This is a genomic window from Streptomyces sp. NPDC002209, assembly GCF_042890265.1.
GTDB lineage: Bacteria > Actinomycetota > Actinomycetes > Streptomycetales > Streptomycetaceae > Streptomyces.
Window position 1 is genome coordinate 113,448 of the sequence record NZ_JBIARX010000011.1, and the last position, 54,524, is coordinate 167,971.

67 protein-coding genes (2 of these 67 cut by a window edge) are annotated in these 54,524 nt (G+C 70.1%); 58 read left to right on the forward strand and 9 right to left on the reverse strand.

The window, feature by feature from the left end; genetic code table 11:
- From ACFYXK_RS22435 to glmM, 41 genes are all read left to right on the forward strand, one after another.
- Positions 1–387: the 3' portion of a DUF2304 domain-containing protein gene (locus ACFYXK_RS22435; protein ID WP_389412723.1), read on the forward strand. Its footprint begins 66 nt before the window's first position; only the last 387 of its 453 coding nucleotides appear in the window; its start codon lies beyond the left edge, outside the window; the stop codon is at positions 385–387.
- 9 nt (positions 388–396) lie between these two features.
- Positions 397–1,299 (forward strand): glycosyltransferase family 2 protein, encoded by a 903-nt coding sequence (locus tag ACFYXK_RS22440; protein WP_389412724.1) that lies wholly within the window; start codon positions 397–399, stop codon positions 1,297–1,299.
- Positions 1,300–1,323: 24 nt separating this feature from the next.
- Positions 1,324–3,228, forward strand: coding sequence for a hypothetical protein (locus ACFYXK_RS22445; protein ID WP_389412725.1), 1,905 nt, complete (start codon positions 1,324–1,326; stop codon positions 3,226–3,228).
- A gap of 131 nt (positions 3,229–3,359) precedes the next feature.
- Positions 3,360–6,038: a peptidoglycan recognition protein gene (locus ACFYXK_RS22450; RefSeq protein ID WP_389412726.1), complete on the forward strand. Its 2,679-nt coding sequence runs from the start codon at positions 3,360–3,362 to the stop codon at positions 6,036–6,038.
- Positions 6,039–6,104: 66 nt separating this feature from the next.
- On the forward strand, positions 6,105–7,232 hold the full coding sequence (locus tag ACFYXK_RS22455) for a hypothetical protein (RefSeq protein ID WP_389412727.1): 1,128 nt from the start codon (positions 6,105–6,107) through the stop codon (positions 7,230–7,232).
- Between the two features lie 512 nt (positions 7,233–7,744).
- Complete coding sequence (rpsJ, locus tag ACFYXK_RS22460) at positions 7,745–8,053, forward strand: 30S ribosomal protein S10 (RefSeq protein ID WP_003948644.1); 309 nt, start codon at positions 7,745–7,747, stop codon at positions 8,051–8,053.
- 14 nt (positions 8,054–8,067) lie between these two features.
- Complete coding sequence (gene rplC / locus ACFYXK_RS22465) at positions 8,068–8,712, forward strand: 50S ribosomal protein L3 (protein ID WP_007265899.1); 645 nt, start codon at positions 8,068–8,070, stop codon at positions 8,710–8,712.
- Positions 8,713–8,717: 5 nt separating this feature from the next.
- Positions 8,718–9,368: a 50S ribosomal protein L4 gene (rplD, locus tag ACFYXK_RS22470; protein WP_361720200.1), complete on the forward strand. Its 651-nt coding sequence runs from the start codon at positions 8,718–8,720 to the stop codon at positions 9,366–9,368.
- Positions 9,368–9,691 (forward strand): 50S ribosomal protein L23, encoded by a 324-nt coding sequence (gene rplW, locus ACFYXK_RS22475; RefSeq protein ID WP_030154694.1) that lies wholly within the window; start codon positions 9,368–9,370, stop codon positions 9,689–9,691. The genes rplD and rplW overlap by 1 nt, the downstream gene beginning before the upstream one ends.
- 39 nt (positions 9,692–9,730) lie before the next feature.
- Positions 9,731–10,567 carry a 50S ribosomal protein L2 gene (rplB, locus tag ACFYXK_RS22480; protein ID WP_030298213.1) on the forward strand — a complete coding sequence of 279 codons (837 nt, stop codon included), beginning with the start codon at positions 9,731–9,733 and terminating at the stop codon, positions 10,565–10,567.
- A gap of 12 nt (positions 10,568–10,579) precedes the next feature.
- Entirely contained in the window at positions 10,580–10,861 is a 282-nt protein-coding gene (gene rpsS, locus ACFYXK_RS22485; protein ID WP_030154697.1) for a 30S ribosomal protein S19, read from the forward strand.
- A 43-nt stretch (positions 10,862–10,904) separates the two neighbouring features.
- Positions 10,905–11,252: a 50S ribosomal protein L22 gene (rplV, locus tag ACFYXK_RS22490; RefSeq protein ID WP_007265904.1), complete on the forward strand. Its 348-nt coding sequence runs from the start codon at positions 10,905–10,907 to the stop codon at positions 11,250–11,252.
- On the forward strand, positions 11,252–12,091 hold the full coding sequence (gene rpsC, locus ACFYXK_RS22495) for a 30S ribosomal protein S3 (protein ID WP_007265905.1): 840 nt from the start codon (positions 11,252–11,254) through the stop codon (positions 12,089–12,091). The genes rplV and rpsC overlap by 1 nt, the downstream gene beginning before the upstream one ends.
- 5 nt (positions 12,092–12,096) lie before the next feature.
- Positions 12,097–12,516, forward strand: a complete 420-nt coding sequence (gene rplP / locus ACFYXK_RS22500; RefSeq protein ID WP_030026326.1) for a 50S ribosomal protein L16 — start codon at positions 12,097–12,099, stop codon at positions 12,514–12,516.
- Positions 12,516–12,740: a 50S ribosomal protein L29 gene (rpmC, locus tag ACFYXK_RS22505; protein WP_008739703.1), complete on the forward strand. Its 225-nt coding sequence runs from the start codon at positions 12,516–12,518 to the stop codon at positions 12,738–12,740. The genes rplP and rpmC overlap by 1 nt, the downstream gene beginning before the upstream one ends.
- A complete protein-coding gene (gene rpsQ, locus ACFYXK_RS22510) occupies positions 12,740–13,021 on the forward strand; it encodes a 30S ribosomal protein S17 (protein WP_030026328.1) in 282 nt (93 codons plus the stop codon). Before rpmC ends, rpsQ begins: the two co-directional genes overlap by 1 nt.
- Before the next feature lie 101 nt (positions 13,022–13,122).
- On the forward strand, positions 13,123–13,491 hold the full coding sequence (gene rplN / locus ACFYXK_RS22515) for a 50S ribosomal protein L14 (RefSeq protein ID WP_003956455.1): 369 nt from the start codon (positions 13,123–13,125) through the stop codon (positions 13,489–13,491).
- Positions 13,492–13,493: 2 nt separating this feature from the next.
- A complete protein-coding gene (gene rplX, locus ACFYXK_RS22520; RefSeq protein WP_030154701.1) occupies positions 13,494–13,817 on the forward strand; it encodes a 50S ribosomal protein L24 in 324 nt (107 codons plus the stop codon).
- Positions 13,817–14,368: a 50S ribosomal protein L5 gene (gene rplE, locus ACFYXK_RS22525; protein ID WP_030154702.1), complete on the forward strand. Its 552-nt coding sequence runs from the start codon at positions 13,817–13,819 to the stop codon at positions 14,366–14,368. Before rplX ends, rplE begins: the two co-directional genes overlap by 1 nt.
- Before the next feature lie 5 nt (positions 14,369–14,373).
- Positions 14,374–14,559, forward strand: a complete 186-nt coding sequence (locus tag ACFYXK_RS22530) for a type Z 30S ribosomal protein S14 (protein WP_003956452.1) — start codon at positions 14,374–14,376, stop codon at positions 14,557–14,559.
- 223 nt (positions 14,560–14,782) lie between these two features.
- Positions 14,783–15,181 carry a 30S ribosomal protein S8 gene (gene rpsH, locus ACFYXK_RS22535; protein WP_007265911.1) on the forward strand — a complete coding sequence of 133 codons (399 nt, stop codon included), beginning with the start codon at positions 14,783–14,785 and terminating at the stop codon, positions 15,179–15,181.
- A gap of 20 nt (positions 15,182–15,201) precedes the next feature.
- Positions 15,202–15,741, forward strand: a complete 540-nt coding sequence (rplF, locus tag ACFYXK_RS22540) for a 50S ribosomal protein L6 (protein ID WP_030154703.1) — start codon at positions 15,202–15,204, stop codon at positions 15,739–15,741.
- A 2-nt stretch (positions 15,742–15,743) separates the two neighbouring features.
- The gene (gene rplR, locus ACFYXK_RS22545; RefSeq protein ID WP_030008471.1) at positions 15,744–16,127 is read left to right on the forward strand and encodes a 50S ribosomal protein L18; all 384 of its coding nucleotides are present in this window, start codon (positions 15,744–15,746) and stop codon (positions 16,125–16,127) included.
- Positions 16,128–16,172: 45 nt separating this feature from the next.
- The gene (rpsE, locus tag ACFYXK_RS22550) at positions 16,173–16,775 is read left to right on the forward strand and encodes a 30S ribosomal protein S5 (RefSeq protein WP_254372698.1); all 603 of its coding nucleotides are present in this window, start codon (positions 16,173–16,175) and stop codon (positions 16,773–16,775) included.
- Positions 16,775–16,957: a 50S ribosomal protein L30 gene (gene rpmD / locus ACFYXK_RS22555; RefSeq protein WP_005313525.1), complete on the forward strand. Its 183-nt coding sequence runs from the start codon at positions 16,775–16,777 to the stop codon at positions 16,955–16,957. Before rpsE ends, rpmD begins: the two co-directional genes overlap by 1 nt.
- A 2-nt stretch (positions 16,958–16,959) precedes the next feature.
- Positions 16,960–17,415 carry a 50S ribosomal protein L15 gene (gene rplO, locus ACFYXK_RS22560; RefSeq protein WP_030154704.1) on the forward strand — a complete coding sequence of 152 codons (456 nt, stop codon included), beginning with the start codon at positions 16,960–16,962 and terminating at the stop codon, positions 17,413–17,415.
- A gap of 187 nt (positions 17,416–17,602) precedes the next feature.
- Complete coding sequence (gene secY, locus ACFYXK_RS22565; RefSeq protein WP_030298219.1) at positions 17,603–18,916, forward strand: preprotein translocase subunit SecY; 1,314 nt, start codon at positions 17,603–17,605, stop codon at positions 18,914–18,916.
- Positions 18,916–19,563 carry an adenylate kinase gene (locus ACFYXK_RS22570; RefSeq protein ID WP_389412728.1) on the forward strand — a complete coding sequence of 216 codons (648 nt, stop codon included), beginning with the start codon at positions 18,916–18,918 and terminating at the stop codon, positions 19,561–19,563. The genes secY and ACFYXK_RS22570 overlap by 1 nt, the downstream gene beginning before the upstream one ends.
- A gap of 102 nt (positions 19,564–19,665) precedes the next feature.
- Complete coding sequence (gene map, locus ACFYXK_RS22575; RefSeq protein ID WP_389412729.1) at positions 19,666–20,523, forward strand: type I methionyl aminopeptidase; 858 nt, start codon at positions 19,666–19,668, stop codon at positions 20,521–20,523.
- 167 nt (positions 20,524–20,690) lie between these two features.
- Positions 20,691–20,912 carry a translation initiation factor IF-1 gene (gene infA / locus ACFYXK_RS22580; RefSeq protein WP_003956442.1) on the forward strand — a complete coding sequence of 74 codons (222 nt, stop codon included), beginning with the start codon at positions 20,691–20,693 and terminating at the stop codon, positions 20,910–20,912.
- Positions 20,913–20,985: 73 nt separating this feature from the next.
- Complete coding sequence (rpmJ, locus tag ACFYXK_RS22585; RefSeq protein WP_003956441.1) at positions 20,986–21,099, forward strand: 50S ribosomal protein L36; 114 nt, start codon at positions 20,986–20,988, stop codon at positions 21,097–21,099.
- A gap of 200 nt (positions 21,100–21,299) precedes the next feature.
- Positions 21,300–21,680, forward strand: a complete 381-nt coding sequence (gene rpsM, locus ACFYXK_RS22590; RefSeq protein WP_007265919.1) for a 30S ribosomal protein S13 — start codon at positions 21,300–21,302, stop codon at positions 21,678–21,680.
- 54 nt (positions 21,681–21,734) lie between these two features.
- On the forward strand, positions 21,735–22,139 hold the full coding sequence (rpsK, locus tag ACFYXK_RS22595) for a 30S ribosomal protein S11 (protein WP_003956432.1): 405 nt from the start codon (positions 21,735–21,737) through the stop codon (positions 22,137–22,139).
- A gap of 137 nt (positions 22,140–22,276) precedes the next feature.
- Positions 22,277–23,299, forward strand: coding sequence for a DNA-directed RNA polymerase subunit alpha (locus tag ACFYXK_RS22600; protein ID WP_007265920.1), 1,023 nt, complete (start codon positions 22,277–22,279; stop codon positions 23,297–23,299).
- Positions 23,300–23,382: 83 nt separating this feature from the next.
- Entirely contained in the window at positions 23,383–23,844 is a 462-nt protein-coding gene (rplQ, locus tag ACFYXK_RS22605) for a 50S ribosomal protein L17 (protein ID WP_030154710.1), read from the forward strand.
- A gap of 110 nt (positions 23,845–23,954) precedes the next feature.
- Positions 23,955–24,806, forward strand: coding sequence for a tRNA pseudouridine(38-40) synthase TruA (gene truA / locus ACFYXK_RS22610; RefSeq protein ID WP_389412730.1), 852 nt, complete (start codon positions 23,955–23,957; stop codon positions 24,804–24,806).
- A 63-nt stretch (positions 24,807–24,869) separates the two neighbouring features.
- Complete coding sequence (locus ACFYXK_RS22615; protein WP_389412731.1) at positions 24,870–26,492, forward strand: ABC-F family ATP-binding cassette domain-containing protein; 1,623 nt, start codon at positions 24,870–24,872, stop codon at positions 26,490–26,492.
- Positions 26,493–26,591: 99 nt separating this feature from the next.
- Entirely contained in the window at positions 26,592–27,848 is a 1,257-nt protein-coding gene (locus ACFYXK_RS22620) for a glycosyltransferase family 87 protein (RefSeq protein WP_389412732.1), read from the forward strand.
- Positions 27,849–28,079: 231 nt separating this feature from the next.
- Positions 28,080–28,523 (forward strand): 50S ribosomal protein L13, encoded by a 444-nt coding sequence (gene rplM / locus ACFYXK_RS22625; RefSeq protein ID WP_030154717.1) that lies wholly within the window; start codon positions 28,080–28,082, stop codon positions 28,521–28,523.
- Positions 28,524–28,565: 42 nt separating this feature from the next.
- Complete coding sequence (gene rpsI / locus ACFYXK_RS22630; RefSeq protein ID WP_030230680.1) at positions 28,566–29,081, forward strand: 30S ribosomal protein S9; 516 nt, start codon at positions 28,566–28,568, stop codon at positions 29,079–29,081.
- Positions 29,082–29,214: 133 nt separating this feature from the next.
- Positions 29,215–30,573: a phosphoglucosamine mutase gene (gene glmM, locus ACFYXK_RS22635; protein ID WP_389412733.1), complete on the forward strand. Its 1,359-nt coding sequence runs from the start codon at positions 29,215–29,217 to the stop codon at positions 30,571–30,573.
- A 76-nt stretch (positions 30,574–30,649) separates the two neighbouring features.
- On the opposite strand, the gene ACFYXK_RS22640 is transcribed toward glmM, so the two are convergent.
- Both ACFYXK_RS22640 and coaA read right to left on the reverse strand, forming a co-directional pair.
- A complete protein-coding gene (locus ACFYXK_RS22640; protein ID WP_389412734.1) occupies positions 30,650–31,597 on the reverse strand; it encodes a DUF389 domain-containing protein in 948 nt (315 codons plus the stop codon).
- Between the two features lie 25 nt (positions 31,598–31,622).
- Positions 31,623–32,615 (reverse strand): type I pantothenate kinase, encoded by a 993-nt coding sequence (coaA, locus tag ACFYXK_RS22645; protein ID WP_363180148.1) that lies wholly within the window; start codon positions 32,613–32,615, stop codon positions 31,623–31,625.
- Positions 32,616–33,002: 387 nt separating this feature from the next.
- Here coaA and ACFYXK_RS22650 point away from each other — a divergent pair, with 387 nt between their 5' ends.
- From ACFYXK_RS22650 to ACFYXK_RS22685, 8 genes are all read left to right on the forward strand, one after another.
- Positions 33,003–33,746: a hypothetical protein gene (locus ACFYXK_RS22650; protein ID WP_389412735.1), complete on the forward strand. Its 744-nt coding sequence runs from the start codon at positions 33,003–33,005 to the stop codon at positions 33,744–33,746.
- A gap of 105 nt (positions 33,747–33,851) precedes the next feature.
- Positions 33,852–35,699 (forward strand): glutamine--fructose-6-phosphate transaminase (isomerizing), encoded by a 1,848-nt coding sequence (glmS, locus tag ACFYXK_RS22655; RefSeq protein WP_383514112.1) that lies wholly within the window; start codon positions 33,852–33,854, stop codon positions 35,697–35,699.
- A gap of 18 nt (positions 35,700–35,717) precedes the next feature.
- Complete coding sequence (locus tag ACFYXK_RS22660; protein ID WP_389412736.1) at positions 35,718–36,086, forward strand: holo-ACP synthase; 369 nt, start codon at positions 35,718–35,720, stop codon at positions 36,084–36,086.
- 34 nt (positions 36,087–36,120) lie between these two features.
- Complete coding sequence (locus tag ACFYXK_RS22665) at positions 36,121–37,515, forward strand: NAD(P)H-hydrate dehydratase (protein WP_389412737.1); 1,395 nt, start codon at positions 36,121–36,123, stop codon at positions 37,513–37,515.
- A gap of 132 nt (positions 37,516–37,647) precedes the next feature.
- Positions 37,648–38,784: an alanine racemase gene (alr, locus tag ACFYXK_RS22670; protein ID WP_389412738.1), complete on the forward strand. Its 1,137-nt coding sequence runs from the start codon at positions 37,648–37,650 to the stop codon at positions 38,782–38,784.
- 34 nt (positions 38,785–38,818) lie between these two features.
- Positions 38,819–40,018: an alpha/beta fold hydrolase gene (locus tag ACFYXK_RS22675; protein ID WP_389412739.1), complete on the forward strand. Its 1,200-nt coding sequence runs from the start codon at positions 38,819–38,821 to the stop codon at positions 40,016–40,018.
- A complete protein-coding gene (gene tsaE / locus ACFYXK_RS22680) occupies positions 39,954–40,526 on the forward strand; it encodes a tRNA (adenosine(37)-N6)-threonylcarbamoyltransferase complex ATPase subunit type 1 TsaE (protein ID WP_389412740.1) in 573 nt (190 codons plus the stop codon). Before ACFYXK_RS22675 ends, tsaE begins: the two co-directional genes overlap by 65 nt.
- A gap of 156 nt (positions 40,527–40,682) precedes the next feature.
- Positions 40,683–40,886, forward strand: coding sequence for a hypothetical protein (locus ACFYXK_RS22685; RefSeq protein ID WP_389412741.1), 204 nt, complete (start codon positions 40,683–40,685; stop codon positions 40,884–40,886).
- Positions 40,887–40,972: 86 nt separating this feature from the next.
- Here the strand turns inward: ACFYXK_RS22685 and ACFYXK_RS22690 are convergent, their stop codons facing one another.
- The gene (locus tag ACFYXK_RS22690; protein ID WP_389412742.1) at positions 40,973–41,530 is read right to left on the reverse strand and encodes a hypothetical protein; all 558 of its coding nucleotides are present in this window, start codon (positions 41,528–41,530) and stop codon (positions 40,973–40,975) included.
- Between the two features lie 159 nt (positions 41,531–41,689).
- On the opposite strand from ACFYXK_RS22690, the gene tsaB reads away from it, so the two are divergent.
- The 5 genes from tsaB (at position 41,690) to ACFYXK_RS22715 (ending at position 44,960) form a co-directional block, all read left to right on the forward strand.
- Positions 41,690–42,352 (forward strand): tRNA (adenosine(37)-N6)-threonylcarbamoyltransferase complex dimerization subunit type 1 TsaB, encoded by a 663-nt coding sequence (gene tsaB, locus ACFYXK_RS22695; RefSeq protein WP_389412743.1) that lies wholly within the window; start codon positions 41,690–41,692, stop codon positions 42,350–42,352.
- Positions 42,349–42,879 (forward strand): ribosomal protein S18-alanine N-acetyltransferase, encoded by a 531-nt coding sequence (gene rimI, locus ACFYXK_RS22700; RefSeq protein ID WP_389412744.1) that lies wholly within the window; start codon positions 42,349–42,351, stop codon positions 42,877–42,879. The genes tsaB and rimI overlap by 4 nt, the downstream gene beginning before the upstream one ends.
- On the forward strand, positions 42,872–43,990 hold the full coding sequence (tsaD, locus tag ACFYXK_RS22705; RefSeq protein ID WP_389412745.1) for a tRNA (adenosine(37)-N6)-threonylcarbamoyltransferase complex transferase subunit TsaD: 1,119 nt from the start codon (positions 42,872–42,874) through the stop codon (positions 43,988–43,990). Before rimI ends, tsaD begins: the two co-directional genes overlap by 8 nt.
- Positions 43,990–44,262 (forward strand): hypothetical protein, encoded by a 273-nt coding sequence (locus ACFYXK_RS22710; RefSeq protein WP_389412746.1) that lies wholly within the window; start codon positions 43,990–43,992, stop codon positions 44,260–44,262. The genes tsaD and ACFYXK_RS22710 overlap by 1 nt, the downstream gene beginning before the upstream one ends.
- Before the next feature lie 65 nt (positions 44,263–44,327).
- A complete protein-coding gene (locus ACFYXK_RS22715) occupies positions 44,328–44,960 on the forward strand; it encodes a hypothetical protein (RefSeq protein ID WP_389412747.1) in 633 nt (210 codons plus the stop codon).
- Here ACFYXK_RS22715 and ACFYXK_RS22720 read toward each other — a convergent pair.
- Positions 44,944–46,125 (reverse strand): methyltransferase domain-containing protein, encoded by a 1,182-nt coding sequence (locus ACFYXK_RS22720; RefSeq protein ID WP_389412748.1) that lies wholly within the window; start codon positions 46,123–46,125, stop codon positions 44,944–44,946. The two genes, ACFYXK_RS22715 and ACFYXK_RS22720, sit on opposite strands and share 17 nt — an antisense overlap.
- Positions 46,126–46,225: 100 nt before the next feature.
- Here ACFYXK_RS22720 and ACFYXK_RS22725 point away from each other — a divergent pair, with 100 nt between their 5' ends.
- Both ACFYXK_RS22725 and ACFYXK_RS22730 read left to right on the forward strand, forming a co-directional pair.
- A complete protein-coding gene (locus ACFYXK_RS22725; protein WP_389412749.1) occupies positions 46,226–47,179 on the forward strand; it encodes a polysaccharide deacetylase family protein in 954 nt (317 codons plus the stop codon).
- A gap of 14 nt (positions 47,180–47,193) precedes the next feature.
- Entirely contained in the window at positions 47,194–48,045 is an 852-nt protein-coding gene (locus tag ACFYXK_RS22730) for a polysaccharide deacetylase family protein (RefSeq protein WP_389412750.1), read from the forward strand.
- Here the strand turns inward: ACFYXK_RS22730 and ACFYXK_RS22735 are convergent.
- The 5 genes from ACFYXK_RS22735 to ACFYXK_RS22755 are packed head-to-tail and all read right to left on the reverse strand — an operon-like array spanning position 48,036 to position 53,316.
- Positions 48,036–49,454 carry an FtsW/RodA/SpoVE family cell cycle protein gene (locus ACFYXK_RS22735; protein ID WP_389412751.1) on the reverse strand — a complete coding sequence of 473 codons (1,419 nt, stop codon included), beginning with the start codon at positions 49,452–49,454 and terminating at the stop codon, positions 48,036–48,038. The genes ACFYXK_RS22730 and ACFYXK_RS22735 overlap by 10 nt on opposite strands.
- The gene (locus ACFYXK_RS22740; protein ID WP_389412752.1) at positions 49,442–50,665 is read right to left on the reverse strand and encodes an LCP family protein; all 1,224 of its coding nucleotides are present in this window, start codon (positions 50,663–50,665) and stop codon (positions 49,442–49,444) included. Before ACFYXK_RS22740 ends, ACFYXK_RS22735 begins: the two co-directional genes overlap by 13 nt.
- A gap of 56 nt (positions 50,666–50,721) precedes the next feature.
- Positions 50,722–52,176, reverse strand: coding sequence for a sensor histidine kinase (locus tag ACFYXK_RS22745; protein WP_389412753.1), 1,455 nt, complete (start codon positions 52,174–52,176; stop codon positions 50,722–50,724).
- Complete coding sequence (locus ACFYXK_RS22750) at positions 52,169–52,861, reverse strand: response regulator transcription factor (protein WP_389412754.1); 693 nt, start codon at positions 52,859–52,861, stop codon at positions 52,169–52,171. The genes ACFYXK_RS22745 and ACFYXK_RS22750 overlap by 8 nt, the downstream gene beginning before the upstream one ends.
- A gap of 26 nt (positions 52,862–52,887) precedes the next feature.
- Complete coding sequence (locus ACFYXK_RS22755) at positions 52,888–53,316, reverse strand: DUF6234 family protein (RefSeq protein ID WP_389412755.1); 429 nt, start codon at positions 53,314–53,316, stop codon at positions 52,888–52,890.
- 286 nt (positions 53,317–53,602) lie between these two features.
- Here ACFYXK_RS22755 and groES point away from each other — a divergent pair, with 286 nt between their 5' ends.
- The gene (gene groES / locus ACFYXK_RS22760) at positions 53,603–53,911 is read left to right on the forward strand and encodes a co-chaperone GroES (RefSeq protein WP_030154760.1); all 309 of its coding nucleotides are present in this window, start codon (positions 53,603–53,605) and stop codon (positions 53,909–53,911) included.
- 109 nt (positions 53,912–54,020) lie between these two features.
- Positions 54,021–54,524 carry the 5' portion of a chaperonin GroEL gene (gene groL, locus ACFYXK_RS22765; RefSeq protein ID WP_389412756.1) on the forward strand. Its footprint extends 1,125 nt past the window's final position, so the window shows 504 of its 1,629 coding nt (coding positions 1–504); its start codon is at positions 54,021–54,023; its stop codon lies off the right edge, out of view.

Here is a 54,524-nt window from a genome sequence, read left to right on the forward strand (position 1 = left end):
CGCACGTGGGGCCAGGCGAAGAACCGCGCCTGGAAGCGCATCGCGTTCTCGCTGTTCGTGGTCGTCAACGTGTACGCCGTGCTCCGCCCCACGGACGTCACGTGGGTGGCCCACCAGCTCGGCGTCGGCCGTGGCACCGACCTCGTGCTGTACGTGATGGTGCTGGCGATGGGCTTCCTGACCCTCAACACCTTCCTGCGCTTCCGCTCGTTGGAGAAGAAGATCACCGACCTGGCCCGGACGGTGGCCCTGAGCGAGGGCGCACGGCACAACGACGCGCGCCTGGGCGGGGCCGCAGCCCCCGTCGTGGCGGAGGCCGTCGTCGCCGAGGCCGTCGTGGCCGAGCCGAAGCCCGAGCCCGCCGACTCCGACACCGTGAAGGCCTGACGTCCCGTGGTGACCTTCGACTTCATGCTCCCCTACTACGGGGACGTGCAGCTGATGCAGGACGCCGTCCGCAGCGTCCTGGCCCAGACGGACCGGGACTTCCGCCTCGTCGTCATCGACGACGGCAAGGAGCCGGACGTCCCGGGCTGGTTCGAGGCACTCGGCGACGAGCGGGTGCACTACACCCGCAACGAGCAGAACCTCGGCATCACCAAGAACTTCCAGAAGTGCGTCCGGCTCTCCGAGGCCGACTACGTCGTCATCATGGGCTGCGACGACCTGCTGCACCCGCACTACCTGGAGACCGTCCGCGGTCTCATAGCGGCCAACCCGGGCATCGGCATGGTCCAGCCCGGCGTCGAGGTGATCGACGGCGACGGGCAGCTGACGTCCGGGCTCGCCGACCAGACCAAGCGGCGGCTGTATGCCCCGCAGGTCAAGGGCCGGCGCCTGATGGGCGGCGAAGAGCTCGCCACCAGCGTGCTGCGCGGGAACTGGCTGTACTTCCCGTCGATCTGCTGGCGCGGCGAAGCCCTGCGCGGGGTCAACTTCCGCGACGAGTACTCGGTGATCCAGGACCTGGCCCTGGTGGTCGACCTCCTCGAGCTCGGCGAGCAGATGCTGATCGACGAGACCACCACGGTCTTCCAGTACCGCCGCCACGCGGTCAGCGAGTCGTCGGTGCAGGCGTTCTCCGGCACCCGCTTCACCGAGGCCGAGCGGTACTTCTCCGCGGTGGCCGCCCGCATGGACGCCCGGGGCTGGCCCAAGGCCGCACGCGCGGCCCGCTTCCACAGCGGCTCCCGCTTCCACGCCATCACGATGCTCCCCGGCGCCCTGCTCCGCGGACACCGCGAGGGCGTCCGTACGCTGGCGAAGCACGCATTCACCGCCGGTCAGCGCGCCGACTGACATTCGCGACGGAATTGGACTGAGATGACACACCTGGCCCCCGAGGTCGTCGGAGCATCCGGCACGGCGCACAGCCGGACCGGTACCGGTTCCGCGGACCCCGGGCCGGTCCCGTCCAGCTCGGCGGCCCGCCGCCCGTGGACCTCGCGGCGCCGGGTGCTCGCCCTCGCCGAGGCCGTCGTCAGCGTGACGGCGGCCCTCGGCTACATGCTGCTGAGCCGGCACATCAGCGTGAACCCGATCGTCCGCCTCGGCCAGGTCAGCGGGCTCGCCACGCTCCAGCAGTACGCCGCGGTCATCGGCCTGCCGCTGCTCGCACTGCTCCTGTACACCGCCCACCGGGGCGCGGCCCGGCGCCACCAGCTGGTCAAGCGCCTGGTCTGCGCCGCCCTCGCGGGCCTGGCCACCGGCGTGATCGCCGGCGGTGTCGTCGTCGCCCTGCGCGGCACGCCCCACCCGCTCGGCGGCCAGGAGGGCGACCCGGGCGTCCTCATCGACATGGCCAACTCGTTCCTGCACCACGAGGGGATGTCGGGCATCTACCCGCCCGCCTTCCCGGCCCTCATGGCCCTGTGGGCGAAGATCCGCTACAACGGCCGCGGCGAGACCGGCTTCGCCCTGCACGACCTGCAGATCTTCTTCACCGCCGTGGCCGGCCCGATGGCCTACCTGGCCTGGCGGATACTGCTGAGGCCCTTCTGGGCGCTGCTGATCGCGGTTCCGGCCGCGGTGCTCTTCCTCGACCCGATCCGCCCGTACAGCCACATCGTCATGATCGTGCTGCTGCCGCTGCTCGGTTACTGGCTGCGCGAGATGCGCCTGGCCGGGCGGCGCGGCACGCGCCACCTGCTGCTGCGCGGCCTCGTCGCCGGCCTGATCTTCGGCGCGCTGTTCCTCTGGTACTCCGGCTGGTACATCTGGGCCGCGCCGGGAGCGCTCGTCGCCGCGCTGTTCTTCTTCCCGTGGCGCCAGGGCGCGGCGACGGCCAAGAAGGCGGGCCTCTACATAGGGGTCACGCTGCTGTCGGCCGGCGTCGTCGGCGCCCCCCTGCTCTACCAGATGGCCCGGCTGGGCTCGGAGAACCCCGACCGCTACGCGTTCCTCGCCGTGTACGCGGACCCCGGGTACGTCCTCGGCTGGGTCTCGGACCGGTCCTCGACCCTGACGTACCAGACCTGGCCCGTGTCCGGCGAGATGGCCGGCCAGAGCGGGTTCGCGCTGCTGCTGCTGTTCGGGGTGGGCCTCGGCCTCGGCCTCGGACTGCGCAACATCATGGTGCGCACCGCGGCGGCGGTCCTGGCCGGCGCCTGGCTCGCCCGCTTCTGGTTCGCCGGGCACATGGCCCACGACAAGGCCATCCAGCTCTACCCGCGCACCACGTGGATCATCATGTACTGCCTGATGATCCTGGCCGTGCTCGGCATGATGGCCGTGGTGAACCGGGGCTCCGGGTGGATCGAGCGCACGCTGCGCCCGAGCGGCGGCGGGGCCGGTTCCGGGGCGGGGCTCGCCCGGGTCGTTCCGCCGCGGGTGGTCCGCCAGCTCGCCGCCGGCATGGTGTGCGTGGTCGCCCTGTTCGCGGCCATGGGCGCGTCCTGGTCGGCCAACCGCTACATGCCCTCGTCCGACGTCGACTCGATGGGCATCGACGCGTACCGCGCCCACGTCATCAAGACGCGGGACGGCAGCTGCCCGCGCTTCTCGCCCCGCAAGGACTGCTGGGACATCGAGAAGGACGACTGGAAGCCCGGTCCCATCCAGGACTTCATCTGGTGCGCCGGCATCGTGGCCGACGACTGGCCCAGCGTCTGCGGGATGGAGGCGCCCAAGCGCGTGCGGTCGAGGGCGGACATCGAGCGGGACGCCGAGGCCGAGAAGCAGGCCCGGAAGGACGCCGCGGAGTCCGGCAAGGACGCACGGAAGAAGTAGCGGCCACGCGGTCCGGTCGCCCGGGACGCTCCCGGGCGACCCCACCCGTACGACTTGTCACAGCCGACCAGTAGCATCCGCCCCGTCAGTGGTGTCGTATGGCGCAATCGCCATAGGGGTGGGGAACCAACTTGAGATTGACACGCGTACGCGGTACCGCGCTGGCGGCCGCGATCGGCGCCGCCGCGGTGCTGGGCATCCAGGGATGGGCCGGTGGAGCCGAACTGGGCCCGGACGGCAACGGACCGGCGAAGGCGTACAGCGCCGGCGCCAAGGAAACCGGACCGGTCGAGGGCGAGGTGCACAAGCTCGCGCTCAAGCCCAAGGGCAGCGGCGAAGCCGTGCTCTCGCAGCAGGGCACCGAGCCCTTCGGCCTGCTGGGCGTGTCCTGGACGGACCCCAAGGCCGAGCTGAAGGGGACCATCGAGGCCCGCGCCCGCGACGCGAAGACCGGCAAGTGGTCGCACTGGATCGCCCTCGACCCGGTGAAGGCCGGGATGGACGGCGTACGCCCCGGCGCGCACGGCTCGACGGAGCCCGTCTGGGTCGGTGCGTCGGACGGTGCCGAGGTACGGATCAGCGGCGGCGGTGCGCTGCCCGCGGGCCTGGAGCTGAACCTGGTGGACCCGGGCGGCGCCAACAGCCCGGCGAAGAAGAGCGGCGGGCAGAAGAAGAACGGCGCCCAGAAGGGCGGCTCCCTGAACGCCGGCCCGGCCGCGTTCGCCGCGCCGGCGGCGGGCCCCGCCCCGGCGGACCCGCCCACCACTCCGCCGTCGGTCCCCGGACCCGTCTCCACGGCCCCGCGGCCGGACGTGGTCTCGCGCGTCGCGTGGGGCGCCGACGAGACGATGAACAACGAGGGCCCGATCTACCTGCCCGGCGGGACGGTCAAGGCGGTCTTCGTCCACCACACCGCCGACACCCAGCCGTACGACTGCTCGCAGTCCGCTGCGATCGTCCGCGGCATCCACGTCTACCACGTGAAGACCAACGGGTGGCGGGACCTCGGCTACAACTTCCTCGTCGACAAGTGCGGCACGATCTTCGAGGGCCGGCAGGGCGGCAGCGACCAGCCCGTCCTCGGTGCGCACACCTACGGCTGGAACAACGAGTCGGCGGGCATCGCCGTCCTCGGTGACTACAACGCCGGGGGCGCCCCGGCCGCCGCCCAGGACGCCATCTCCAGGATCGCGGCCTACAAGCTCGGCCAGTACGACGGCGACATGAACGGCACGGCGACGCTGACCGCGGGCGCCACGCAGACCAACTTCTTCGGGACCGCGTTCGAGGCCGGCAAGCCGTACACGTTCAAGTCGCTCTCGGGCCACCGGGACGGCTTCAACACCGAGTGCCCGGGCAACCAGCTCTACGGGCAGCTCGGAGCGCTGCGCACCTCGGGCCCCGCGGCGCAGCTGAAGGTGGCCACCGTCAACGGTGTGCCGGTCCAGCCGGGCGTCGACGCGAAGTCCGACGGTGTCCTGAACGTCGGCTGGTCGACCAGCACGGCGAGCGACCGCATCGGCTCGTTCGAGGTACTGGTCGACGGGGCCTCGGTGGCGACTGCCCCCGGCACGGCCCGGACGGCGCTCACGACGCTGACCGACGGCACCCACCAGGTCCAGGTCAAGGCGACCGCGACCAACGGCAAGACCTCCACCACCCTTCCCGTCACGGTCGTGGCCGAGGTGAAGCCCGCCAAGTTCACGGCGGTCACGCCGAAGCGTCTGATGGACACGCGGGCGGGTCTGGGTGTGCCGCAGGCGAAGGTCGGTGCGGGCGGTGTGGTGACGCTGCCGGTGGCCGGTACGAACGGGATTCCCGCGGCCGGTGTGACCGCCGTGGTGCTGAACGTGACGGCGACGAACCCGACGGAGCCGAGCTTCGTGTCGGTGTATCCGAGCGGTACGACGCGTACGAGTGCCTCGAACCTGAACTTCACGCCCGGGCAGACGATCCCGAACCTGGTGGTCGTCCCGGTGGTGGACGGGAAGGTCAGTTTCTTCAACAACCAGGGCACCGTGGATCTGATCGCGGACATCACGGGCTACTTCACGTCGGCCGGTGACGGCGCCACGCACACGAACATCGGTCCGAAGCGTCTGATGGACACGCGGGCGGGTCTGGGTGTGCCGCAGGCGAAGGTCGGTGCGGGTGGCGTGGTGACGCTGCCGGTGGCCGGTACGAACGGGATCCCGGCGACCGGTGTGACCGCGGTCGTGCTGAACGTGACGGCGACGAACCCGACGCAGCCGAGCTTCGTGTCGGTCTACCCGAGCGGTACGACGCGCTCGAGCGCCTCGAACCTGAACTTCACCCCCGGGCAGACGATCCCGAACCTGGTCGTGGTGCCCGTCGTGGACGGGAAGGTCAGTTTCTTCAACAACCAGGGCACCGTGGATCTGATCGCGGACATCACGGGCTACTTCACGTCGGCCGGTGACGGCGCCACGCACACGAACATCGGTCCGAAGCGTCTGATGGACACGCGGGCGGGTCTGGGTGTGCCGCAGGCGAAGGTCGGTGCGGGCGGTGTGGTGACGCTGCCGGTGGCCGGTACGAACGGGATCCCGGCGACCGGTGTGACCGCCGTGGTGCTGAACGTGACGGCGACGAACCCGACGGAGCCGAGCTTCGTGTCGGTGTATCCGAGCGGTACGACGCGTACGAGTGCCTCGAACCTGAACTTCACGCCCGGGCAGACGATCCCGAACCTGGTGGTCGTCCCGGTGGTGGACGGGAAGGTCAGTTTCTTCAACAACCAGGGCACCGTGGATCTGATCGCGGACATCACGGGCTACTTCAGCAAGTAGCAGAGACGTTTCGGCGGGGCCCCCAGGACCTGGTCCTGGGGGCCCCGGACATTTCAGGGGTGGGACATGGGAACGAACAGCGGCGACGACAGGCCGGCGGTCACCGACGAGGAGTGGGCCCGGTTCATGGAGCAGGCCCAGGCGGGCACCGGCCAGGCCCCCCGGGAGCCGTCCGCCCGGGCGCGCATGGTCACCGCGCGGCTGCAGGGCGAGTCCGGCGAGCCGCCCGGCTGGCGCACCGGTCCCGCCTGGCAGGAGAGGGAAGGGCGGGGGAGGGGCAAGCGGCGGCTCAAGGCCGCCGGGGCGATCGTCTTCATCGCCGCCCTGGCGCTGATCACGATCCGCCCGGAGCTGGTCATCGACCGGGTCACCGGCAAAGCCGCACAGAACGACAGGGCCGCCGGGCCTCTGCCCGCCGAGACCGCCCGGCCCAGCGCGCCGCCCTCCGCCGCGTACCCGGACCGGCCCACGCTCAAGGAGCCCTTCAAGGGGTCCCCGGCCCTGCAGTGGGCCGACGGGGCGGCCGGGATCGAGGTCCCGGCGGCCGAAGCCGTCGGAGGCATGAGCAAGGAGCAGGTCGCCGACGCGCTGGAGAAGACCAAGCAGTTCCTGGTCGCGGCCAACCTGGACCCGGCGACCCTGCGCGGGGAGCGGCCCGCGGCGGCCCTGGCGCTGCTCGACCCGAAGCTCGAGGAGCAGCTGAGCCGCGTGGAGGGGTCGCTGACGGCTCCGACGAAGGAGAACGACCCGCTGCACCTGTTCAGCCGGGTCAAGCCGGCCGAGCTGAAGCCGGCGGGCGACGTGGTCAAGGTCCGCGGCCGGATGTGGGTGGAGCCGGGCAAGGAGGCCGGTCAGGCCAACGTGCTGGCCGACTACACCTTCGTCTACCCGTTCGTGAAGGCGAAGCCGGGCGCCGAGCAGGTGGAGCGCACCGTCGTGCGGCGCGAGATCACCTTCTCGATCGCCGACCCGCGCAAGTGGCAGGCCACCGCCGGCAGGATCTGGCTCGAGAAGTACGACGTCGACCTCGCCAACAGCGCCTGCGACGTCTACGACGGGTACCTGCACCCCCTCTTCGACGAGGACACGCCGACCGGGCCCAGGCCCTCCGGGACGCCCGTGGACCCGTACGACCGCAGCAAGAGCGTGGAGGCCGGCGGTCAGGAGGGCTGCGGCACCGTCTCGCGTACCTGAGCGCGGACCGCGGAAAGATTTCCGAGGCCGGTGGACGGGCCCGGGCGGACCCCAAGGGGCGCCCGGGCAACCCCACTGCGCGGCGCGGTTTGACCGATCACCGTGGAGGGGTATTCTCTTCGGCCCGATTGGCGCAGTACGTGTCTTGTATGGCAGACTACTCAAGTTGCTCGGCTGAGTGCCGATGCTGCGCGCCTCCCGCCGGGAGGACCGGAAGCGAGTCCCACAGTACTCGTCGCCTTTATCTGCCTCTCGGGGCAGCAATGGGGCGGACGTACGGGAATCTTCTGGGAAGCGTCAGCACGGTGCCTGCCAGGCGCTCGGTGGGTGTTTCTCCCCCGAACCGCGGTCCTGGGACCGCACCCCCTTGGACGAGGGAATTTCCGTATGGGAATTTTCTGTGGAGGGAGTGCGACACGCCCGACCGCGTGGGTCGGAGAGAAGCGGTGGAGAGATCCACAGCCGACCGAGAGCCAGAGCGTTTCCACAACAGACAGGACTACGGAGTAGCCATGGCGGGACAGAAGATCCGCATCCGGCTCAAGGCCTACGACCACGAGGTCATCGACTCCTCGGCGAAGAAGATCGTCGAGACGGTGACCCGCACTGGTGCGTCGGTCGCAGGCCCGGTGCCGCTGCCCACTGAGAAGAACGTGTACTGCGTCATCAAGTCGCCGCACAAGTACAAGGACTCGCGCGAGCACTTCGAGATGCGCACGCACAAGCGCCTGATCGACATCCTCGACCCGACGCCCAAGACCGTTGACTCGCTGATGCGCCTGGACCTTCCGGCCGGCGTTGACATCGAGATCAAGCTCTGAGAGGCGTCGAGAAGATGGCAAAGCAGATCAAGGGCGTCCTGGGCGAGAAGCTCGGCATGACCCAGGTCTGGGACGAGAACAACCGTGTCGTCCCGGTGACCGTCGTCAAGGCCGGGCCCTGCGTCGTTACCCAGGTCCGTACGAACGACATCGACGGCTACGAGTCGGTCCAGATCGCCTTCGGCGAGATCGACCCGCGCAAGGTGAACAAGCCCCTCAAGGGCCACTTCGCCAAGGCCGACGTGACCCCCCGCCGCCACCTGGTGGAGCTCCGCACCTCCGACGCCAGCGAGTACACGCTCGGCCAGGAGATCACTGCTGAGGTGTTCGAGTCCGGCGTCAAGGTTGACGTCACGGGCAACAGCAAGGGCAAGGGCTTCGCCGGTGTCATGAAGCGGCACAACTTCCGGGGCCTCGGCGCCGGTCACGGTGTGCAGCGCAAGCACCGCTCCCCCGGTTCGATCGGTGGCTGCGCCACCCCTGGGCGTGTCTTCAAGGGCATGCGCATGGCTGGTCGTATGGGCAACGAGCGCGTCACCACCCAGAACCTGACCATCCACGCGGTAGACGCGGAGAAGGGTCTGCTCCTCATCAAGGGCGCAGTCCCCGGTCCGAACGGCGGCCTCGTCCTGGTCCGTACCGCGGCCAAGGGGGCTTGAGGTTAATGAGCACCATTGACATCCTTTCGCCGGCAGGCGACAAGGCCGGTACCGTCGAGCTCCCCGCGGAGATCTTCGACGCGAAGACCAGCGTTCCGCTGATCCACCAGGTCGTCGTCGCACAGCTGGCTGCTGCCCGTCAGGGCACGCACAAGACGAAGACCCGTGGCGAAGTCCGTGGTGGTGGCCGCAAGCCGTACCGCCAGAAGGGCACCGGCCGCGCCCGTCAGGGTTCGACCCGCGCTCCGCAGTTCGCCGGCGGTGGCGTCGTCCACGGCCCGCAGCCGCGTGACTACTCGCAGCGGACCCCCAAGAAGATGAAGGCCGCCGCCCTCCGCGGTGCCCTCTCGGACCGTGCGCGTCACTCCCGCATCCACGTCGTCACCGGCGTGGTCGAGGGTGCCGTCTCCACGAAGGCCGCCAAGACGCTGTTCGGCAAGATCACGGAGCGCAAGAACCTGCTCCTGGTCGTCGAGCGTGCCGACGAGGCCGCGTGGCTGTCCGCCCGCAACCTGCCCCAGGTTCACATCCTGGAGCCGGGCCAGCTGAACACGTACGACGTGATCGTCTCTGACGACGTGGTCTTCACCCAGGCCGCGCTCGAGTCCTTCGTGTCTGGCCCCAAGGCCGATGAGACCGAAGGGAGCGACGCCTGATGTCCGAGGCGACCGTTACCAGCAAGACCTTCACTGACCCGCGCGACCTGCTGATCAAGCCGGTTGTCTCGGAGAAGAGCTACGCGCTGCTGGACGAGAACAAGTACACGTTCATCGTCGCGCCCGGCTCCAACAAGACCCAGATCAAGCAGGCCGTCGAGGCGGTCTTCGGGGTCAAGGTCACCGGGGTCAACACGATCAACCGTCAGGGTAAGCGCAAGCGCACCAAGACCGGTTTCGGCAAGCGCGCTGACACCAAGCGCGCCATCGTGACCCTCGCTGAGGGCGACCGAATCGACATCTTCGGCGGCCAGGCCTCCTAACGGAGGTCTAGTCGTCCGGAATCGGACGAGGACTGAGAAATGGGTATCCGCAAGTACAAGCCGACGACCCCGGGCCGTCGTGGCTCCAGCGTCGCCGACTTTGTCGAGATCACGCGGTCCACGCCGGAGAAGTCGCTGGTTCGCCCGCTGCACAGCAAGGGCGGCCGTAACAACACCGGTCGGATCACCGTTCGCCACCAGGGTGGCGGACACAAGCGCGCCTACCGCGTGATCGACTTCCGTCGTCACGACAAGGACGGCGTGCCGGCCAAGGTCGCGCACATCGAGTACGACCCCAACCGCACGGCGCGCATCGCGCTCCTGCACTACGCGGACGGCGAGAAGCGCTACATCATCGCTCCCCGCGGTCTGTCCCAGGGCGACCGGATTGAGAACGGCCCCACGGCCGACATCAAGCCCGGCAACAACCTGGCCCTCCGCAACATCCCGGTCGGTACCACGATCCACGCGATCGAGCTCCGTCCCGGTGGTGGCGCCAAGTTCGCCCGTTCCGCGGGTGCCTCCGTGCAGCTGCTGGCGAAGGAGGGCACGATGGCCCACCTTCGTATGCCGTCCGGTGAGATCCGCCTGGTCGACGCGCGCTGCCGCGCGACGGTCGGCGAGGTCGGCAACGCCGAGCAGTCGAACATCAACTGGGGCAAGGCCGGCCGCATGCGCTGGAAGGGCGTTCGCCCCTCCGTCCGCGGTGTCGCGATGAACCCGGTTGACCACCCGCACGGTGGTGGTGAGGGCAAGACCAGCGGTGGTCGCCACCCGGTCTCCCCGTGGGGTCAGAAGGAGGGTCGTACTCGCTCGCCGAAGAAGGCTTCGAGCAAGTACATCGTCCGCCGCCGCAAGACGAACAAGAAGCGCTAGGAGCGGGTTTAGATGCCGCGCAGTCTCAAGAAGGGACCCTTCGTCGACGGACACCTCGTGAAGAAGGTGGACGCTCAGAACGAAGCTGGTACCAAGAACGTCATCAAGACCTGGTCCCGTCGCTCGATGATCATCCCGGCCATGCTGGGTCACACCATCGCGGTGCACAACGGCAAGACCCACGTCCCGGTGTTCGTCACCGAGTCGATGGTCGGCCACAAGCTCGGCGAGTTCTCGCCGACTCGCACCTTCCGCGGCCACGTCAAGGACGACCGGAAGTCGAAGCGCCGCTAAAGGCGGGGTGGTAACGACTATGACTTACACCGAAGGGACAACCATGGAAGCCAGGGCCCAGGCGCGGTACATCCGCGTCACGCCCATGAAGGCCCGCCGCGTGGTGGACCTTATCCGTGGCATGGATGCCACGGAGGCTCAGGCGGTCCTGCGTTTCGCCCCGCAGGCCGCGAGCGTGCCGGTCGGCAAGGTGCTGGACAGCGCCATTGCCAACGCCGCACACAACTACAACCACCCGGACGCCTCCACGCTGGTCATCAGCGAGGCGTACGTGGACGAGGGCCCGACCCTGAAGCGGTTCCGTCCGCGTGCCCAGGGCCGTGCCTACCGGATCCGCAAGCGGACCAGCCACATCACCGTGGTCGTCAGCAGCAAGGAAGGTTCCCGGTAATGGGCCAGAAGGTAAACCCGCACGGGTTCCGGCTCGGCATCACCACCGACTTCAAGTCGCGTTGGTACGCCGACAAGCTGTACAAGGACTACGTCAAGGAAGACGTCGCCATCCGTCGGATGATGACGTCCGGCATGGAGCGCGCCGGCATCTCGAAGGTTGAGATCGAGCGCACCCGTGACCGCGTGCGTGTGGACATCCACACCGCTCGTCCGGGCATCGTCATCGGCCGCCGTGGCGCCGAGGCCGACCGCATCCGCGGTGACCTCGAGAAGCTCACGGGCAAGCAGGTCCAGCTGAACATCCTCGAGGTCAAGAACCCCGAGCTCGACGCTCAGCTGGTTGCCCAGGCCGTTGCCGAGCAGCTCTCCTCCCGCGTCTCCTTCCGTCGCGCCATGCGTAAGAGCATGCAGGGCACGATGAAGGCCGGCGCCAAGGGCATCAAGATCCAGTGTGGCGGTCGCCTCGGCGGCGCCGAGATGTCCCGCTCCGAGTTCTACCGCGAGGGTCGTGTGCCGCTGCACACGCTGCGCGCGAACGTGGACTACGGCTTCTTCGAGGCCAAGACCACCTTCGGCCGTATCGGTGTGAAGGTCTGGATCTACAAGGGCGACGTCAAGAACATCGCCGAGGTTCGCGCCGAGAACGCTGCAGCCCGTGCGGGTAACCGCCCGGCCCGTGGCGCCGGCGCTGGCGACCGTCCCGCCGGCCGTGGTGGCCGTGGTGGCGAGCGCGGCGGCCGTGGTGGCCGCAAGCCGCAGCAGGCTGCTGGTGCCGAGGCCCCCAAGGCCGACGCTCCCGCCGCCGCTCCGGCCGAGAGCACCGGAACGGAGGCCTGACCGACATGCTGATCCCTCGTAGGGTCAAGCACCGCAAGCAGCACCACCCGAAGCGCCGCGGTATGGCCAAGGGCGGTACTGAGGTCTCGTTCGGCGAGTACGGCATCCAGGCGCTCACCCCCGCCTACGTGACGAACCGCCAGATCGAGGCGGCTCGTATCGCGATGACCCGCCACATCAAGCGTGGCGGCAAGGTCTGGATCAACATCTACCCGGACCGTCCGCTGACGAAGAAGCCGGCCGAAACCCGCATGGGTTCCGGTAAGGGTTCTCCCGAGTGGTGGATCGCGAACGTGCACCCGGGCCGGGTCATGTTCGAGCTGTCCTACCCGAACGAGAAGATTGCTCGTGAGGCGCTCACCCGCGCTGCTCACAAGCTTCCGATGAAGTGCCGGATTGTTCGGCGCGAGGCAGGTGAGTCGTGATGGCGACGGGAACCAAGGCGTCCGAGCTGCGTGAGCTCGGCAACGAGGAGCTCGTTGGCAAGCTGCGCGAGGCCAAGGAGGAGCTGTTCAAGCTCCGCTTCCAGGCGGCCACGGGTCAGCTGGAGAACAACGGCCGGCTCAAGTCCGTCCGTAAGGACATCGCTCGCATCTACACCCTGATGCACGAGCGTGAGCTCGGTATCGAGACGGTGGAGAGCGCCTGATGAGCGAGAAGAACGTGACTGAGACGAACGAGCGCGGCTTCCGCAAGACCCGTGAGGGTCTCGTCGTCAGCGACAAGATGGACAAGACCGTCGTCGTCGCCGTCGAGGACCGCGTCAAGCACGCGCTGTACGGCAAGGTCATCCGCCGTACCAACAAGCTCAAGGCTCACGACGAGCAGAACGCTGCCGGCGTCGGCGACCGCGTCCTCATCATGGAGACGCGTCCGCTGTCGGCGAGCAAGCGCTGGCGCATCGTCGAGATCCTCGAGAAGGCCAAGTAATCACCTGAGGGGTTTCCCTCAGGTCAGTTCCGCCAGGCTCGGCGAGGGGTTCCGGTGACGGACCCCTCGCCGGGAACCGGCAGACAAATCAGGAGATAGACGTGATCCAGCAGGAGTCGCGACTGCGTGTCGCCGACAACACTGGTGCCAAGGAGATCCTTTGCATCCGTGTTCTCGGTGGCTCCGGTCGCCGCTACGCGGGCATCGGTGACGTCATCGTCGCCACCGTCAAGGACGCGATCCCCGGTGGCAACGTGAAGAAGGGTGACGTCGTCAAGGCGGTCATCGTTCGCACCGTCAAGGAGCGCCGCCGCCAGGACGGCTCGTACATCCGCTTCGACGAGAACGCCGCTGTCATTCTCAAGAACGACGGCGACCCTCGTGGCACCCGTATCTTCGGCCCCGTGGGCCGTGAGCTGCGCGAGAAGAAGTTCATGAAGATCATCTCGCTCGCGCCGGAGGTGCTGTAAGCATGAAGATCAAGAAGGGCGACCTGGTCCAGGTCATCACCGGTAAGGACAAGGGCAAGCAGGGCAAGGTCATCGCGGCCATGCCCAGCGAGAACCGCGTCCTCGTCGAGGGTGTCAACCGGGTCAAGAAGCACACCAAGGCCGGTCAGACCGCTGGTGGTTCGCAGGCCGGTGGCATTGTGATCACCGAGGCGCCGATCCACGTCAGCAACGTTCAGCTGGTTGTGGAGAAGGACGGCCAGAAGGTCGTTACCCGCGTCGGTTTCCGCTTCGACGACGAGGGCAACAAGATCCGCGTTGCCAAGCGGACGGGTGAGGACATCTGATGGCTACCACTCCGCGTCTCAAGACGAAGTACCGCGAGGACATCGCGGGCAAGCTGCGTGAGGAGTTCTCGTACGAGAACGTCATGCAGATCCCCGGCCTCGTGAAGATCGTGGTCAACATGGGTGTGGGCGACGCCGCCCGCGACTCCAAGCTGATCGACGGCGCCATCCGCGACCTGACGACGATCACCGGTCAGAAGCCGGCCGTCACGAAGGCCCGCAAGTCCATCGCGCAGTTCAAGCTGCGTGAGGGTCAGCCGATCGGCTGCCACGTCACCCTCCGTGGTGACCGCATGTGGGAGTTCCTGGACCGTACGCTGTCGCTCGCGCTGCCGCGTATCCGTGACTTCCGTGGTCTGTCGCCGAAGCAGTTCGACGGCCGTGGCAACTACACCTTCGGTCTCACGGAGCAGGTCATGTTCCACGAGATCGACCAGGACAAGATCGACCGTACCCGGGGTATGGACATCACCGTGGTCACCACGGCGACCAACGACGCTGAGGGCCGCGCGCTCCTTCGTCACCTCGGCTTCCCCTTCAAGGAGGCGTAAGCGAGATGGCGAAGAAGGCTCTCATCGCGAAGGCTGCCCGCAAGCCCAAGTTCGGTGTGCGTGCGTACACCCGCTGCCAGCGCTGCGGTCGTCCCCACTCCGTGTACCGCAAGTTCGGCCTGTGCCGCGTCTGCCTTCGTGAGATGGCTCACCGTGGCGAGCTGCCGGGCGTGACCAAGAGCTCCTGGTAATTCCCTCCCGTCCGCAAGGACTTGGGAAGCTCCAGAGACTCTCGGTAAGCATCTGGTCGGTGGGTGCCCTGCTCCGCATGCCGTAGGCTTGTGGGGTTGGGCGTCCGCCGTCCATAACGACTTACTACGCCGTAGGTCCCCGCACCGCACCCGTCCCGCCACTGAGTGGGGAGAGGGATGGCGCATACAGGAAACCCCGGCGAGAGAGGCCGAAGGCCACTTCATGACCATGACTGACCCGATCGCAGACATGCTCACGCGTCTGCGTAACGCTAACTCGGCGTACCACGACACCGTCGTGATGCCGCACAGCAAGATCAAGTCGCACATCGCAGAGATCCTCAAGCAGGAGGGTTTCATCACCGGCTGGAAGGTCGAGGACGCCGAGGTCGGCAAGAACCTCGTCCTCGAGCTGAAGTTCGGGCCGAACCGTGAGCGCTCCATCGCGGGCATCAAGCGGATCTCGAAGCCCGGTCTGCGCGTGTACGCGAAGTCCACCAACCTGCCGAAGGTGCTCGGCGGCCTGGGCGTGGCGATCATCTCCACGTCCCACGGTCTCCTCACCGGCCAGCAGGCAGGCAAGAAGGGCGTAGGTGGGGAAGTCCTCGCCTACGTCTGGTAGTCGGGAACGGAGGAAAAGCAATGTCGCGAATCGGCAAGCTCCCCATCCAGGTTCCCGCCGGTGTGGACGTCACCATCGATGGCCGCACGGTCGCGGTGAAGGGCCCCAAGGGTCTCCTCTCGCACACCGTCGCCGCGCCGATCGAGATCGTCAAGGGTGAGGACGGCGTCCTGAACGTCACCCGCCCCAACGACGAGCGTCAGAACAAGGCCCTGCACGGCCTGTCCCGCACGCTGGTGGCGAACATGATCACCGGCGTGACCACGGGATACGTCAAGGCTCTCGAGATCAGCGGTGTCGGTTACCGCGTCGCCGCGAAGGGCTCCGCTCTGGAGTTCCAGCTTGGTTACAGCCACCCGATCCTGATCGAGGCGCCCGAGGGCATCTCCTTCAAGGTCGAGTCGCCCACCAAGTTCTCGGTCGAGGGCATCGACAAGCAGAAGGTCGGCGAGGTCGCCGCCAACATCCGCAAGCTGCGGAAGCCCGACCCGTACAAGGCCAAGGGTGTCAAGTACGCCGGCGAGGTCATCCGCCGCAAGGTCGGAAAGGCTGGTAAGTAGCCATGGCATACGGTGTGAAGATCGCCAAGGGCGACGCGTACAAGCGCGCTGCCAAGGCTCGCCGCCACATCCGCATCCGCAAGAACGTCTCGGGTACGGCGGAGCGTCCGCGCCTCGTCGTGACGCGTTCCAACCGCAACATCGTTGCTCAGGTCATCGACGACCTCCAGGGTCACACCCTGGCGTCCGCGTCGACCCTGGACGCTTCGATCCGCGGTGGCGAAGGCGACAAGAGCTCGCAGGCCCAGGCTGTCGGCGCGCTCGTCGCCGAGCGTGCCAAGGCTGCGGGTGTCGAGACCGTCGTGTTCGACCGCGGTGGCAACCGATACGCCGGGCGCATTGCCGCTCTGGCTGACGCCGCCCGCGAAGCCGGGCTGAAGTTCTAAGCCCCGGTTCCGGGACTCACGGACGTAACAGAGAGAGGTAATCCAATGGCTGGACCCCAGCGCCGCGGAAGCGGTGCCGGTGGCGGCGAGCGGCGGGACCGGAAGGGTCGCGACGGTGGCCCTGCCGCCGAGAAGACCGCTTACGTTGAGCGCGTTGTCGCGATCAACCGCGTCGCCAAGGTTGTCAAGGGTGGTCGCCGCTTCAGCTTCACCGCGCTGGTCGTGGTGGGCGACGGTGACGGCACTGTAGGTGTCGGTTACGGCAAGGCCAAGGAAGTTCCCGCGGCCATCGCCAAGGGTGTCGAGGAAGCCAAGAAGAACTTCTTCAAGGTTCCCCGTATCCAGGGCACCATCCCGCACCCGATCCAGGGCGAGAAGGCGGCCGGCGTTGTCCTGCTGAAGCCTGCTTCCCCCGGTACCGGTGTTATCGCCGGTGGCCCGGTGCGCGCCGTTCTGGAGTGCGCCGGCGTTCACGACATCCTGTCGAAGTCGCTCGGCTCCGACAACGCGATCAACATCGTGCACGCGACCGTGGCGGCCCTCAAGGGCCTGCAGCGTCCCGAGGAGATCGCGGCTCGCCGTGGTCTGCCCCTCGAGGACGTCGCCCCCGCGGCTCTGCTCCGTGCGCGTGCTGGGGCGGGTGCGTAATGGCTCGCCTCAAGATCACGCAGACGAAGTCGTACATCGGCAGCAAGCAGAACCACCGCGACACGCTGCGTTCGCTCGGGCTCAAGCGCCTGAACGACGTCGTCGTCAAGGAGGACCGCCCCGAGTTCCGCGGAATGGTTCACACCGTCCGCCACCTCGTGACGGTTGAGGAGGTTGACTAATCATGGCTGAGAACAGCCCGCTGAAGGCCCACAACCTCCGTCCCGCCCCCGGCGCCAAGACCGCGAAGACCCGTGTCGGTCGTGGTGAGGCGTCGAAGGGTAAGACGGCCGGTCGTGGTACGAAGGGCCAGAAGGCCCGCTACCAGATCCCGCAGCGCTTCGAGGGTGGGCAGATGCCCCTCCACATGCGCCTGCCGAAGCTCAAGGGCTTCAAGAACCCGTTCCGCACCGAGTTCCAGGTCGTGAACCTGGACAAGCTCGGCGCTCTCTACCCCGAGGGTGGAGAGGTCACGGTGGCCGACCTGGTCGCCAAGGGCGCGGTTCGCAAGAACAGCCTCGTCAAGGTCCTGGGCCAGGGCGAGATCTCCGTGGCGCTGACGGTTTCGGTTGACGCCGTCTCCGCCTCCGCCAAGGAGAAGATTGCCGCTGCCGGCGGCACCGTCACCGAGCTCGTCTAAGACGAACTCTTGTGACAAATAGCTAGAAACCTGACCGGGGATGCCTCACATATGGGGCATCCCCGGTTGGTCGTTCCACGGGGGGCGCAGTCGCCGGTAAGGTGGCCTGCACCTTTGCATGTACGTATTCACCGATCCCTCAGACCGTCACCTCTGACGCAGTAGCGCGGGGGTCGCAGGAGGCACCGTGCTCACCGCGTTCGCCCGGGCGTTCAAGACGCCCGACCTGCGCAAGAAGCTGCTCTTCACGCTCGGCATCATCGTGCTGTTCCGGCTCGGGTCCCACATCCCGGTACCCGGCGTGAGCTACAAGAACGTTCAGATCTGTGTCGACCAGGCCGGAAGCAGCAACAGCCTCTTCGGTCTCGTCAACATGTTCAGCGGCGGTGCGCTGCTGCAGATCACGATCTTCGCGCTCGGCATCATGCCGTACATCACGGCGAGCATCATCCTGCAGCTGCTGACCGTGGTCATCCCGAAGCTGGAGAACCTCAAAAAAGAGGGTCAGTCCGGCACCGCGAAGATCACTCAGTACACGCGCTATCTGACGGTCGCACTCGCGATCCTGCAGGGCACCGGCCTCGTCGCCACTGCCCGCACTGGTGCCCTGTTCCAGGGCTGCCAGGTCGCCAGCCAGATCGTCCCGAACCGGTCGATCTTCACCACCATCGTCATGGTCGTCACCATGACCGCGGGTACCTGCGTCGTCATGTGGCTCGGTGAGCTCGTCACCGACCGCGGCATCGGCAACGGCATGTCCATCCTGATGTTCATCTCCATCGCCGCCGGCTTCATCGGCGCCCTGTGGCAGATCAAGCTCCAGGGCAAGATCGCCGACGGCTGGGTCGAGTTCGGCGTGGTCATCCTCGTCGGCCTGGCGATGGTCGCCCTGGTGGTCTTCGTCGAGCAGGCGCAGCGACGGATTCCGGTCCAGTACGCGAAGCGCATGATCGGCCGCCGTGCATACGGGGGCACCTCGACGTACATCCCGCTCAAGGTGAACCAGGCCGGTGTCATCCCGGTCATCTTCGCCTCGTCGCTGCTGTACATCCCGGCGCTGATCGTGCAGTTCAGCGGTTCGACCGCCGGCTGGGCCACCTGGATCCAGAAGCACTTCGTCAAGGGCGACCACCCGTACTACATCGCCGCCTACTTCCTCCTGATCGTCTTCTTCGCGTTCTTCTACGTGGCGATTTCGTTCAACCCCGAGGAAGTTGCAGACAACATGAAGAAGTATGGTGGGTTCATCCCGGGTATCCGTGCCGGTCGACCCACCGCCGAGTACCTGAGCTACGTGCTCAACCGGATCACCTGGCCGGGGTCGCTGTACCTGGGTCTCATCGCTCTTGTGCCGACGATGGCGTTGGCCGGCTTCGGAGCGAACCAGAACTTCCCGTTCGGCGGGACGAGCATCCTCATCATCGTGGGTGTGGGTCTGGAAACCGTGAAGCAGATCGAGAGCCAGCTCCAGCAGCGCAATTACGAAGGGTTCCTCCGCTGATGCGAATCGTCCTCGTCGGACCGCCCGGTGCGGGCAAGGGAACGCAGGCCGCGTTCCTTGCGAAGAACCTGTCGATCCCGCACATCTCCACGGGCGACCTCTTCCGCGCCAACATCAGCCAGAACACCGAGCTGGGCCAGCGCGCGAAGGCGTTCATGGACGCCGGTGACCTCGTCCCCGACGAGATCACCATCGGCATGGCCAAGGACCGGATGGAGCAGCCGGACGCCGTGAACGGCTTCCTGCTGGACGGCTTCCCGCGCAACGTCTCGCAGGCCGAGGCGCTGGACGAGATGCTGCAGACGGCGGGCATGAAGCTCGACGCCGTCCTCGACCTCGAGGTCGAGGAGGACGAGGTGGTCAAGCGCATCGCCGGCCGCCGGATCTGCCGCAACAACTCCGCGCACGTCTTCCACGTCGTGTACGCGGCGCCGAAGGCCGAGGGCGTCTGCGACTCCTGCGGTGGCGAGCTGTACCAGCGCGACGACGACTCCGAGGCCACGGTCCGCAACCGGCTCGAGGTCTACCACACGCAGACCGAGCCGATCATCGACTACTACAAGGCCCAGGGCCTGCTGGTGACCATCCCGGCCCTCGGTGAGGTCGCGGACGTCACGCAGCGCGCGATGGACGCGCTCCAGAAGTAGTACCCCTGTTTCGTGCAGTACGGCCGCGGTGTCCCCAGGACCCCGCGGCCGTACTGTTGAGACGACCCGAACACGCAGATCCGAAGGTGGAAGGCACTTCCCATGGTCCAGATCAAGACCCCCGAGCAGATCGCGAAAATGCGCGAGGCGGGGCTGGTCGTCGCCGCGATCCACGCGGCGACCCGTGAGGCGGCCGTGCCGGGCGCCACGACGCGGGATCTGGACATGGTGGCCCGCAAGGTCATCGCGGATGCCGGGGCCAAGTCGAACTTCCTCGGCTACGGCGGCTTCCCCGCGACGATCTGCACCTCGGTGAACGAGGTCGTCGTCCACGGCATCCCGGACGACAAGACGGTCCTCAAGGACGGCGACATCATCTCGATCGACGCCGGCGCGATCGTGGACGGCTGGCACGGCGACGCCGCGTACACGGCCTTCGTGGGCACCGGTCACGCTCCGGAGCTCGTCGAGCTCTCCCGGGTGACCGAGGAGTCCATGTGGGCCGGCATCGCCGCCATGAAGCTCGGCAACCGCCTCGTGGACATCTCGAAGGCGATCGAGACGTACATCAAGCGCCAGCCCCGCCCGAGCACCGGCGACCACAGCCTCGGCAAGTTCGGGATCATCGAGGACTACGGCGGCCACGGCATCGGGTCCGAGATGCACATGGACCCCCACCTGCTGAACTACGTCTCGCGCAAGCGGGGCAAGGGCATCAAGCTGGTCCCGGGCGTCTGCCTGGCGATCGAGCCGATGGTCTCCCTGGGCACCGCCCAGACGGAGGTCCTGGCGGACGACTGGACGGTCATCACGACGGACGGCACCTGGTCCTCGCACTGGGAGCACTCCATCGCCCTGACGGAGGCCGGGCCCATCGTCCTGACCAGCCCGGACTGCGGCAAGGCGAAGCTGGCGGAGTACGGCGTGACGACGGCGCCCGACCCGTCCCCTCATGCCTGACGGCCCTGGGGAGACCCCACGGGTTAATGATCTAGTCTGTGGGGCAAACTTTCCGGATTCGTCTTTCTGGGTGCCCTGACGTAGACTGACTCGTCGGCTCCTTTGCACCCGCATGTCCGCATGTGAGGCAGGGAGCTGATCAAGGTAGCCGATTCGAAAGGCGAAGCGTGGCCAAGAAGCAAGGTGCCATCGAAATCGAGGGCACCGTGATCGAGTCCCTCCCGAACGCGATGTTCAAGGTGGAACTGCAGAACGGTCACAAGGTCCTCGCGCACATCAGCGGCAAGATGCGTATGCACTACATCCGCATCCTCCCGGATGACCGGGTCGTTGTGGAGCTGTCTCCGTACGACCTGACGCGTGGCCGGATCGTCTACCGATACAAGTAGATCTTGTCCTCACTCCTGCCTGGGCGCACGTCCCGGTGCGGGTGGTGGCACTGACCCGGAGAACCTCACCAACATGAAGGTCAAGCCGAGCGTCAAGAAGATCTGCGACAAGTGCAAGGTGATCCGCCGTCACGGTCGGGTCATGGTCATCTGCGACAACCTGCGCCACAAGCAGCGCCAGGGCTGACGCACGCCGACCGACCTGCACTACGCAGTTCTTCGCGCGACGTAAGAAAACGTACATACGCAGAATCCGCCCAGCCCTGAGAAGGGCCGGCGGCACCTCCGGCGGGGGCCGGGGACCCGGACGTACCACCACCCATGCAGGTGTGGTCGGCGGTCGGGAGTGGTTCTGCGGAAGACCCCCGAACACACAGGAGCCATTGAATGGCACGCGTTTCCGGTGTTGACATCCCGCGCGAAAAGCGTGTGGAGATCGCACTCACCTACGTCTTCGGTATCGGGCGCACCCGGTCCAAGGAGATCCTCGCCTCCACCGGCGTGAACCCGAACACCCGCGTTCGTGACCTGGCCGAAGAGGACCTCGTCAAGATCCGCGAGTACGTGGACGCCAACCTCCGTACCGAGGGTGACCTCCGCCGCGAGATCCAGGGCGACATCCGCCGCAAGATCGAGATCCAGTGCTACCAGGGCATCCGCCACCGTCGTGGCCTGCCGGTGCACGGTCAGCGCACCAGCACGAACGCGCGTACCCGCAAGGGCCCGCGTCGCGCGATCGCCGGTAAGAAGAAGCCGGGCAAGAAGTAGTCCTGTTCAGCGGTCTTGCGCTGTAGGACCGACCACCTCCCGTAGGAGATTTAGATGCCCCCCAAGGGTCGTCAGGGCGCTGCCAAGAAGGTGCGCCGCAAGGAAAAGAAGAACGTCGCTCACGGGCACGCCCACATCAAGAGCACGTTCAACAACACGATCGTCTCGATCACGGACCCCTCGGGCAACGTGATCTCCTGGGCCTCCGCCGGCCACGTCGGCTTCAAGGGCTCGCGCAAGTCCACCCCCTTCGCCGCGCAGATGGCCGCCGAGTCGGCCGCCCGCCGCGCGCAGGAGCACGGCATGCGCAAGGTCGACGTCTTCGTCAAGGGTCCCGGCTCCGGCCGTGAGACCGCGATCCGCTCCCTCCAGGCCACCGGCCTCGAGGTCGGCTCGATCCAGGACGTCACCCCCACCCCGCACAACGGCTGCCGCCCGCCGAAGCGCCGCCGCGTCTGACGCAGCGACGCCTGTGCGTCTTTGAGTGTCCGGGCGGTACGACCCCTTCGGGGGCCGTGCCGCCCGTACCCTTGCAGTACCCAGCAGTACATGTCGGGCGTCAAATAGTGGGCGTCCACGACTGAAGGAACACAGACATGCTTATCGCTCAGCGTCCTTCGCTGACCGAAGAGGTCGTCGACGAGTACCGCTCGCGGTTCGTGATCGAGCCGCTCGAGCCGGGCTTCGGCTACACCCTCGGCAACTCGCTGCGCCGCACGCTCCTGTCCTCGATCCCGGGTGCCGCTGTCACCAGCATCCGCGTGGACGGCGTCCTGCACGAGTTCACCACCGTGCCCGGTGTCAAGGAAGACGTCACCGACATCATCCTCAACATCAAGCAGCTGGTCGTCTCCTCGGAGCACGACGAGCCGGTCGTGATGTACCTGCGCAAGCAGGGTCCCGGCCTGGTCACCGCTGCCGACATCGCGCCCCCGGCCGGTGTCGAGGTGCACAACCCGGACCTGGTCCTCGCCACGCTCAACGGCAAGGGCAAGCTGGAGATGGAGCTGACCGTCGAGCGCGGTCGCGGCTACGTCTCCGCCGTCCAGAACAAGCAGCTGGGCCAGGAGATCGGCCGCATCCCGGTCGACTCCATCTACAGCCCGGTCCTCAAGGTCACCTACAAGGTCGAGGCGACCCGAGTCGAGCAGCGCACCGACTTCGACAAGCTGATCGTCGACGTCGAGACCAAGCAGGCCATGCGCCCGCGCGACGCCATGGCGTCCGCCGGCAAGACCCTGGTCGAGCTGTTCGGTCTGGCGCGCGAGCTCAACATCGACGCCGAGGGCATCGACATGGGCCCGTCCCCGACGGACGCCGCCCTGGCCGCCGACCTGGCGCTGCCGATCGAGGAGCTCGAGCTCACCGTCCGGTCGTACAACTGCCTCAAGCGCGAGGGCATCCACTCCGTGGGTGAGCTCGTCGCCCGCTCCGAGGCCGACCTGCTCGACATCCGCAACTTCGGTGCGAAGTCGATCGACGAGGTCAAGGCGAAGCTGGCCGGCATGGGCCTGGCCCTCAAGGACAGCCCGCCCGGATTCGACCCGACCGCCGCCGCCGACGCCTTCGGCGCCGACGACGACGCGGACGCCGGTTTCGTCGAGACCGAGCAGTACTAAAGAAGACTTTCCCGGGGCATCCGCCCCGGGGGAACTGACACCGGTACCTGACACGGCCGGTGCAGATATGAAGGAGTAACACCATGCCGCGTCCCGCAAAGGGTGCCCGTCTGGGCGGCAGCGCCGCGCACGAGAAGCACCTTCTCGCGAACCTCGCGAAGGCGCTCTTCGAGCACGGCCGCATCACCACCACCGAGGCCAAGGCCCGCCGCCTGCGTCCCTACGCCGAGCGTCTGGTCACCAAGGCCAAGAAGGGCGACATCCACAACCGTCGCCTGGTGCTGCAGACGATCACGGACAAGAGCATCGTGCACACGCTGTTCACCGAGATCGCCCCGCGCTACGAGAACCGCCCCGGTGGTTACACGCGCATCACCAAGATCGGCAACCGTCGTGGCGACAACGCCCCGATGGCCGTGATCGAGCTGGTCGAGGCCCTTACGGTCGCCCAGCAGGCCACCGGTGAGGCCGAGGCCGCCACCAAGCGTGCGGTCAAGGAGGCGGAGGCTGTCGAGACCCCCGCCGAGGAGACCAAGGAGGCCTGATCCCCCGGGATCACGCTTGCTTGATCGGCTCTGAACGGGCCCGCCCCTTCCCGGGGCGGGCCCGTTCTGCGTTGTCCGACGTTCTTGCAGCTTCTGAGAGGATCTGTCACGTGAGTGACGAGGTGGAGCCCGGGCACGTCCGGGTGCGGCTGGACCTGAGCTACGACGGCAAGGACTTCTCCGGCTGGGCGAAGCAGCGCGTGCTGCGGACCGTGCAGGGCGAGCTGGAGTCGGCCCTGCAGACCGTGATGCGGCTGCCGGACCCGGTCGAGCTGACCGTGGCAGGGCGGACCGACGCCGGCGTGCACGCGCGCGGGCAGGTCGCCCAGTTCGACCTGGCCGAGGAGGTGTGGGCCGAGCACCACGACAAGCTGCTGCGCCGCCTCGCGGGCCGGCTGCCGCACGACGTACGGGTGTGGAAGGCCGCCGAGGCGCCGGAGGGGTTCAACGCCCGGTTCTCGGCCATCTGGCGCCGCTACGCCTACCGCGTCGGCGACCACCAGGGCGGCGTCGACCCGCTGCGCCGCGGGCACGTGCTGTGGCACCAGTGGCCCCTGGACGTGGACGCCATGAACGAGGCCGCCGCCCCGCTGCTGGGCGAGCACGACTTCGCCGCGTACTGCAAGAAGCGCGAGGGCGCCACCACCATCCGCACCCTCCAGCAGCTCAGCTGGGAGCGCGCCGAGGACGGCATCGTCACGGCGACCGTCCGCGCCGACGCGTTCTGCCACAACATGGTCCGCTCGCTGGTCGGCGCACTGCTGCACGTCGGTGACGGGCACCGGCCGACCGACTGGCCCGGCAAGGTCCTGCGGGCCGCCGTACGGGACTCCTCGGTGCACGTCGTGAAGCCGCACGGGCTCACCCTGGAGGAGGTCGGCTACCCGGCGGACGAGCTGCTGGCCGCCCGCAGCAAGGAAGCGCGCAACGTGCGCACCCTCCCGGGCGCCGGCTGCTGCTGACCCGCGGCGGCCCCCGCCGAATTCGTTTGGGCGGATCGGCGCCGGGCCTGGACAATGCCCGGCATGGGACATCTCGAAGCCAGCCACCTGGAGTACTACCTTCCCGACGGGCGGGTCCTGCTCCCCGACGTCTCCTTCCGCGTGGGGGAGGGGTCGGTCGTCGCCCTCGTCGGGGCGAACGGGGCCGGCAAGACCACCCTGCTGAAGCTGATCTCCGGTGACCTCCAGCCGCACGGCGGCGGGGTCACCGTCAGCGGCGGCCTCGGCGTGATGTCGCAGTTCGTGGGCTCCGTACGGGACGAGACGACCGTGCGGGACCTGCTGGTCTCGGTGGCCCAGCCGCGGATCCGGGCGGCCGCGAAGGCCGTCGACCACGCCGAGCACCTGATCATGACGGTGGACGACGAAGCCGCCCAGATGGCGTACGCGCAGGCGCTCAGCGACTGGGCCGACGTACAGGGCTACGAGGCGGAGACCCTGTGGGACGTCTGCACCATGGCCGCGCTGGCCATCCCGTACGACACCGCACAGTTCCGCGAGGTGCGCACGCTGTCGGGCGGTGAGCAGAAGCGGCTGGTCCTCGAGGCCCTGCTGCGCGGGCCCGACGAGGTGCTGCTGCTCGACGAGCCGGACAACTACCTGGACGTCCCGGGCAAGCGGTGGCTGGAGGAGAAGCTCAAGACCACCCGCAAGACCGTGCTCTTCGTGTCGCACGACCGGGAGCTGCTGTCCACGGCCGCCGAGAAGATCATCAGCCTGGAGCCGAGCCCGATGGGCACGGACGTGTGGGTGCACGGCTCGGGCTTCGGCACGTACCACGAGGCCCGCAAGGAGCGCTTCGCGCGCTTCGAGGAGCTCAAGCGGCGCTGGGACGAGGAGCACGCCCGTCTGAAGGCGCTGGTCCTGCGGCTGCGCAACCAGGCCGCGATCAGCCCGGACATGGCCTCGCGGTACCACGCGATGCAGACCCGCTTCAAGAAGTTCGAGGAGGCCGGCCCGCCGCCGGAGCCGCCGCGGGAGCAGGACATCAAGATGCGGCTCAAGGGCGGGCGTACGGGCGTGCGCGCGCTGACCGTGGAGAACCTCGAGCTCACGGGCCTGATGAAGCCGTTCTCGCTGGAGGTCTTCTACGGGGAGCGGGTCGCGGTGCTCGGCTCGAACGGCTCCGGGAAGTCGCACTTCCTGCGGCTGCTGGCGGGCGAGGACGTCAAGCACACCGGTGATTTCAAGCTGGGCGCCCGGGTGGTCCCCGGACACTTCGCGCAGACCCACGCCCACCCCGAGCTGTTCGGCCGCACCCTGGTCGACATCCTGTGGACGGAGGCCGCGAAGCCGCTCGGCGCCGCGATGGGCGTCCTGCGCCGCTACGAGCTGGAGCGCCAGGCGGAGCAGCCGTTCGAGAAGCTGTCGGGCGGCCAGCAGGCGCGTTTCCAGATCCTGCTCCTGGAGCTGGCGGGCACCACGGCCCTGCTGCTGGACGAGCCGACGGACAACCTGGACCTGGAGTCCGCGGAGGCGCTGCAGGACGGCCTGGAGTCGTATGAGGGCACTGTGCTGTGCGTCACGCACGACCGCTGGTTCGCGCGCACATTTGACCGTTTCCTGGTCTTCGGCTCGGACGGTGTTGTACGAGAGACTCAGGAACCCGTGTGGGACGAGCGGCGCGTCGAGCGCCGCCGAACGTAGGGTCGAGCGGAAGCGCTGGGGGGAGACCGCCTCCGAGCGGGTCGATCGGGAGGCGTTGTGCGGCTGCGGCATGGCACCTGGCTCAGGAGATGGGACGCCGTGAGGGATCCGGCGTTCGGGCACCGGCTGGTGGCCTGGCTGCTCCGGCCGGCGTCCGGGTCCTGGCGGGCCGTGGCCCTGGCCGTGGTGCTCGGCATCGCGGTCTCCACGAGCCTGCGGGCGAACTGGGGCTCGGACAACGCCTTCGTGGTCAAGGCCGCGCGGACGCTGCTGGACGGCGGCTCCCCGTACGAGGACAAGCGGTTCCTGTACCTGCCGAGCGCCGTGCTGATGGCGGTGCCGGAGGCGCTGCTGCCGCAGACGGTGCTGCGCTGGCTGCTCCCGGTGGGGATGTCGGGGCTGCTGGCCGCGGGCTGGCTGGCCGCGCTGCGGCTGTTCTCGGTGCCGCTGCGCTCGCGGCTGGCGGTCGGCGGCTTCGCGGTGCTGGCCCTGGCCTACAAGCCGTACGTGAACCTCGTGCTGATCGGCAACTGGACGGCCATATCGGCGGCCGCGCTGCCGGTGGCGCTGCTGCTCGCGCACCGCAGGGCGTGGGGGGCGGCCGGCCTGGTGGTCGGGCTGGCGATCGCCTGCAAGCCGATGCTGGTGCCGATCGGGCTGCTGTTCCTGCTGGCCCGGCAGTGGCGGGGGCTGGCCGCAGCCGTGCTGGTGCCGCTGGGGGCCTCGCTGGTGGGGGCGCTGCTGATGCCGAGCCCGTCGCTGTTCTTCACCAAGACCCTGCCGTTCCTCTTCCAGGGGCAGGACGCCTACGCGCTGCCCTGGGACGCCTCGCCGATCGCGGTGCTGCCGCGGCTGGGGGTGCCGGAGCCGGTGGCGGTGGCCGTGGCCTTCGCGGGAGCCGGAGCCGGGCTGTGGGGCGCCTGGCGGCGCTGGCGGCGGCCGGACTCCGGTGAGGGGGGTGACCAGGGGCAGCTGCGGCTGGTGGAGACGGCCTGCATGGTGATGCTCGCCGCATTCCTGGTCTCCCGTCCCTCCTTCGACCACTACCTCCTGGTGGTGCTGCCGCTGCTGCTGGCCTCGGGGGTGCGGCCCGGCTCGATGCCCCGCTCGCCCTGGTTCTGGCTGGCCCTGGCGCCCCAGGTGGCCCTGGTCCCGTGGCCCTCGGAGCTGGCCCACAAGAGGCGTGCCTTCAAGGACTGCGCCACCCTGTGCGGACTCGCGTTCGTGCTGGCGCGTCGTGCACTGCTCTCCGGTCGGGTTATTCTGGAGCCCGTAACAACTGCGGGGTCCCCACCCAGGACCGAACCGGAGTGCGCCGCGACGCCAGCAGAATCGGCATCGCGGACCGCGTTTTGACCCGTACGGGTCTGCTTGGGTATCCTGCTGGTTTGTTATGCGTATTGGCTTTCTCATTCTCACGTGAAAGGGCCTTACGCCGGTCCACCGGACCGATGACCAGCAGTTCACGCGGGTTGCGTCCCCGTTGTGAATGAGGGCTGTCGTGATCGTCCGTGGTGACCCTGTCAGGACCTTCCCGTGGGGCTTGCGCCCGTGGGATACCACCACTGAAGAAGCGAAGGCATACGCGTGCGTACGTTCAGCCCCAAGCCCGGCGACATCTCGCGCCAGTGGCTCGTCATCGACGCCCAGGACGTTGTCCTCGGCCGTCTGGCGACCCAGGCCGCTGCCCTCCTGCGGGGCAAGCACAAGCCGACCTATGCGCCTCACATGGACATGGGCGACTTCGTCGTCATCATCAACGCCGACAAGGTTCACCTGTCCGGCAACAAGGCCTCCCAGAAGATGGCCTACCGCCACTCCGGTTTCCCGGGCGGTCTGCGTTCCGTGCGCTACGACGACCTCCTGGCGAACAACCCGGAGAAGGCCGTCGAGAAGGCCGTCAAGGGCATGCTCCCCAAGAACACCCTGGGCCGTCAGATGCTCTCGAAGCTGAAGGTCTACTCGGGCGACCAGCACCCGCACGCTGCCCAGCAGCCGGTGCCGTTCGAGATCACCCAGGTCGCGCAGTAGTTCCGGCCACCCCCTAAGACGTAGAAAATTCTGAGGAGCATCGTGGCCGAGACCACCGCCGAGACCCCCGTCGAAGAGTTCGAGGGCGTCGAGGAGTACACCACCGAGTCTGAGGTCGTCGTCGAGGGCGACTACACCTCCGAGTCCCTCGCCGGCCGCTTCGGCGACCCGCAGCCGGCCGCCGGCCTGGGCCGTCGCAAGAACGCCATCGCCCGCGTCCGGATCGTTCCGGGCACCGGCAAGTGGAAGATCAACGGTCGCACCCTTGAGGACTACTTCCCCAACAAGGTGCACCAGCAGGAAGTCAACGAGCCGTTCAAGCTGCTCGAGCTCGACGGTCGCTACGACGTCATCGCCCGCATCGCGGGTGGCGGCGTCTCCGGTCAGGCCGGCGCCCTGCGCCTCGGTGTGGCCCGCGCCCTGAACGAGGCCGACGTCGACAACAACCGCCCGGCGCTGAAGAAGGCCGGCTTCCTCTCCCGCGACGACCGTGCGGTCGAGCGCAAGAAGGCCGGTCTCAAGAAGGCCCGTAAGGCCCCGCAGTACAGCAAGCGTTAATCTGCGCCTGCTGTTCAGCAACAACCGCCCCGGCAGCACTCTCCGTGCTGCCGGGGCGGTTCGTTTACCGCCACAAGCGGCAAATACATGTCACAAGCGGTCACAAACGAAGCGTGAACTCGGGAGGACAACAGTGGGACAACTCTTCGGGACGGACGGTGTACGCGGCGTCGCCAACGCGGATCTGACGGCTGAGCTCGCGCTCGGTCTCTCCGTGGCAGCTGCCCACGTACTCGCCGAGGCGGGCACCTTCGCGGGCCACCGGGCGACCGCGGTCGTCGGCCGCGACCCCCGCGCCTCGGGCGAATTCCTGGAGGCCGCGGTCGTCGCGGGCCTCGCGAGCGCGGGCGTGGACGTCCTGCGCGTCGGTGTGCTGCCCACCCCGGCGGTGGCGTATCTCACCGGTGCGCTGGGTGCCGACCTCGGCGTGATGCTCTCGGCCAGCCACAATGCGATGCCCGACAACGGCATCAAGTTCTTCGCCCGCGGCGGCCACAAGCTCGCCGACGAGCTCGAGGACCGCATCGAGGCCGTCTACGACGAGCACCGCACGGGCGCTCCCTGGGACCGGCCCACCGGCGCCGGCGTCGGCCGGGTCTCCGACTACGACGAGGGCTTCGACAAGTACGTCGCGCACCTCATCGCGGTCCTGCCCAACCGCCTGGACGGGCTCAAGATCGTCCTGGACGAGGCGCACGGCGCCGCCGCCCGCGTCTCGCCCGAGGCCTTCACCCGGGCGGGTGCCGAGGTCGTCACCATCGGCGCCGAGCCGGACGGCCTCAACATCAACGACGGCTGCGGCTCCACCCACCTGGGGCTCCTCAAGCAGGCCGTGGTCGAGCACGGCGCCGACTTCGGCATCGCGCACGACGGCGACGCGGACCGCTGCCTCGCGGTCGACGGCTCCGGCGCGGAGATCGACGGCGACCAGATCCTCGCGGTGCTGGCGCTGGCCATGCGCGAGGCCGGCCAGCTGCGCGGCAACACCGTCGTCGGCACCGTGATGTCCAACCTCGGCTTCAAGCTGGCCATGGAGGGCGAGGGCATCCAGGTGGTGCAGACCGGCGTCGGCGACCGGTACGTGCTCGAGTCGATGAAGGAGCACGGCTACGCCCTGGGCGGCGAGCAGTCCGGCCACGTGATCATCCTCGACCACGCCACGACCGGCGACGGCACGCTCACCGGCCTGATGCTGGCGGCGCGCGTCGCGGCCACCGGCCGGTCGCTGGCCGACCTGGCGGGCGTCATGCAGCGGCTGCCGCAGGTGCTGATCAACGTCCCCGACGTGGACAAGTCCCGGGTCAAGACCTCCGCCGAGCTGGCCGCGGCCGTCGCCGACGCCGAGCGCGAGCTGGGCACCACCGGCCGGGTGCTGCTCCGTCCGTCGGGTACCGAACCGCTCGTCCGGGTGATGGTCGAAGCCGCCGACATCGAGCAGGCCCGCGCGGTCGCCGGGCGGCTCGCGGACGTCGTGAAGTCGGCGCTCGGCTAGGGAGCGTCGTCGAAGTAGCGTCGGCCCCGCCGTTCCGCGATTGCGGAGGGCGGGGCCGACGGCGTCACCGGACCGTTCAGCTCTTCGGCCGGCGGACCCAGCGGCCGCGCTGGGTCCGCCAGAGCGCTTTCTGCCCGTAGAGGGTCAAGATGCCCGCCAGCATGATCCCGCCCAGGTTCAGCAGCAGCTGCTCCGCCGAACCCCACATCTGGGCGAGGTCGCCGTAGCTGAGGGCCACGGCGGCGTTCGCACCGGCCGGGACGGTGGTCACGGAGATCGCGACGCCCACCAGCGCCCCGGACTTGGCGGAGGTCAGGGACAGCACCCCCGCCACGCCCGCGAGCAGCGACACCACGAAGGAGAACGGGTCCGGCTGCCAGATGAAGCCGGTGTTCGGGCGGGGCCGCTCCAGCATCCCCTCCTGGAACTGCCCGATCGCGTCCATCCCCAGGCTGAAGACGGTCGTGGCGGCGATCGCGGCGGCGAAGCCGATCAGCAGTGCGCCGAGGGACCGCAGGGCGAGCCGCGGCTCCCGCTGCACCACCGCGGTGCAGACGCCCGCGAGAGGACCGAACTCCGGACCGACCGCCATGGCTCCCACGATCAGGATGGCGTTGTCGAGTACGACACCGCATGCCGCGATCATGGTCGCCAGGATCATGAACGCGAGGTACGTGATGGTGAGCGTGGACTCCTCGTGGGTGGCCTCCGTCAGCTGCTCCCACAGCACGGCGTCGGCGGCCTCGCCCGGGGCCTCCTCCTCGGCCGCGTCGGCCCGCCGGGACAGCGACAGGTCGATGTTCTCGACGGCGATCGAGCCGTCCCGCTCGACGCCCAGCTCCCGGAGTTCGTTCAGCAGCTCGTCCCCCGCCTCGCGGGCGACGTCGCACATCACGACGTCGCCCCGGGGCTCGCGGGCGACGCCCGGCAGTACGACCAGATGGGTGGTGCCGACCGTCGATTCGATGGCCGAGACCACGGCATCGGTCCGGTCGGGCGGGGTGATCAACCGCAGGTGCAGCATGGCCGCACCCTAGTGGGTGACGAGGTCAGAGCTTGCGGAGGCTGAGCTTTTGCACCTTGTGGTCCGGGCCCTTGCGCACGACGAGGGTCGCGCGGCCGCGGGTGGGAGCCACGTTCTCCAGGAGGTTGGGCTTGTTGATGGTGCGCCACATGGTCTGCGCGTACTCCATCGCCTCCTCCTCGGAGACCTGGGTGTACTTGCGGAAGTAGGAGAAAGGATTCTGGAAGGCGGTCTCGCGCAGCTTCCGGAACCGGTTGAGGTACCAGCGCTCGATGTCCTCGGGGCGGGCGTCCACGTACACGCTGAAGTCGAAGTAGTCGGCGAGGCCGACGCGCGTGCGGCCGTCCTTGCCGGGCAGGGCCGGCTGGAGGACGTTGAGCCCCTCGACGATCAGGATGTCCGGGCGGCGTACGACGAGCTGCTCGCCCGGGACGATGTCGTAGATCAGGTGCGAGTAGACCGGGGCCGTCACCTCGTCCTTGCCGGCCTTGATGTCCGCGACGAAGCGGGTGAGCGCGCGGCGGTCGTACGACTCCGGGAAGCCCTTGCGGGAGGTGAGCCCCCGGCGCTGGAGCTCCTTCATGGGGTACAGGAAGCCGTCGGTGGTGACCAGCTCGACACGGGGGTGCTCGGGCCAGCGGGCCAGCAGGGCCTGGAGCAGACGGGCCACGGTCGACTTGCCGACGGCGACGGAGCCGGCGACCCCTATGACGAACGGGGTGCCCTGCTGCGCGCCGTGGCCGTTGCCGGCGTCGCCGAGGAAGGTGTTGAGGGTGCCGCGGAGGTTGCTCGTGGCGCCGACGTAGAGGTTGAGGAGGCGGGAGAGCGGGAGGTAGACGTCCCGGACCTCGTCGAGGTCGATGACGTCGCCGAGACCGCGCAGCCGCTCGACCTCGTCGGCGGTGAGGGGGAGCGGGGTGCGCTCGCGCAGGGCGCTCCACTCGGCCCGGGTGAGGTCGACGTAGGGAGAGACCTCGGCCCGGCGGTGAGGTCGCTCGGGACGGTCGGGGCGCTCCATCGCGCTGTCCGGCGTGCTTCGTGGCGGCGAAGTGATCACAGGGCCATTGTCGTGGCTCGGGGGCGGTTGTGGGTGGTGTGGTCGGTCACGTGCCGGTGCCCGGGGCCGTCGCGGCGGTGCCTGCGGGGTGTCGTGCAGTGGTTCGCGTGCCGGTCGCGAGCCGGCTGCGAGCCGGGCTGGGCCGGGGCTCGTGCCGGGGCTCGGATCGGGGGGCCGGGTCGGGCCGGGGCCGGAGCCGGGGTACCGGATCTCACCCCGGTCACGATTGGCCGTACCCGGCGGAAAATGGACCGGTCGTGATCGGATCCCCCCGTAGATTTGTTGATCATCGCGGCGCTCCTTCTGCTGCCGCCGTTGTCGTTGTTGTGTTTCTGGGGGAGATCCTTCGTGCGTAGCACCCTTGTCCGCCGTACCGTCCTGACCGCCTCCGCGGTGTCCCTGGCCCTGCTGTCCACCGCCTGCGGTTCCGACAAGGCGGACGACAAGGTGGGCGGCGCCACGCCGACCCCCTCCGGCGCAGCGTCGGCGGCGGCGGCGGCGCCGGCGGCGAAGGCGAAGACCGACGCCGAGCTGGTCGCGCTGCTGGTGACGCAGACCGAGCTGCCGACCCACGCGGTCCGGGCGGCCACCCCGGCCGAACTCGCGGCGGCGGCCAGCGCCGGGAGCGACAAGCCCGAGTGCCTGCCGCTGGTCAAGGCGCAGTCCACGGCCCCGGTCGGCACCCCGGTGGGCAGGGCGGGCACCAAGGCGGTCGCCGTGCCGAAGTCCGCCGGCGAGGTCCTGGGCGCCACCGTCACGTCCATCGCCCTCGCCTCGTACGAGGGCAAGGGCGCCGACGCGGCCTTCGCCTCGGTCAAGGCTGCGGCCACGGCCTGCGCCGGCGGTTACACGGGCAGCCAGTCCGGCGACTCCCTCAAGATCTCCAAGGTGGTCCCGGGCGCCCCGATCACCGCGGGCGACGAGGCGCTCGCCTACACCGCGGTGGCCGACGTGGACGGCGAGAAGGCGTCCACGGAGCTCGTGGTCGTGCGCAAGGGCAACATCATCGCCACCTTCTCGGCCGTGAGCCCGAGTGGCTCCGCCGAGCAGCCGAAGGCCGTCGTCGAGATCCAGGCCAAGAAGCTCGGCTGACCGTTCGAAACATGCGTCAACCCGCTCCGGCGTATTCGCCGGGGCGGGTTTTTCGTCTTGTTCAGGTACGGGGCACGGAGCCGACATCCGCGTACGCTGCGCCGTATGTGCGGAATTGTGGGTTACGTGGGAGCGCAGTCGGCGCTCGATGTGGTCATCGCCGGACTCAAGCGGCTCGAGTACCGCGGCTACGACTCGGCGGGCGTCGCCGTGCTCGCCGACGGGGGGCTCATCGCCGCCAAGAAGGCCGGCAAGCTCGTCAATCTGGAGAAGGAGCTGGTCGGGCACCCGCTGCCGGCCGGTTCGACGGGACTGGGGCACACCCGCTGGGCCACCCACGGCGGGCCCACCGACGTCAACGCCCACCCGCACCTGGACAACGCGGGCCGGGTGGCCGTCGTGCACAACGGCATCATCGAGAACTTCGCCGCGCTGCGCGCCGAACTGGCCGAGCGGGGGCACCGGCTGGAGTCCGAGACGGACACCGAGGTCGTCGCCCACCTGCTGGCCGAGCGTTTCGACGCCTGCGGGGACCTCGCGGAGGCCATGCGGCAGGTGTGCCGGCGGCTGGAGGGCGCGTTCACGCTGGTCGCGGTGCACGCCGACGCGCCGGACGTGGTGGTCGGGGCGCGCCGGAACTCCCCCCTGGTGGTGGGCGTTGGGGAAGGGGAGAACTTCCTCGCCTCTGACGTGGCCGCGTTCATCGCCCACACCCGGTCCGCGATCGAGCTGGGGCAGGACCAGGTCGTCGAGCTCCGCCGCGACGGGGTCACGGTGACCGACTTCGCCGGTGCGCCCGCGTCCGTGCGGGCGTACCACGTGGACTGGGACGCCTCGGCGGCCGAGAAGGGGGGCTATGACTACTTCATGCTCAAGGAGATCGCCGAGCAGCCGAAGGCCGTCGCCGACACCCTCCTGGGCAGGATCGACGCGAGCGGCTCGCTGACCCTGGACGAGGTGCGCATCCCCGTCTCGGTGCTCAGGGAGGTGGACAAGGTCGTCATCGTGGCGTGCGGTACGGCCTACCACGCGGGCATGATCGCGAAGCTGGCCATCGAGCACTGGACCCGCATCCCGTGCGAGACGGAGCTGGCGAGCGAGTTCCGCTACCGCGACCCGATCCTGGACCAGCGGACGCTGGTCGTCGCGATCTCGCAGAGCGGCGAGACCATGGACACCCTGATGGCGCTGCGGCACGCGCGCGAGCAGGGCGCCAGGGTGCTGGCCATCTGCAACACGAACGGGTCGACCATCCCGCGCGAATCCGATGCGGTGCTGTACACGCACGCCGGTCCCGAGGTGGCCGTCGCCTCGACCAAGGCGTTCCTGACGCAGCTGGTGGCCTGCTACCTGGTCGCGCTGTACCTCGGGCAGGTGCGGGGTACGAAGTGGGGCGACGAGATCGAGGCGGTGATCCGCGAGCTGTCCGACATCGCCGCGGCCGTGGACACCGTACTGGAGACCATGGAGCCGGTACGGGAGCTGGCGCGGTCGCTGGCGGACAAGGACACCGTGCTGTTCCTCGGGCGGCACGTCGGGTACCCGGTGGCCCTGGAGGGCGCGCTCAAGCTCAAGGAGCTGGCGTACATGCACGCCGAGGGCTTCGCGGCGGGCGAGCTCAAGCACGGCCCGATCGCGCTGATCGAGGAGGACCTGCCGGTGGTGGTGGTCGTGCCGTCGCCGCGCGGGCGCTCGGTGCTGCACGACAAGATCGTGTCGAACATCCAGGAGATCCGGGCGCGCGGGGCGCGGACCATCGTGATCGCGGAGGAGGGCGACGAGGCGGTCGTCCCCTACGCCGACCACCTGATCCGGATCCCGGCGACGCCGACGCTGCTGCAGCCGCTGGTGGCGACGGTGCCGCTGCAGGTCTTCGCCTGCGAGCTCGCGACGGCGCGGGGGAACGAGGTGGACCAGCCGCGTAACCTCGCGAAGTCCGTGACGGTGGAGTGAGCGAAGCGAGTTGGCGTTGTGATTATCGGTGTGGGGATCGACGTTGCCGAGATCGAGCGGTTCGGTGAGGCGCTGGCGCGCACCCCGAACATGGCCGGGCGGCTGTTCACCGACTCCGAGTTGACGCTGCCGAGCGGCGAGCGGCGCGGGATCGCCTCGCTCGCCGCCCGGTTCGCGGCCAAGGAGGCCCTCGCCAAGGCGCTCGGCGCGCCCGGCGGGATGCTGTGGACCGATGCCGAGGTGTACGTGGAGGAGACCGGGCAGCCGCGGCTGCGGGTGTCGGGGACGGTCGAGGCCAGGGCGCTGGCGCTGGGCGTCAAGTCCTGGCACATCTCCCTGAGCCACGACGCGGGTGTCGCCTCCGCCGTGGTGATCGCCGAAGGATAGGGCCGACTCCTCGGGGTTCGGGCACGCTGGTGCCATGCGTACTGCTTACAGCGTGGAGACCGTACGGGCCGCCGAGCGGGAGCTGATGGCCCGGCTGCCGGAGGGCGCCCTGATGCAGCGGGCGGCGGCCGGGCTGGCCGCCGTGTGCGCGGGCCTGCTGCGCCGGGTGTACGGGGCGCGCGTCGTCCTGCTCGTCGGGCCCGGGGACAACGGCGGCGACGCGCTGTACGCGGGCGCCCGGCTGGCCCGGCGCGGCGCCGGGGTGACGGCGGTGCCGATGGATCCGGAGCGGGTGCACGCGGGCGGGCTGCGGGCGCTGCTGGCCGCCGGGGGCCGGGTCGCGCGGGCCGTCCCCGGCCGGGCGGACCTCGTACTGGACGGGCTCGTCGGCATCGGCGGGCGCGGCGGGCTGCGGCCGGCCGCGGCGGAGCTGGTGGAGCAGATCCCGGCCGGTGCGGTCGTGGTCGCGGTGGACCTGCCGAGCGGGGTCGACGCGGACACCGGGGAGGTGGCGGGGCCGGCCGTCCGGGCCGATGTCACGGTGACCTTCGGGGCGTACAAGCCGGGGCTGCTCATCGACCCGGGGGCTTCGCGCACGGGCGCGCCGCGCCTGGTGGACATCGGGCTGTCGCTGCCGGAGCCGGACGCGGAGGCCTTGCAGCACGCCGATGTCGCGGCGCTGCTGCCGGCTCCGACGGCGTCGAGCGACAAGTACCGCCGGGGCGTGGTCGGCATCGTCGCCGGGTCGGCGCAGTACCCGGGCGCGGCGGTGCTCGCCGTCGCCGGGGCGCTGCGGGGCGGCGCGGGCGCCGTGCGGTACGTCGGGCCGGCGGCGGACGCGGTGCTGGCGCGGTACCCCGAGACGCTGATCGGGCGGGGCCGGGTGCAGGCGTGGGTGGTCGGTCCGGGGCTGGGGGAGGGCCGGGCGGCGGAGGTCGCGCAGGTCCTGGCGGACCCGGTGCCGGTGCTGGTGGACGCGGACGGGCTGCGCGGGCTGGACCCGGAGGTGCTGCGGGCCCGGCCGGCCGAGACGCTGCTGACCCCGCACGCCGGGGAGGCGGCGGCGCTGCTGGGGGTGTCCCGGGAGTCGGTGGAGTCGGCCCGGCTGTCGTCCGTGCGGTCGCTGGCCGTGCGGTACGGGGCGACGGCCCTGCTGAAGGGCTCGACGACGCTCGTGTCCCGCGGCGGCGGCCCGGTCCGCGTCAACCCGACGGGAACCGCCTGGCTGGCGACGGCCGGCAGCGGCGACGTCCTGTCGGGCCTGGCCGGCTCCCTGCTGGCCTCGGGCCTGCCGGCACTCGACGCCGCTTCGGTCGCGGCGTACCTCCACGGCCTGGCGGGGCGCCGGGCCGCCTCCGGAGCCCCGCTCCTGGCCCAGCAGATCGCGCAGTCCCTCCCGGAGGCCTGGCGCGACATCCAGAACCCGTAACGGCCCCGCCGGGGGTCCGTATTCGGCCCCCGGCACCCGCGGAGTGGTCCCAACGGGGGTGGAACATCCCGGTATGCGGCGTCGGGACGGCGGTCGCGCAGGCCAGGGCCGGGCTCTGAGAGACTGGGGGCGATGAACGAGACACCGACGCGCGTGTACGCCGAGATCGATCTTGACGCCGTACGGGCGAACGTACGCGCACTGCGCGAGCGGGCACCCGGGGCCGAGTTGATGGCCGTCGTCAAGGCGGACGCCTATGGCCACGGCGCGATCCCCTGCGCCCGCGCGGCCCAGGAGGCCGGTGCCACCTGGCTCGGAACCGCCACCCCCGAGGAGGCGCTCGCGCTGCGCGCCGCCGGGATCGGCGGGCCGCTCATGTGCTGGCTGTGGACCCCCGGCGGGCCCTGGCAGGCGGCCGTCGAGGCCGACCTGGACATCTCCGTCAGCGGGATGTGGGCCCTCGACGAGGTGCGCAAGGCCGCGCACGCCGCCGGACGCCGGGCCAGGATCCAGCTCAAGGCCGACACCGGCCTCGGCCGCAACGGCTGCCAGCCCGCCGACTGGGCGGAGCTCGTCGGGGCGGCCGTCGCGGCCCAGGCCGAGGGTACCGTCAAGATCACCGGCGTCTGGTCCCACTTCGCCTGCGCCGACGAACCCGGCCACCCCTCCATCGCGCTCCAGCTGGCGGCGTTCCGCGACATGCTGGCGTACGCCGAGAAGGAGGGCGTGGAGCCCGAGGTCCGGCACATCGCCAACTCGCCCGCGACGCTGACGCTGCCCGAGAGCCACTACGACCTCGTGCGCTGCGGCCTCGCCGTCTACGGCGTGTCCCCGGCCCCCGAGCTCGGGACCTCCCAGGAGCTGGGCCTGCGGCCCGCCATGACCCTCAAGGCCTCCGTGGCACTGGTCAAGGCCGTGCCCCCGGGCCACGGGGTGAGCTACGGGCACCACTACGTCACCGAGGCCGAGACGAACCTCGCCCTCATCCCCGCCGGGTACGCCGACGGCATCCCCCGGCACGCCTCCGGCCGCGGGCCGGTCTCCGTCGGCGGGAAGGTCCGCCGCGTCGCCGGGCGCGTCGCCATGGACCAGTTCGTCGTCGACCTGGGCAATGACCTGGTACGGGCCGGTGACGAGGCCGTCATCTTCGGCAGCGGCGAGCACGGCGAGCCCACCGCCGAGGACTGGGCCCAGGCGGCACACACCATCGCCTATGAGATCGTCACCCGTATCGGGGTGCGCGTTCCTCGGGTGTACCGCAACGGCTGAGGCTGAGTGAGGACGGCGTGAGCGTGAGGACGGCGTGAGCGAGAACTGGCGCAAAGCCGGCTGGGCCGGCGCCGCGATCGGCGTGATAGCCGCAGGCGCGGCGGCCGGCGTTGCGGTCGAACGGATCACGGTCGGGCGCGGCATGCGCCGCAAGGCGCGCCTCGCGCTCGACGCCACCGGGGACTACGGCTCCCTGCGCGGCACCGCCGGAGCCTGCTACGCCGAGGACGGCACAGAGCTCTACTACGAGGTCGACGAGCCGTCCGAAGGCCCGAAGAAGCGGCCTCGGCTGCGCCGCAAGGAACCGGCCGCCCCGACCGTCGTGTTCTGCCACGGCTACTGCCTCGGCCAGGACTCCTGGCACTTCCAGCGCGCCGCCCTGCGCGGACTGGTGCGTGCGGTGTACTGGGACCAGCGCAGCCACGGCCGCAGCGCGCGCGGGTTCTCCCAGGCCGACGGCGAGCGCGTGACCATCGACCAGCTCGGCCGCGACCTGAAGACCGTCATCGACGCCGCCGCGCCCGAGGGCCCGCTGGTCCTCGTGGGCCACTCGATGGGCGGCATGACGATCATGGCGCTGGCCGAGCAGTTCCCCGAGCTCATCCGCGACCGGGTGATCGGCGTCGCCCTCGTCGGCACCTCCAGCGGGCACCTCGACCAGGTGACGTACGGGCTGCCCTCGGTCGGCATGGGCGCCGTGCGCCGCATCCTGCCGCCCGTGCTGCGGGCGCTCGGCTCGCAGGTGGAGCTCGTGGAGAAGGGTCGCCGGGCCACCGCCGACCTCTTCGCGGGCATGATCAAGATGTACTCGTTCGGCGCCCCCCGCGAGGTGGACCCGGGTGTCGCGCGCTTCGCCGAGCGGCTGATCGAGGCCACCCCTATCGACGTGGTCGCCGAGTTCTACCCGGCCTTCCAGATCCACGACAAGAGCGCCGCCCTCCAGCGGTTCGCCGACATCCCCGTCACCGTCATCGCCGGCGACCGCGACATGGTCACCCCGGCCGCGCACAGCCAGGCCATCAAGGACGCGCTGCCGGCCGCGGAGCTCGTGGTCCTGGAGTCCGCCGGGCACCTCATGATGCTCGAGTACCCCGAAACGGTGACCGGGCTGCTCACCGACCTGCTGGCGCGCACCGGTGCGGTGCCGGCAGCGACTAACGTTGGCGGGCATGGAAGAAGTACCGCTGGAAGCGCCACGAGCACTGCACCGTCAGGCACCGCAGCAGGCAACTGAGGCGGCCGCCGCCGAGGCGCGCATCACCGTCGACTCGCCCGAGGCCATGCAGGAGCTGGGCCGCAGCCTCGCCGGCCTGCTCCGCCCCGGCGACCTCGTCCTGCTGACCGGGGAGCTCGGCGCGGGCAAGACCACGCTGACCCGGGGCCTGGGCGAGGGGCTGGGCGTCCGGGGCGCCGTGACCTCGCCGACCTTCGTGATCGCCCGGGTGCACCCCTCGCTGCGCGGCGGGCCGGCGCTGGTGCACGTGGACGCGTACCGGCTCGGCGGCGGGCTGGACGAGATGGAGGACCTGGACCTCGACGTCTCGCTGCCCGATTCCGTGGTCGTCGTGGAGTGGGGCGACGGCAAGGTCGAGGAGCTCTCCGACGACCGGCTGCACGTGGTGATCGCCCGGGCGGTCGGTCACGAGGAGGTCCTGGACGACGTGCGGGAGGTCTCGGTGCGCGGGATCGGGTCGCGCTGGTCCGGGCCGGGCGCACTGGCGGAGCTGGCCCCGGTTCGCTAGCGCAGGGGCAGGGCGGGTGGCCGAGGGGCTCCGCGGGAAAACGTACCGACAACTCGTCGGCAAGATATTGCGCCGATGGAGTCGCGCGTGGTGACATGGTACCGAGGGCTGGTTAGGCCTGCCTAAGTACGGGCCGGCCCGGGCCAGGAGGCAGCCATGTCCGCAGCAGGAGTGCAGCGCGACCCCCGCTCGTCCGTCGTGTCCATGGGGGCGCTGCTCGCCGCGGGCGCGGCGGCCACGGCGGTCTCGACGCCACCCGCGCGGGAGCACGCCCCGGACGCGCCCGAAGGCACCGGGGCCGACGTGCGCAGCGCGGCCGACGTACGCGAACAGGCCGCCCCGGAGTCCGAGGCGGCCTGAGAGGTCCGCAGTGCGCGATGGCCCGCACGTCCCGTAGCCCGTGCGGGTGAATCCGCGGCGGGCTGCCCCGGCCAGGGGGCAGGGCGTCAGGGGACGACGACGACCTTCGAGTTGATCGTCGCGAAGGCCCACATCGCATCGCCGTCGGCCCGCGTCATGCGGATGCCGCCGGTCTTCTTGTTCGGGTCGGGCTCCGGCATCTCGCCGTCCACCCGGGAGCTGAACCCGACCACGACGCCGTCCGCCGTGGCGAACCGCACGACGTGCTCGATCGGCACCCCGTCCGAGCCGGTGACCGCGCCCGAGCGCGAGTTCACCAGGTACGTGCCCGGCTTCGGGTGCGCCGTGCTCGGCTTGACCGCGAACGACTTCGGCTCCTGCCCGCTCTCTGCGACCAGCCACACCCGCTTCAGGCCCACCGAGTACACGACGCGCGAGCCCGTACCCGATTCGGCCGGCACGGCCACCGGCTTCGCCGCCTCGGGCGCGTGGGCGGACGGGACGGGGGAGGGCGCCGTGGCCGGCGGGGCGGCCTGCGCGGGGTGCGCGGGCGCGCTGGCAGAGGCCTGGTAACCGAGGAAGCCGACGGCGGCGAGCGCCGCCACGGTGAGCCCGGCCACGATTCCCGAGCTGCTGCGTGCCACCTTGCTCCACCTCTCCCGTGCTTCCCCTGTGCCGCAGCGCCGGCCGGGCGCGCCGCGCCCCGGCTCGGACCTCGGCCGATACCTGGGTCGAAGGTAGCAGCCGGGGTGCCCCGTGACCGGCCGCGAGGGGCCGGGGCCCCGGAGTCGTAGGCTGTTCGCGTGCTCTTGCTCGCTGTAGATACCGCCACGCCCGCCGTCACCGTCGCCCTGCACGACGGCGAGTCCGTCCTCGCCGAGTCGAACCAGGTCGACGCCCGCCGCCACGGGGAGCTCCTGCTGCCCTCCGTCGACAAGGTCCTCGCCGAGGCCGGGCTGAAGCTCGACGCCCTCACGGGCATCGTCGTCGGCGTCGGCCCCGGCCCCTACACCGGGCTGCGCGTCGGCCTCGTCACCGCCTCCACCTTCGCCACCGTGCTCGGCATCCCCGTGCACGGCCTGTGCACCCTCGACGGCCTCGCGTACGCCGCGGGCGCCGCCGGGATCGAGGGCCCCTTCACCGTGGCCACCGACGCGCGGCGCAAGGAGGTCTACTGGGCCCGGTACGAGGACCCGCGCACCCGCGTCGGCGAGCCCGCGGTGGACCGCCCGGCGGACATCGCCGAGCAGGTCGCCGGCCTGCCCGCGGTGGGCCAGGGCGCGCTGCTGTACCCGGAGGTCTTCACCGACGCGCGGGCCCCCGAGCACCAGAGCGCCGCCGCGCTGGCCGCCCTGGCGGTGGAACGGCTCGCGGCGGGGGAGGAGTTCCTGCCCCCGACGCCGCTGTACCTGCGCCGGCCCGACGCGCAGGTGCCGAAGAACTACAAGGTGGTCACCCCGCAGTGACGGCAGCCACCGCAGTACTGCGCGAGATGCGCTGGTGGGACATCGAGCCGGTGCTGGAACTGGAGCACGAGCTGTTCCCCGAGGACGCCTGGTCCGCGGGCATGTTCTGGTCCGAGCTCGCCCACGCCCGCGGCCCGCACGCCACCCGCCGCTACGTGGTCGCCGAAATCCCGTCCGACAGCGGCTCCGGCCGCCTCGTCGGCTACGCCGGGCTGGCCGCCGCCGGCGACCTGGCCGACGTACAGACCATCGCGGCCGCGCGCGACCAATGGGGGACCGGGCTCGGCGCCCGGCTCCTCACCGACCTGCTGCGCGCCGCGACCGCGTTCGAGTGCGCCGAGGTGCTGCTGGAGGTACGGGTGGACAACACCCGGGCCCAGAAGCTCTACGAGCGCTTCGGCTTCGAGCCGATCGGCTTCCGGCGGGGCTACTACCAGCCCGGCAACGTGGACGCGCTCGTGATGCGCCTGACCGACCCCGCACAAGCAACGACTGAGAGCACTGAGAGCAGTGAGAGCAATGGCTGACGAACCGCTCGTCCTCGGCATCGAGACCTCCTGCGACGAGACCGGCGTCGGCGTCGTCCGCGGCACCACCCTGCTGGCGGACGCGATCGCGTCCAGCGTCGACGAGCACGCGCGCTTCGGCGGCGTCGTGCCCGAGGTGGCCTCCCGGGCGCACCTGGAGGCGATGGTCCCCACCATCGAGCGCGCCCTGAAGGAGGCCGGGGTCAGCGCCCGCGACCTCGACGGCATCGCCGTCACCGCGGGTCCCGGCCTCGCGGGGGCGCTGCTGGTGGGCGTCTCGGCGGCCAAGGCGTACGCGTACGCGCTCGGCAAGCCGCTGTACGGGGTGAACCACCTGGCCTCGCACATCTGCGTCGACCAGCTGGAGCACGGGCCGCTGCCGGAGCCGACCATGGCGCTGCTGGTGTCCGGCGGACACTCCTCGCTGCTCCTGGCCCCGGACATCACCTCCGACGTACGGCCGCTGGGCGCGACCATCGACGACGCGGCGGGCGAGGCCTTCGACAAGATCGCGCGCGTGCTGCAGCTGGGCTTCCCCGGCGGCCCGGTCATCGACCGGCTCGCGCGGGAGGGCGACCCGAAGGCGATCAACTTCCCGCGCGGGCTGACGGGGCCGCGCGACGCGGCGTACGACTTCTCCTTCTCCGGGCTCAAGACGGCGGTCGCGCGTTGGATCGAGGCGAAGCGGAACGCGGGCGAGGAGGTGCCGGTGCGCGATGTGGCGGCGTCCTTCCAGGAGGCCGTGGTGGACGTGCTGACCCGCAAGGCGATCCGCGCGTGCAAGGACGAGGGCGTCGACCACCTGATGATCGGCGGCGGTGTGGCGGCCAATTCCCGGCTGCGGTCGCTGGCGCAGGAGCGGTGCGACGATGCGGGGATCATCCTGCGCGTGCCGCGCCCGAAGCTGTGCACGGACAACGGTGCGATGGTGGCGGCGCTGGGCGCGGAGATGGTCAAGCGGAACCGGCCGGCCTCGGACTGGGACCTTTCGGCGGACTCCTCGCTGCCGGTGACGGACCCGCACGTCCCGGGCGTCGCTCACGCGCACTCCCACGCTCACGGCCACGACCACGACCACGTGCACGAGTTGAGCAAGGACAACCTGTACTGATGGGCACCGTCGCGCTGATGTGGGAGGCCCGGGCCGCCGCCGGTCGGGGCAACGAGCTGCTGGAGTGGGCCCGTTCGCAGGTCCTGGTGCGCGAGCCGGTGCGCCGCGAGCTGCTGCGGGCCCCGCAGGACCGGGTGCTGGTCGTCACGTGGTGGGAGGCCCCGGAGGGCCTGGCGGCGGAGCTGCCCGAACTCCCGGAGCCCGCCGCCGATCTGATCACCCGTCCGGTGCACCGCTGGCGGTTCGAGTCGGTGGAGGCCACCGGCAGTTGACGCACCGGGGTCTCTCGAGCGGCTCCGGAGCGGGCTTGTGGCCGGATGCCGATATCGTCATGTGCATGCCTCGTCGTGACCTGCCGCCCCCGCCGCCTCCCGCCCATCTGCGCGCCTGGCTGGACGAGGGCACCGTACGGGCCGACCGGGCGCGGTTCCTGCAGGACCTGCGCCGACGCAGCCTGGGCCTGGGGCGGTTGCTGCTGCTGTGGACCGTCGCCGCGGTCTTCGCGCTCGGCTGGTCCTTCGTCGGCATGGCCCTGATGTCCTTCGAGGTGCCAGGCGATCCGTTCGCGTACGTTTTCGGCCTCATCTTCGCCCTGCTCGGCGCGGGCGTGCTGATCCCGGCCGGGTTCTGGTTCGCCCACGGCGCCAAACGGGACCGCCGGGTGCGCCAACTGCTGTGCGCATGGGCGGAGTCGGACCGGGATCCGGCCGCCGACGCGCGGCTGCGCGCCCCCGGGCTGAGCCTGGCCTGGCTGCTGGCCTCCTTCGCGCTGGGCGCGTTCGGGCTGTACGTGAGCTTCGGGTCCGCGGCGTCGGCCCGCCCGGGCGAGGCGACGTACGGCGAGGTCACGTACTTCATCGGCCTCGGCATGATCCTGTGGATCACGGGCCTGCTGGGCCTCGGCAAGGCGGGCGCGCACTACCGGTGGGCGATGCGCGCCTTCCGCGGCGGCGCTACTGCGGTGCGCTGACCGGCGAGCCGATCAGCATCGAGGGGGCGCCCGCGACCCGGGTGAGGAAGACGGTCGCGGAGTGCGGCCCCTGCGGCTTGACCTTCTTGCGCAGTTCCTCGGGTTCGATGGCCGAACCGCGCTTCTTCACGGTCAGGATGCCCACCTCGCGCTCGCGCAGCAGCGCCTTGAGCTTCTTGAGGCCGAAGGGAAGCACGTCGGTGATCTCGTACGCGGTGGCGTACGGCGTCGCACGCAGCTCGTCCGCGGTGACGTACGCGATGGTCGGGTCGATCAGCCGGCCGGCCAGCTGCGCGGCGACCTCGGCGACGAGGTGGGCGCGGATCACGGCGCCGTCGGGCTCGTAGAGGTAGCGGCCGACCGGCCCGGCCTCGGGATCGGGCAGCGGATCGACGGTGTGCAGGGTGCGCGGGCCGGGCAGCAGGGTGGCGCGGACGGTGCCGGGCGCGGTCCCGAACCACAGCACGGCCTCCTTCACGTCGCCGTGGTCCGAGATCCACTCGGCCTCCGCCTCCTGCGGGACGGCCTCGTGCGGGATCCCGGGAGCGATCTTGACGGCGGCGTACTTGGCCGTACGGGCGGCCTCGACGGCCCACGACAGAGGCGGCGAGTAGCTCTCCGGGTCGAAGGTCCTGCCGCGGCCCCCTCGCCGGGCCGGGTCGAGGAAGACGGCGTCGCACCCGGAGGTGTCGACGTCGGTCACGTCCGCCTCGCGGACCTCGACGAGCTCCGCCAGCCCCAGGGCCTCGGCGTTGGCGCGGGCGACGGCGACGGTCAGCGGGTCGTGGTCCACGGCCAGCACGCGGATGCCGAGCCGGGCCAGGGCCAGGGCGTCGCCGCCGATGCCGCAGCACAGGTCGGCGACGCTGCGCACGCCGAGTTCCGCGAGCCGCTCGGCGCGGTACGAGGCCACCGGGGCGCGGGTGGCCATCTCGACGCCGCCGGGCGTGAAGTACATCCGGAACGCGTCCTCGGCACCGAACTTCGCCACCGCGCGCTGCCGCAGCCGGGCCTGCCCGAGCGCGGCGGAGACCAGCGCGGCGGGGTGCTCGCGGCGCAGCCGGGTGGCGACGGCGATCTCCTGGGACGGGTCGTAGTCGCGCAGGGAGTCGAGGAGGGCGCGGCCCTCGGGGGTGAGGAGCGCGCTGAAGTCTTCGGGGGTCACCGGTTCATTGTCGGTCAGTGTGGGCCACTCGATGGAAGGTCGTCTTCCGTTCGCGGTGTCGGCGGGGCGGCGTGCGGGTCGGATGCCAGGATGCGCTGCTATGCAGCTAGTCAGACAAAAGGAACATAAGACGCTCCATGGTCACCGGTCCGCGGTGGGTCCGCGCGGCCGCGTCGGGGTGGCACTGGCCGCACTGCTGGTCGCCGCCCTCGGAACCGGCTGCGGCTCCTCCGTGGACTCCGGGACGCCCGCCAAGGCCGGCAAAGCCGGCAAGGGTGCCGAGGCGGCGGGCGCGGCGGGCGCGGTCGCCGGCACGGCCGAGCAGCTGAAGGCCGCCCAGCAGGCCCGGATCGCCGCGGCGAAGAAGTGGAAGCTGGCCAAGCCGCCGCTGACCGCGCCGGCCGCCCCGAAGACGAAGCCGGAGATCAGCACCCGCGAGGGCTTCGAGGTCGAGGGGCAGGACGACCTCCCGCCCGTCTTCACCACCGTCCCCACGGAGGACAAGGTCGTCTTCCTGACGATCGACGACGGCGCGGAGAAGGACCCCGAGTTCCTGAAGATGATGCAGGAGCTGAAGATCCCGTACACGGCGTTCCTCAGCGACTACCTCGTCCGCGACAACTACCCCTACTTCAAGGAGATGCAGGCCGCCGGCGTCACCTTGAACAACCACACGCTCAACCACCGGTACATGCCGGCCCTCTCGTACGAGGAGCAGCACGAGGAGATCTGCGGCCAGCAGGACACGATCCAGAAGCAGTTCGGCAAACGACCGACGCTCTTCCGGCCGCCGTACGGCAACTACAACGAGGACACGCTGCGCGCGGCGAAGTCCTGCGGCATCAAGGCGGTCCCGCTCTGGAACGCCGAGGCCTTCCCGAACCGCATGGACTGGCGGGAGTGGGACCGCGACCTCCACCCCGGCGACATCATCCTGACTCATTTCCGAGGGCGGGAGGACTGGAAGGGGTCGATGCCTGACATGATCCGTCATGTCATGAAGACCGTCACGGACAAGGGGTATGCCGTGGCTCGCCTGGAGGACTACTTGTGAGGTACGCGCGCCGGTTGACAGCCGGAACGCTGGCGGCCGGCGCGCTCGCGCTGTCCCTGACGGGGTGCGGGAACAGCGTGGACCCGATCGAAAGACTGGGCCGCAAGACGACGGAGGCGCAGCAGTCGCCGACGGCGACTCCGTCGCAGTCGGCGACTGCTGCCGTGCCCGGGGACGAGGCGTACAAGAAGTGGGGCTTGAAGTCCCCCCTGGAGTTCGCCCCGAAGCCGGCCCAGAAGCCCGCCCTCCCGCCGGCCGCCCCGGGCAAGCCCCAGGTGGTGGACCGAATACCCGTCCCGCCCACGGACAAGGTCGTCTTCCTGACCTTCGACGACGGCGCGGAGAAGGACCCCGAGTTCCTGAAGATGGCGGCCGACCTCAAGCTGCCGATCAGCATGTTCCTGACGGACAACATCGCCTCGTCGGACTACGGGTACTTCGAGAAGCTCCGCGACAACGGCTCCGGCAGCACGATCAACAACCACACCCTGACGCACCCGAACCTCCGGACCCTGCCCCTCGCGGCGCAGAAGAAGGAGATCTGCGGCCAGCAGGAGCACCTGGAGAAACGTTTCGGTACGAAGCCGGTCCGCTTCCGGCCGCCGTACGGCAACTACAACGACGACACCCTCAAGGCCGCCGCCGAATGCGGCATCTCGCAGATGGTCCTGTGGCGCGTGTCGATGCAGATCAACAACTTCCAGTACGCCGAGGGCTCCGCCCTCAAACCGGGCGACATCATCCTGGCCCACTTCCGCGGACCGTCGGAACTCAAGGGCTCGACAGAGGTCCAGATGACGACCCGCATGCTCCAGCGCATCCAGGAGCAGGGCTACCGCGTGGGCCGCCTGGAGGACTACCTCTGACCGGACCCGCCGTGCGCCGCCGCCACCACCGGCGTGATCGTCGTTTCCGCCGGGCCCAGGGCGTCCGCCTCGCGCTGGCGTTCCGCGCTGTCGCTGATGCGCAGGAGCAGGGCGATCATGATCCAGTTGGCCAGGAGGGACGAGCCGCCCTTCGCCAGGAACGGCAGCGCCTTGCCGGTCAGCGGGATCAGGCCCGTCACGCCGCCCGCCACCACGAAGACCTGGAGCGCCAGCGCCGCCGACAGGCCCACCGCCAGCAGCTTCCCGAACGGGTCGCGGGCGCCCAGCGCCATCCGCAGCCCCCGCTGGACCAGCAGCGCGTACAGGAGCAGCACCGCCATGACCCCGGCCAGCCCGAGCTCCTCGCCCACCGTGGTCAGGATGAAGTCGCTGCGCCCCGCGAAGCCGATCAGCTCCGGGTGGCCCTTCCCCAGCCCCGTGCCCGACATGCCGCCGGTCCCGAAGCTGAACAGCGCCTGCGCGGACTGGTCCGAGATGACCCCCGGCGGCCGCTCCTTCCAGTAGTACGACAGCGGCTCCAGCCACGCGGCCACGCGCCCCTTGACGTGCGGTTCCGTCGAGCCCACCACGAAGGCGCCGGCCCCCGCCATGAGCAGGCCCGTCACGATCCAGCTGGTGCGCTCGGTGGCGACGTACAGCATCACCACGAAGACACCGAAGAAGATCAGCGACGTGCCCAGGTCCCGCTCGAAGACCAGCACCAGCAGCGACACGATCCACACCGTGATGATCGGCCCGAGCTGGCGCATCGGCGGCAGCCGCATCCCCAGGAACTTCCGGCCCGTCAGGGCCAGCGAATCGCGGTGGATGACCAGATAGCCCGCGAAGAAGACCGAGATCATGATCTTCACGAACTCGCCGGGCTGGAGCGAGAACCCGAACAGGATGATCCAGCGCTTCGCGCCGTACGTGTCCGCGCCGAAGAACGCCGGCGCGATCAGCAGCACCAGCGCGACCGCCATCGTGATGTAGATGAACCGCTGCAGCAGCCGGTGGTCGCGCAGCAGCGCCACCACCGCCAGGCACGCGGCCACGCCGATGACCGTCCACTGCAGCTGCCCGGGCGCGTTCGCCTCGCCGCCGTAGCGCGCGATGTACGACTGGTCGAGCCGGTGCAGCAGCACCAGCCCCAGCCCGGACAGCAGCATGGCGAGCGGGAAGATCAGCGGATCCGCGTACGCCGCGAACCGGCGCACGCCCAGGTGCCCCACCAGCGCCAGCAGCGTCATGCTGATCGTGAAACCGGTGAGGCTGGCGGGCAGCTCGCCGTTCATCGCCAGGCCGGCGCTCGCATGCCCGAAGACGGTGAGGGCGACGACGAAGACGAGGAGCAGCGCCTCGGTACGGCGGCGCGCGCCCGCCGTCGTGAGGGGCCTCAGTCCACGCACGGGATGCCGCCACCGTCGATGGCGGGGCTGCCGCTCGCGGTCGGGGCCGGGGCGGCGGCAGCCGGTCCCGGAGGCGCCCCCGGTGCGTCGCTCGGGCTCGGAGCGGCCGCAGAGGCGGAAGCCCCCGGTCCGATCTGCTCGGCAATGAGGCGCTTTATCTTCATATCGTCTACGACGTTTATGTCCTCGCCATGGTTCCTTCCGAACCGCTCGACGGGCAGCGTCGTGAACACCACTTTCCCGCCGGACAGGTTCTTCGCCTGCTTCACGAATGACAGCAGGTCCCAGCCCTCGTCCGTCACCACGTCCTGTTTCGTGGCGTCGATCAGCTTCATCAGCTTGACCGGATCGGTGAAGGTCCCGGCCGAGTCCAGCTTCTGCGTGGCGCCCGCCAGGAAGGCCTGCTGCCGCTTCGTCCGGTCCAGATCGCCCATGTCCAGGCCGTGCCGCTGGCGTACGAAGGCCAGGGACTGCCGACCGTTCAGGGTCTGGAGGCCCGCCGGGAAGTCGGCGCCCGAGTACGTGTCCCGTACCGGCTTCTTCAGGCACACCGGTACGCCGCCCAGCGCATCCGCCAGGTGGTAGAAACCGGCCAGGTTCAGTTCGGCGAAGTGATCGACCGGGACGCCCAGGAAGTTCCGCACCGTCTTGATCTGGGCCTTGCGCCCGGCCTCCCGCCCCTCGCGCTCCAGTCGGCGCCGGTCCGTGACCCCCTGGCCCGCAAGCCGCTCCTCCTCCTTCGCCTTCGCCAGCCCGTACGCCTTCTTGATCTTGTCCTTGCCCTGGCTCGGTATGTCGACGAAGTCGTCGCGCGGGACCGAGAAGGCCTTCGCCCGGCTGCCGTCGCCGGGCACGTGGAGCAGGATCAGGGTGTTCGCGTTGTAGCCGCCGATGTCGGAGCTGCCGGCGTGCAGCTTGTCGAGGACCTCCTCCGGCAGCTTCTCGCCGTTCCGGTCGCGGCGGCTGTCCAGGCCCATCAGCAGGATGTTGGTGTCCCCGTACCTCGACTTCTCGGCGCCCTCCAGCGCCTTGGAGCTGCCGATGCTGCCGGCGAGGTCCCGGTACGCGTACCAGGCGCCGGCGGCGGCCGTGACGGCCAGCGCGCAGGCGGTGGCGAGCAGGGTGCGGGCGATGCGGCGGGGGCGGCGTCGTGCGGGCCCGCGACGGGGCCGGCGGGCGGGATGGCTGGTCTTCCTCCGGTGCGCGCTCATGGCAGTCGATGGTGGAGGAGGGGTGCTGAAGGATTCCTGAGGGTCCTGAAGGGCGTTCAGGACTCTCGCGACCGGGACCGGGACGGCGTCGCCGATCCGGGCCCCCCGGCCGGCAGGCGCAGGACCAGGCGGATGCCGGGGCCGCCCGCGCGCGAGGGCAGGGCGCGCGCCTCGCCGCCGTGGGCGCGGGCGATCTCGCGGACGATCGACAGGCCGAGGCCCGTGCCTCCGCCGGCCCGGCCGCGGTCCGCGTCGAGGCGTACGAACCGCTCGAAGACCCGGTCCCGGTCCGCCTCCGGGATGCCCGCGCCGTCGTCCTCGACCTCCAGCACCGTCCAGCCGCCGCCGCCCGCGCACTGCGCGGACTCGGCGGCCGCCCGTACGACGACCTCCGTACGGGCATGCCGCAGCGCGTTGTCCACGAGGTTGGCCAGCGCCCGCTCGAGGCGCGCCGGGTCGCCGGCCGCCGGTACGGGCGCCGGCGCGTCCAGCCGGAGCGGAACCCGCGGGGACGGCCGCCGGGCCAGGTCCTCCGCGGCCAGCAGGGCCAGGTCCACGGGCTCGCTCCGCGGTGCCGGCACCGGGCTGCCGTCCAGGCGGGCCAGCAGCAACAGGTCCGCGGCGATGCGCTGGAGCCGCTCGGTGTCGGCCAGCGCGGCCGCGACCGACTCCCGGTCGGGGCGCTCCAGGGCCACCTCCAGCCGGGACCGGACCGCGGCCAGCGGATTGCGCAGCTCGTGCGAGGCGTCGGCGGTGAACTGCCGCTGCCGCGCGTCGGACCGCTCCAGCCGGTCGAGCGTGTCGTTGACGGTCCGGGCCAGCTCCGCGATCTCGTCCGCCCCGCCCGGATCCGGAACCCGCCGGTCCAGCTCGCTGGCCGTGACCGCCGCCAGCCCGGTCCGGATCGCGGCGACCGGCCGCAGCGCATGGCCCGTCACCCACCAGGCCAGGGCCGCCGCGAAGCCGATCAGCGGGGGCGCGCCGGCCAGCAGGCCGAGGGCGATGGCCCGGGTCGCGTCGTCCACGTCGCCGAGCACGGTGACGGCGTACACCTCGTGCCCGCCCGGCGCATCCACCACGACCACCGCGCGCCGTTCCGCGCCGGGGCGCGCGGGCGGGAGCACCGCCGACCGGGAGTCCTCACCGGATGCACCCGATGCCCCCGATGCCGGCGGGCGCAGGCCGCCGAGGTCGGGGGTGTCCCCGAGGTCCCCGGTGGAGGCGACGGTCCGCCCCTGCGCGTCCCGTACGAGGACCAGGTCCACCCCGCTCTCCGGCGCGGGCAGCCGGCCGCCGGGCGGCGGGGCGCGGCCGTCGAGCTGGGCGGCGGCCTTGCGGGCGGCCAGCTCGGTGCGGTTGGTGGTGTTGTCGAGGAGGTTGGTCCGCAGCAGGGTGTACAGCCACAGCCCGCCGACGGCCAGGACCGCGGCCATCGCGAGGGCGGCGGCCGCGGCGGCGCGGCGCCGGAGCGGCCCGGGACCGGTCCTCTTCGAAGGGCCGGTCCTAGCCACCGTCCGGTGCCATCCGGTAGCCGGTGCGGTGGACGGTGCGGATCGAGCGGCGGCCGAACGGGGCGTCGATCTTCTTGCGCAGCGAGGAGACGTACACCTCGACGATGTTCGGGTCGATGGCGTGCGGGGTGTCCCAGACCTGGTCCAGGATGTCCTGCTTGGCGACGGCCAGACCTGGCTGCTCCATCAGGCAGGCGAGCACGCCGATCTCGCGGGCGGTGAGCTCGATGTCCTGCGCACCGCGGCGGCAGCGGCGGCCGGCGGGGTCGAGGACGAGGTCGCCGGCCTGGAGCGTGCCGGCGCCCCCGGCGGAGGCCGTTGCCGTGGCCGCGCGTCGGGCGAGGGCGCGCAGGCGGGCGGCCAGGACCACGAACGAGAACGGCTTGGTGAGGTAGTCGTCGGCGCCGGAGTCGAGGCCTTCGGCCTCGTCGTACTCGCCGTCCTTGGCGGTCAGCATGAGGACGGGCGTGAGGTCGCCGTCGGCCCGTATGCGGGAGCAGATCTCGTAGCCGCTGAGGCCGGGCAGCATCAGGTCGAGCAGGACGGCGTCGTACGAGCGGGTGCGGGCGAGCTCCAGGCCGCGGTGGCCGTCGTGGGCGGTGTCGACCCAGTGGCCGTCGGCACACAGGCCGCGCCGCAGGGACTCGGCGAGGCCTTCTTCGTCTTCGACCACGAGGATGCGCACGCCCCAAGCGTCACATACCGGCCACGTCAACCGGCCGGGCACTCGTGGTTGTCGCCGCCGCTGAAGCACTGCCCGTACGTGCCGCTGTACGGGGACGAGGGCGCGGGCGGATCCGGCCGTAGCTCGGCGCGGCCCTGGTAGGCCAGGGCGGCGGCGCCCACGAGCACGGCCGCACACGCCAGTGCCTGGACGCATCCGGTGACGGGCGCGCTGCGGCGGAAGGCGCGGCCCGAGACGACCCCGATGGCCAAGGCGGCCAGGAGGAGTCCGCCCAGCAGCACGGTCAGGGCCGTATGGTCGCCGCCGCCGTTGCCCTCGGCGTCCCAGGCGGCCATCACCGCCACGTAGAGGCCGATGGCGAGGGCGAAGGCCTCCAGTACGGTCAGCAGCAGGGCCGTGGCGATGTCCGCGCCCCAGTCGGATCCGGTGCGCCTGTCGCGTGTGGGTGTCGTCATGGCCGCAGTGTCGCCCCGGGGGCACAGCCTGCACCTGAGTACGGGTACTCATGCCCGGGCCCCGCATCCCGCGATGCGGCCCGGCCGGACGGTGACGCCGCGCGGAGGCTGAATTGGCACTCCGCTTGACCGAGTGCTAATCGCCGGAATAGTCTCGCACCTGGCACTCGCCACCGGTGAGTGCCAACACAGCGACGGGCAGGTCCGGCACCCGCGACGACGGATCCACCTGGTCGCCACCTCAGACAGTTAGCCCCGTGAGATCTCCGAAGGGGGAGGTCGGATCGTGACGACCACCAGCTCCAAGGTTGCCATCAAGCCGCTCGAGGACCGCATCGTGGTCCAGCCGCTCGACGCCGAGCAGACCACGGCTTCCGGCCTGGTCATCCCGGACACCGCGAAGGAGAAGCCCCAGGAGGGCGTCGTCCTCGCCGTGGGCCCGGGTCGCTTCGAGGACGGCCAGCGTCTCCCGCTGGACGTCAGCGTCGGCGACATCGTGCTGTACAGCAAGTACGGCGGCACCGAAGTGAAGTACAGCGGCGAGGAGTACCTCGTCCTCTCGGCTCGCGACGTGCTCGCGATCATCGAGAAGTAATTCACCGAAGCATTGCTTTGAGCTGCGCCCCTGGTCACCCCGCTGATTGCCGGGCGGCAAGGGGCGTAGTTCGTTAAACCCGAGTTTTCGAGAGGGCTGAACCGCTCCCATGGCGAAGATCCTGAAGTTCGACGAGGACGCCCGTCGCGCCCTCGAGCGCGGCGTCAACAAGCTTGCCGACACGGTCAAGGTGACGATCGGCCCCAAGGGCCGCAACGTCGTCATCGACAAGAAGTTCGGCGCCCCCACCATCACCAACGACGGTGTCACCATCGCCCGCGAGGTCGAGCTGGACGACCCGTACGAGAACCTGGGCGCGCAGCTCGTGAAGGAGGTGGCGACCAAGACCAACGACATCGCGGGTGACGGCACCACCACCGCCACCGTGCTGGCCCAGGCGCTGGTCCGCGAGGGTCTGCGCAACGTCGCCGCGGGTGCCTCCCCGGCCGCCCTGAAGAAGGGCATCGACGCCGCGGTCAAGGCCGTGTCCGAGGAGCTCCTCGCGACCGCCCGCCCGATCGAGGACAAGTCCGACATCGCCGCCGTGGCCGCGCTCTCCGCGCAGGACCAGCAGGTCGGCGAGCTCATCGCCGAGGCGATGGACAAGGTCGGC

Bases quoted from the DNA above. Each gene is read 5' to 3' on its own strand.
- ACFYXK_RS22445 (WP_389412725.1), top strand. From the start codon at position 1,324: ATGACACACCTGGCCCCCGAGGTCGTCGGAGCATCCGGCACGGCGCAC.
- ACFYXK_RS22455 (WP_389412727.1), top strand. From the start codon at position 6,105: ATGGGAACGAACAGCGGCGACGACAGGCCGGCGGTCACCGACGAGGAG.
- rpsJ (WP_003948644.1), top strand. From the start codon at position 7,745: ATGGCGGGACAGAAGATCCGCATCCGGCTCAAGGCCTACGACCACGAG.
- rplC (WP_007265899.1), top strand. From the start codon at position 8,068: ATGGCAAAGCAGATCAAGGGCGTCCTGGGCGAGAAGCTCGGCATGACC.
- rplD (WP_361720200.1), top strand. From the start codon at position 8,718: ATGAGCACCATTGACATCCTTTCGCCGGCAGGCGACAAGGCCGGTACC.
- rplW (WP_030154694.1), top strand. From the start codon at position 9,368: ATGTCCGAGGCGACCGTTACCAGCAAGACCTTCACTGACCCGCGCGAC.
- rplB (WP_030298213.1), top strand. From the start codon at position 9,731: ATGGGTATCCGCAAGTACAAGCCGACGACCCCGGGCCGTCGTGGCTCC.
- rpsS (WP_030154697.1), top strand. From the start codon at position 10,580: ATGCCGCGCAGTCTCAAGAAGGGACCCTTCGTCGACGGACACCTCGTG.
- rplV (WP_007265904.1), top strand. From the start codon at position 10,905: ATGGAAGCCAGGGCCCAGGCGCGGTACATCCGCGTCACGCCCATGAAG.
- rpsC (WP_007265905.1), top strand. From the start codon at position 11,252: ATGGGCCAGAAGGTAAACCCGCACGGGTTCCGGCTCGGCATCACCACC.
- rplP (WP_030026326.1), top strand. From the start codon at position 12,097: ATGCTGATCCCTCGTAGGGTCAAGCACCGCAAGCAGCACCACCCGAAG.
- rpmC (WP_008739703.1), top strand. From the start codon at position 12,516: ATGGCGACGGGAACCAAGGCGTCCGAGCTGCGTGAGCTCGGCAACGAG.
- rpsQ (WP_030026328.1), top strand. From the start codon at position 12,740: ATGAGCGAGAAGAACGTGACTGAGACGAACGAGCGCGGCTTCCGCAAG.
- rplX (WP_030154701.1), top strand. From the start codon at position 13,494: ATGAAGATCAAGAAGGGCGACCTGGTCCAGGTCATCACCGGTAAGGAC.
- rplE (WP_030154702.1), top strand. From the start codon at position 13,817: ATGGCTACCACTCCGCGTCTCAAGACGAAGTACCGCGAGGACATCGCG.
- ACFYXK_RS22530 (WP_003956452.1), top strand. From the start codon at position 14,374: ATGGCGAAGAAGGCTCTCATCGCGAAGGCTGCCCGCAAGCCCAAGTTC.
- rpsH (WP_007265911.1), top strand. From the start codon at position 14,783: ATGACCATGACTGACCCGATCGCAGACATGCTCACGCGTCTGCGTAAC.
- rplF (WP_030154703.1), top strand. From the start codon at position 15,202: ATGTCGCGAATCGGCAAGCTCCCCATCCAGGTTCCCGCCGGTGTGGAC.
- rplR (WP_030008471.1), top strand. From the start codon at position 15,744: ATGGCATACGGTGTGAAGATCGCCAAGGGCGACGCGTACAAGCGCGCT.
- rpsE (WP_254372698.1), top strand. From the start codon at position 16,173: ATGGCTGGACCCCAGCGCCGCGGAAGCGGTGCCGGTGGCGGCGAGCGG.
- rpmD (WP_005313525.1), top strand. From the start codon at position 16,775: ATGGCTCGCCTCAAGATCACGCAGACGAAGTCGTACATCGGCAGCAAG.
- rplO (WP_030154704.1), top strand. From the start codon at position 16,960: ATGGCTGAGAACAGCCCGCTGAAGGCCCACAACCTCCGTCCCGCCCCC.
- ACFYXK_RS22570 (WP_389412728.1), top strand. From the start codon at position 18,916: ATGCGAATCGTCCTCGTCGGACCGCCCGGTGCGGGCAAGGGAACGCAG.
- map (WP_389412729.1), top strand. From the start codon at position 19,666: ATGGTCCAGATCAAGACCCCCGAGCAGATCGCGAAAATGCGCGAGGCG.
- rpmJ (WP_003956441.1), top strand. From the start codon at position 20,986: ATGAAGGTCAAGCCGAGCGTCAAGAAGATCTGCGACAAGTGCAAGGTG.
- rpsM (WP_007265919.1), top strand. From the start codon at position 21,300: ATGGCACGCGTTTCCGGTGTTGACATCCCGCGCGAAAAGCGTGTGGAG.
- rpsK (WP_003956432.1), top strand. From the start codon at position 21,735: ATGCCCCCCAAGGGTCGTCAGGGCGCTGCCAAGAAGGTGCGCCGCAAG.
- ACFYXK_RS22600 (WP_007265920.1), top strand. From the start codon at position 22,277: ATGCTTATCGCTCAGCGTCCTTCGCTGACCGAAGAGGTCGTCGACGAG.
- rplQ (WP_030154710.1), top strand. From the start codon at position 23,383: ATGCCGCGTCCCGCAAAGGGTGCCCGTCTGGGCGGCAGCGCCGCGCAC.
- ACFYXK_RS22615 (WP_389412731.1), top strand. From the start codon at position 24,870: ATGGGACATCTCGAAGCCAGCCACCTGGAGTACTACCTTCCCGACGGG.
- ACFYXK_RS22640 (WP_389412734.1), bottom strand. From the start codon at position 31,597: ATGCTGCACCTGCGGTTGATCACCCCGCCCGACCGGACCGATGCCGTG.
- coaA (WP_363180148.1), bottom strand. From the start codon at position 32,615: ATGGAGCGCCCCGACCGTCCCGAGCGACCTCACCGCCGGGCCGAGGTC.
- glmS (WP_383514112.1), top strand. From the start codon at position 33,852: ATGTGCGGAATTGTGGGTTACGTGGGAGCGCAGTCGGCGCTCGATGTG.
- ACFYXK_RS22665 (WP_389412737.1), top strand. From the start codon at position 36,121: ATGCGTACTGCTTACAGCGTGGAGACCGTACGGGCCGCCGAGCGGGAG.
- alr (WP_389412738.1), top strand. From the start codon at position 37,648: ATGAACGAGACACCGACGCGCGTGTACGCCGAGATCGATCTTGACGCC.
- tsaE (WP_389412740.1), top strand. From the start codon at position 39,954: ATGGAAGAAGTACCGCTGGAAGCGCCACGAGCACTGCACCGTCAGGCA.
- ACFYXK_RS22685 (WP_389412741.1), top strand. From the start codon at position 40,683: ATGTCCGCAGCAGGAGTGCAGCGCGACCCCCGCTCGTCCGTCGTGTCC.
- tsaD (WP_389412745.1), top strand. From the start codon at position 42,872: ATGGCTGACGAACCGCTCGTCCTCGGCATCGAGACCTCCTGCGACGAG.
- ACFYXK_RS22710 (WP_389412746.1), top strand. From the start codon at position 43,990: ATGGGCACCGTCGCGCTGATGTGGGAGGCCCGGGCCGCCGCCGGTCGG.
- ACFYXK_RS22715 (WP_389412747.1), top strand. From the start codon at position 44,328: ATGCCTCGTCGTGACCTGCCGCCCCCGCCGCCTCCCGCCCATCTGCGC.
- ACFYXK_RS22725 (WP_389412749.1), top strand. From the start codon at position 46,226: ATGCAGCTAGTCAGACAAAAGGAACATAAGACGCTCCATGGTCACCGG.
- ACFYXK_RS22740 (WP_389412752.1), bottom strand. From the start codon at position 50,665: ATGAGCGCGCACCGGAGGAAGACCAGCCATCCCGCCCGCCGGCCCCGT.
- ACFYXK_RS22755 (WP_389412755.1), bottom strand. From the start codon at position 53,316: ATGACGACACCCACACGCGACAGGCGCACCGGATCCGACTGGGGCGCG.